Here is a 57,671-nt window from a genome sequence, read left to right as displayed (position 1 = left end):
ACCGTCGAGCTGGGCGACTTCTTCGACCAGGCCGACGCCTCCGGCGGCCCGCAGATCAGCACGGTGATCTCCAACCCGCCCTACATCCCCGCGCCCGACCGGGACATCCTCATGCCCGAGCTCTGGGGCGGCGTGCGCGGCAACGACCTGGTCCTGCAGCTGCTCAAGGCCGGCTACGACAACGTCATCGCCGCCGTCGCGAGCTACTCCGACCCGGTCGCCACGGTGCGCACCGCGGAGGACGCCGGCTACCGGGTGGCGAACTTCCTGGCGATGGGCCTGGACTACGGCCCCTACAGCAGTGAGCCCAAGGTGCGCGACCACATCCGCCGGCTGTGCGCGGAAGGCCGCGGCTGGGCCGGCGAGGACGAGTACATGGTCGCCGTCGCGCTGTTCACCCGGAACCCCGACGTGCCCGGCGACCGTGCCGACCAGCTGATCCGGGCGCTGCAGCTCTGACGGTGCGGGGCCCGGCCGGGCCCCGCACCGTCGACGCGCTAGCGCCGCTTGGCGTAGCCGGCCAGGCCGAACTGCAGGAGCGCCAGGCCGCGGCGCCCCTGGCGGCGCAGCTCGCCGGAGAGCTCCGGCCCGGAGACCCCGGCCAGCACCCGGTCACGCGCCAGCTCGAGCAGCGAGGCGTACAGGCCGAGGACGGCGTGCGCGGCCAGCCACGGCTCCACCTGGCCTGGCCAGGCCCGGGTCTCCTCGGCGATGAGGCCGGCCAGCGCATCGGTGAGCTCGCCCAGGATCTCCCGCTCGCGGACCTGCAGCGTGCGGCTGCCGCGGATGACCCGGGCCATGCGGGCGACGCCCTCGGCCGCCTCGGGGGCGCCGAGCAGCCCGACGGCGGCGACGACGAAGCTCCCGGCCGCCGCGGACACCGACTCGCCGGACGGACGCGACCGCACCGCGTCGAGCAGCGCCTCGCGCATGGGCGGGTCGGCGTCGAAGACCAGCCCCTCCTTCATCGGGAAGTGGTTGAAGACGGTCTTCTCCACCACCCCCGCCCGCTTGGCGACCTCGACCACGCTGACGGCGTCGAAGCCCCGCTCGGCGAACAGCTCGGCCGCCGCGTCGACGATCCGCGCCCGTGTCTCCTGGTAACGCTGCTCACGTCTGCCCGGGGTCCGGGCGCCGCGCCGGCCGGCGTCGCCGTCGCCCTCCCGCGCCGGCGCGGCGCCGTCCGCGGGGTCCGCGGGGTCCGCCGCCGCCGGAGCACCGTCGGCCCGCGCCGGGTCGCCCGACGCGGTCCGCGCGGGGGCCGGTGGAGGCGGGGGTGCGGTCGGGAAAGCCCTGATCAGCGGCGAGGGGACCGCGGGCGCGGGATCGGCCGCCGGGGCCGCCGGCACAGGGGGAAGAGGGTCGGTACGGGGCACGGCGCGGGCCACTCCAGTCACGCCCGCAACGCTAGTCACGAGTCGGTAACGGTTCCGCGGGCGCGCCGGAGGCGGCGACGCGGGCGTGTCGCGGCGAGCCGGTGTCGCGCACTCTGCGTGACCGGTGGACTGCAGGTGCGCGTCGGAGGACCGGGCGATCCGCGCCCCGTGACAGCATGGCGGCCATGCGCATCGGCACCCTTCGACGTGGCCGGGCACAGGAGTCCGGTCCCGGCGTGAGCGGCGTCGCCCGCCTGGACCGCCGCACGAAGACCCTGACCAAGAGGCTGCGTCCCGGCGACATCGCCGTCATCGACCACGTCGACATCGACCGGGTCAGCGCCGACGCGCTGGTGGGCTGCAAGGTCGCCGCCGTCGTCAACGCCGCCCCGAGCATCTCCGGTCGCTATCCGAACCTCGGGCCCGAGATCCTGGTGAACGCCGGGATCCCGCTGCTCGACGGCGTCGGGCGCGAGGTCTTCGCCGCTCTCAAGGAGGGCACCACGGTCCGCCTGGTCGACGACCAGCTGCTGACCGAGGACGGCACCGTGGTCGCCACGGGCGTGGCGCAGGACCGCGAGCGGGTCGACGCCTCGATGGCCGAGGCGCGCGCCGGGCTCTCCACGCAGCTGGAGGCGTTCGCGGCCAACACGATGGAGTACATGAAGCGCGAGCGCGCGCTGCTCCTCGACGGCGTGGGCGTGCCCGACGTGACCACCGCCATCGACGGCCGGCACGTCCTCATCGTGGTCCGCGGCTACGACTACAAGGAGGACCTGCAAGCGCTGCGGTCCTACATCCGCGACTACCGCCCGGTCCTCATCGGGGTCGACGGCGGCGCCGACGCGCTCATCGAGGCCGGCTACCAGCCCGACATGATCATCGGCGACATGGACTCGGTGAGCGACGCCTCGCTCACCTCCGGCGCCGAGGTCGTCGTGCACGCCTACCCGGACGGCCGTGCCCCGGGGTTGCCCCGCGTGCAGGAGCTCGGCGTCGAGGCCATCACCTTCCCCGCGGCGGCCACCAGCGAGGACATCGCGATGCTGCTCGCCGACGAGAAGGGCGCCAAGCTCATCGTCGCCGTCGGCACCCACGCCACCCTGGTGGAGTTCCTGGACAAGGGGCGCGGGGGCATGGCCTCGACGTTCCTCACCCGGCTGCGGCTGGGCGGCAAGCTGGTCGACGCCAAGGGCGTGAGCCGGCTCTACCGCAGCCGCATCTCGACCACGGCCCTGGTCGTCCTCGTGCTGGCCGCCCTGGTCGCCATCGGTTCCACCCTGGTCGTGTCCACCGCCGGACGGGTCTACCTCGACCTGCTGCTCGACCAATGGAACAGCTTCGTGTTCTGGCTGGAGAACCTCTTCTCGTGATCGACTTCCGCTACCACCTGGTCTCGCTGATCGCCGTCTTCCTCGCGGTCACCCTCGGGATCGTCATCGGCACCACCGCGCTCAACGGGCCGATCCTCGACGACCTCGAGAGCCAGGTCGACGCCCTCGAGCAGGACAAGCGCTCGCTGGAGGACCGGTCGCAGACGCTGGAGGGCCGGCTGGACTCCAGCGACGAGTTCCAGCTCGCCGTCGCGCCGGTGCTGGTCGACGGCGCCCTCGCCGACGACACCGTGCTGCTGGTCGTGGCCGACGAGGACGTCGACACCGGGGACGTCGAGGAGGTCAGCGCGCTGATCACCGAGGCCGGCGGCACCGTCACCGGGCAGATCACCCTGACCCCGGCGTTCAGCGACCCGGCGTCGGAGTCCAGCCTGCAGAGCTACGCCACGGGCTCGGGAAAGCCCTCGGGCATCACGCTCCCGGAGGTCGACGACGCCGGGCAGCTCGTGGGGTCGCTCCTGGCGCAGGTGCTCATGGTCCCCGCCGGCGACGGGACCCCGCCGGACTCCGCCGCGACCTCCTCGGTGCTCGCGGGGCTGCCCGCGCTCGAGGTGCTGCGCACCGACAGCGACTCGGTCACCGCGGCCGACTACGCCGTCGTCCTCACCTCCGGCGAGCTGACCGGCGACGACGCCGCGGACCGGAACGCCACCCTGGTCGAGCTCGTCGCCGCGCTGGACGCCAACGGGTCCGGCGTCGTCGTCGCCGGCGACGCGGTGTCCGCGCGGGACAACGGCCTGGTCGGCACGGTCCGCAACGACCCCGACCTCTCGTCGTCGGTGTCCACCGTCGACAACGTCGGCACGCCGGCCGGCCGGATCAGCACCGTCCTCGCCCTGCGTGCGGAGGGCGAGGGCACCTCCGGCGCCTACGGCACGGGCGGGAACACCCAGCCGGTGCCGCCGGTCGCGACCCCGTGACGCCGCGGCTCCACACCCGCTCCCGGGCGGGCCTGGCGCTCGCCGGGGCCGCGACCGCGCGGGCCGCCCTCGCGGCGGCGACCGCCCTCGCCGCCTCCGACCGCGGCCGGCCGTGGGCCCGCACCAACTACGCCGGGCGCCCGGTGACCCTGCTCGGGGGACCGGCCCTGGCCGTCGCCGCCACGGCCACCGGCGTCCTCGGCGCCCCCGCCGGGTGGCGTGCGGCCACCGCCGTGGCCGGGGGCGTCTCCGGTCTGGTCGGCGACTACGACGACCTGGCCGGCGCCCGGCCCGAGCAGGCGCGGGACAAGGGCCTGGGCGGCCACCTCCGGGCCCTGCGCGCCGGACGGGTCTCCGCCGGCGCGGTCAAGGTCGCCGGCATCGGGGCCGCGGGCGCGGTCGCCGCGTGGCTCACCACCCGCGGCCGCGGACCCGGCGCGCTGACCGACGCCGTTCTCACCACCGGCCTGGTCGCCGGCACCGCCAACCTGCTCAACCTGCTGGACCTGCGGCCCGGGCGCGCCGCCAAGGCCGGCGTGCTCACCGCCGCGGCCACCCTCGGCGGGCCCACGGGCGGGCTCGTCGCGGGGCCGCTGGGCGCCGGCCTCGCCGTGCTCCCCGACGACCTGGGCGAGCGGGTGATGCTGGGCGACAGCGGGGCCAACGCGCTCGGCGCGCTGCTGGGTTTGCGCCTGGCCGCCGCCCCCTCAACGGGCCGCCGGGCCGGCCTGCTCGCCGGCGTCGTCGCCCTCACGCTGGCCAGCGAGAAGGTCAGCTTCACCTCCGTCATCGACGCCACCCCGGGGCTGCGCGACCTGGACCGGCTCGGCCGCCGGCCGTCGTGACCCGCCGGTCGGTCGCCCAGGGGGTCGCCGGGGCGGCGGCGCTGATCGCCGTCCTGACCCTGCTGTCCCGCGTGGCCGGCTTCGGCCGCACCCTGGTGTTCACCAACGCGGTGGGCGCCGACAGCACCGGGGCTGCCTACCAGGCGGCCAACACCGTCCCGAACATCGTGTTCGAGGTCGTCGCCGGCGGAGCGCTGGCGGCCCTGGTCGTGCCGATGCTCGCCGGGGGCATCGCGGTCGGCGACCGGGAGCAGGTGCGCCGGACGGCGTCGGCGCTGCTGGGCTGGACCCTGCTGGTGCTGACCCCGCTGGCCGTGCTGATCGCGCTGCTCGCCGAGCCCATCGCCGGCCTCCTGCGGCCCGGCCAGCCCGAGCAGGTCGACGTGGCCGCCCGGCTGCTGCTGGTGTTCGCGCCCCAGGTCGTGCTCTACGGCATCGGCATCGTGCTGGCCGGCGTGCTGCAAGCGCACCGGCGCTTCTCCGCCCCCGCCCTCGCCCCCCTGCTGTCCAGCGTGGTGGTCGCCTCGGCCTACCTGTTGTTCGCCGCGATGGGCGGCAGCCGCGACGTCGCCGACCTGTCCCGGCCGGCCGAGCTCGTCCTCGGCGTGGGGACGACGCTGGGCGTGGTGGCGCTGAGCCTGAGCCTGTTCGTCCCGCTGCGCGGGCTCCGTCTGGGCCTGCGGCCCTCGCTGCGCTTCCCGGTCGGTGCGGCGCCACGCGTGCGCCGCCTCGCGGTGGCCGGGGTGCTGACCCTGGCCGGCCAGCAGCTGGTCGCCTTCGTCGCGATCCGGCTCACCGGCGGCGACGCGCCCGACGGCAGCCTGGTCGTCTACGGCGCCGGGCTCACCCTCTTCCTCGTCCCGTGGGCCGCGCTCGCCGTGCCCCTGGCGACGTCGGCCTACCCGGGGCTGGCCGAGCGCGGCGAGCTGGGCGACGACGCCGGGTACGCCCGCGCGCTCGCCCCGGTGACCGCGCTGGTGGTCGTTGCCTCCGCCGTCGCCGCCGCGCTGCTGATCGCGGTGTCCGGGCCCATGGCGCGGGTCTTCCTGACCTCGGACACCGACGCGAACGTGGCCGCCCTGCGCGACACCACGATCGCGTTCGCCCCGGGGCTCGTGGGCTACGGCCTGGTCGCCGTCCTCACCCGGGCGCTGTACGCCCGCGGGCTGTGGAAGGCGCCGACCGCCTGCGTGGTCGGTGGCTGGCTGGTCGCCGTCGTCGCCGACGTCGTCCTGGCCGGGGCGCTGCCCGCCGCGGACCGGGCGGCCGCCCTCGGTGTCGGGCACACGCTGGGTGTCACCGTCGCCGGCCTCGCGCTGCTCGTCGTGGTCGCGCGCACCGCGCCGGCGGGCTCGCTGGCCGGGTTGCCCCGCATCGGGACGGCGGCGCTCGCGGCGGCCGCGGCGGGAGCGGCCGCCGGGCTCGCGCTGTCCCGGGCCCTGGGCGCCGACCCGGTGCCGGAGCAGGGGGTCCTCGTGGCGGTCGGCGTCGGCGTGCTGGCCGCAGCGCTCGTGCTCGTCGTCGTCCTGGCGGTCATGATGGGGGCCGCGCGGGGCCCGCTGACCGCCGCGCTCGGCGCCCTGCGCGCGCCCGACCGGCAGGAGGTGCACCGTGGCTGAGCGACCCCCGCTCGCCGGCCGCCGCGTGGTCGAGGTGCTGGCCACCAGCGCGGGCGGGGTGGGCACGCACGTCCGGGCCCTGCTGCCGGTCGTGCGCGAGGCCGGCGCCGACGTCGGGGTGGCCGGTGCAGCGGCGACCGAGGAGCTGTTCGGCTTCACCGCCCGCCGTGCGGACTTCACCCCCGTGGGCATCTCGTCCGGCCTGGCGCCGGTGGCCGACGCCCGGGCCGTCCTGCAGCTGCGCCGCGCCGTCGCCGGCGCCGACCTGGTGCACGCCCACGGGCTGCGCGCCGGCCTGGTCGCGGCCGCCGCGCTGCGGCTCCGGAGGCCGCGCCCGCCGCTGGTCCTCACGCTGCACAACGCGCTGCAGGAGGGCGGCGGCCGGTTGCGGGGGGCGATGCAGGCCCTGGAGCGGCTCACCGTCCGGGGTGCGGACCTGGTGCTGGCCGTCTCCAGCGACCTGGCCGCCAACGCCCGCCGGGCGGGCGCGCCCGACGTGCGGGTCGCTCCCGCGCTGGCGCCGCCGCTGGCTCCCGCCCGCCGCGGCCGGGACGAGGTCCGGGCCGAGCTGGGCGTCGCCGAGGGCCGGCCGCTGGTGGTGGCGGTGGGCCGGCTGCACCCGCAGAAGGGCTACGACGTCCTGCTCGACGCCGTCGGCCGGTGGGCCGGCCGCGACGACCCGCCGCTGGTGGCGATCGCCGGGGACGGCCCGCTGCACGACGAGCTCGCCGCCCGGATCGCGGCGGAGCGGCTGCCGGTGGTGTTGCTCGGGCGGCGCGACGACGTCGCCGACCTGCTGGGTGCCGCCGACGTGTGCGTGCTGCCCTCGCGCTGGGAGGGCAGCCCCTTCACCGCGCAGGAGGCGCTGCGCGCGGGCACTCCGCTGGTCTCCACCCGCGCCGGCGGCATCCCCGAGCTGGTGGGGGAGGCGGCCGACCTGGTGCCCGTGGGCGACGCGCCGGCTCTGGCCGACGCCCTGGAGCGGGTGCTCGGCGATCCCGCGCACGCGGCCGCGCTGGGGGAGGCGGGCCGGCGGCAGGCGGCGCAGTGGCCGGACGAGGCGGGTGCGGGGCGTCGCGTCGTCGCCGTCTACCGGGAGCTGCTGGGGCCGCCGGAAGCCGGGCCGTCGTGAACGACGCCCGGCGGTGGGTCCTGCCGCTGATGCTGCTGCTCGTGGCGCTCCTCGGCGGGGTGCCCCCCGCCTCGGCCGCGGAGGAGGGGACGGCGGACGACGCGGCGAGCGTGGACCGCGTCCTCGTCGTCGGCGTCCCCGGCCTGGTCTGGAGCGACGTCGACGCCACGACGACCCCCTTCCTGTGGGAGATGGCCGAGCAGGGCTCGATCGGTGCCCTCTCGGTGCGCGCCGCGCGCGGGACCACCTGCCTGCTCGACGGCTGGGCCACCCTCGGTGCGGGCAACCGCGCCCGCTTCCCGGGGCCGGACGACGGGCTGCCGCCGGTGCCGCTGCCGACCGTCCCGCTGCCGGAGGACGTGCCCGGCCCACCGGTGCCCGGCAACACCCCGACCGACCCCGGTACCGGTGAGGAACCGGCCGAGCCGCGCGTGGACACCTCGCTGTCCTACTGCGGCCTGCAGGAGCGGATCGCCGCCGTGGCGCTGGACGATCCGGCGGCCACGGTGCAGCGGACCGCCGACGACGAAGGCACGGCCCGCTTCGGCGCCGAGCCGGCCGCGCTGGGCGCCGGCGTCGGGTGCGCGGGGGTGTCCGGCCGGGCGGCCGCGCTGGCGGTGGCCGCACCGGACGTGCGCCTGGACCGCCGGGTCACCCTGCCGAACGCGCCCACCGACCTCACGGCGTTCCTCGAGGAGTGCGACCTGAGCCTGGTCACGCTGGACCAGCTCACCCTGGCCGGCACCCCCGGCCAGGACCGGACCGACGACGGCACCGACCCGCTGCCGCGGGCCGAGGGCCTGGCCGACATCGACGAGGCGGTCGGCCGGCTCTCCGGCGCCGTGGCGCAGCTGCCGGGGGAGACCCTGGTGCTCCTGGCGGGGATCTCCGAGGTCAACGACGGCCGGCCGCAGCTGCACGTGGGCATCGCGACCGGGCCCGGCTTCGACACCGGCGGCTGGCTGAGCTCGGCCAGCACCGGCCGGGCGCCCTACGTGCAGCTCATCGACCTGGCGCCCACGGCCCTGGTCGCGCTGGGCCGGGACGTGCCGGCGTCGATGAACGGCCAGCCGCTGCGGGCCACCGCCGACCGTCCGGCGCTCGCGGAGGCGGTCACCGACCTCGAGCACATGAACGTGGCGGCGACGGTGCACCACCGGAACGTCGGCACGTTCTTCTGGCTGCTGGTGCTCGTCGGTGCCGCCACGGTCGCCCTCGGGCTCCTCGTGCTCGGGGTGCGCGGCGGCGGGGCCCGCCTCGGGCGGGTCCGGGGTGCTCCGGCGGCGCTCCGGGTGCTCTGCCTGGCGGTCGCCGCGCTGCCGGTGGCGACCTACCTCGCCGGTCTGGTGCCGTGGGAGCGGACCGGCTCGCCGCTGACCGCGCTGGCGCTCGCCGTCGTCGGCACCGCCGGTGTGGTCACCGCCGTCGCCCTGCTCGGGCCGTGGCGCCGCGCCCGGCTGGGCCCGCCGCTGGTGGTCCTGGCGGTCACGCTGGCGACGCTGGTCGGGGACGTCCTCACCGGCTCGACGCTGGAGCTCAACGGCCTGCTCGGATACTCGGCGATCGTCGCCGGCCGCTTCACCGGCTACGGCAACCTCAGCTTCGGGCTGCTCTCGGTCAGCGCGCTGCTGCTCACCGCGGCCGCCGCCACCGCACTGGGCCGCCGGGCGTCACCCGGGCGCCGGCGCCGGGTGGTGGCCGCCGTCGTCCTGGGCTCCGGGCTGCTGACCGTGGCCGTGATCGGGGCCCCGTCCCTGGGCCGCGACTTCGGCGGGGTGCTCGCCTCGCTGCCCGGGTTCCTGCTCCTGGCCATGCTGCTGACCGGCGCGCGGGTCACCGTGGCGCGCCTGGGCGTCATCCTCGGCGCCGCGGTGCTGGCCGTGGGCAGCATCGCCGTCCTGGACTGGAGCGGGCCGGCCGACGAGCGCAGCCACCTCGGCCGCTTCGTGGAGCAGGTGCTCACCGGCGAGGCGGTGACCGTCGTCTCCCGCAAGGCGCAGGCGAACCTCGACATCCTGCTGGGCAGCCCGCTGGCCTACATGCTGCCGGTCGCTCTCGTGGCCGCCGTCTGGCTGCTCCGCCCGGGCGGGCCGCTGCGCTCGGCGCAGGGGGTGCCGCCCGGCGGTCTGGCGGCCGCCGACGCCGCCGTCCTCCGGGCCGGGCTGGTCTCCGGCGCGCTCAGCCTGGCGCTGGGCGCGGCGGTGAACGACTCCGGCGTCGCGCTGCCAGCGACCGCGGCGGCGCTGCTGGTGCCGCTGCTCATCTGGCTGGCGGGTGCACCCCGGCGCGACACCCCCGGGAAGGGGGAGCCCGAGCCCGGCGCGGCCGACACGGGCCCGGCCGGCGGCCCGGACCGTGTTACGGTCGTCTCCCGTGGGTCGACCGTCTGGAACGCTTGAATCCGTCGCATCACGCGGCCTCCTCCGCAACTCCCAGCCGACGAAGTTCGTCTTCGTCACCGGCGGGGTTGTCTCCTCCCTCGGCAAGGGGTTGACCGCCAGTTCGCTGGGCGCGCTGCTGTCCGGCCGCGGGCTGCGGGTCACCATGCAGAAGCTGGACCCGTACCTCAACGTGGATCCCGGGACGATGAACCCGTTCCAGCACGGTGAGGTGTTCGTCACCGAGGACGGCGCCGAGACCGACCTGGACGTCGGTCACTACGAGCGCTTCCTCGACATCGACCTGTCCGGGCGCGCCAACGTGACGACCGGGCAGGTGTACTCCGACGTCATCGCCAAGGAGCGGCGAGGGGAGTACCTGGGCGACACCGTGCAGGTGATCCCGCACATCACCAACGAGATCAAGTCCCGGATCATGGCCGCCGCCGAGGGGCCGGAGCGGGTCGACGTCGTCATCACCGAGATCGGCGGCACGGTCGGCGACATCGAGTCGCTGCCCTTCCTCGAGGCCGCCCGCCAGGTGCGGCACGAGATCGGCCGGGACAACTGCTTCTTCCTGCACATCTCGCTGATCCCCTACATCGCGCCCTCCGGTGAGCTGAAGACCAAGCCGACGCAGCACTCGGTCGCCGCGCTGCGCAGCATCGGCATCCAGCCCGACGCGCTGGTCTGCCGCTCGGACCGGGAGATCTCCGAGGGGCTCAAGCGCAAGATCAGCCTGATGTGCGACACCGACGCCGAGGGGGTCATCTCCTGCCCCGACGCGCCGTCGATCTACGACATCCCGAAGGTGCTGCACAGCGAGGGCCTGGACGCCTACGTCGTCCGCCGGCTGGGGCTGCCCTTCCGCGACGTGGACTGGACCGTGTGGGGCGACCTGCTCGACCGGGTGCACGCGCCGAAGGCCACGGTCACCATCGCGCTGGTCGGCAAGTACATCGACCTGCCCGACGCCTACCTGTCGGTCACCGAGGCGCTGCGCGCGGGCGGGTTCGCCCACCGCAGCCGGGTGCAGATCCGCTGGGTGCCGTCGGACGACTGCGAGACCCCCGAGGGCGCGGCGCGGGCGCTGGCCGGCGTCGACGGCGTCTGCATCCCCGGCGGCTTCGGCGTCCGCGGCATCGAGGGCAAGCTGGGCGCGATCCGGCACACCCGCACCAACGGCATCCCGACGCTGGGCCTGTGCCTGGGCCTGCAGTGCATGGTCATCGAGTACGCCCGCGACGTCGCCGGGCTGGAGAAGGCCAACTCCACCGAGTTCGACCCCGAGACCCCCGAGGCCGTCATCGCCACGATGGCCACGCAGGTCGACGTCGTCTCCGGCGAGCGCGACATGGGCGGCACCATGCGCCTGGGCAGCTACCCGGCCACGCTGCAGCACGGGTCGGTGACCGCGGGCGTCTACGGCTCGACCGAGATCACCGAGCGGCACCGGCACCGCTACGAGGTGGCCAACGCCTACCGCGACCGGCTCACCGAGGCCGGCCTGGTGTTCTCCGGCACCTCGCCCGACGGCACCCTGGTCGAGTTCGCCGAGCTGCCGCGCGAGGCGCACCCCTTCTTCGTGGGCACCCAGGCGCACCCGGAGCTCAAGAGCCGCCCCACGCGCCCGCACCCGCTGTTCGCCGGGTTCGTGCAGGCCGCCATCGACTACCAGGAGTCCACGCGGCTGCCCGTCGTCCTCGACGAGGCGCAGCAGGTCGGCACCTGATGCCCGACGCCGCCCCGCACGCCTACCGGGTGCTGGACAGCGAGACGCTCTTCGATGGCCGCGTCATCTCGCTGCGGCGGGACACCGTCGCCATGCCCGGCGGCGGGGACTCGGTGCGCGAGGTCGTGGCGCACCCGGGCGCGGTCGCGGTCGTCGCGGTCGACGACGAGGACCGCGTGCTGCTGCTCCGGCAGTACCGGCACCCCGTGGGGCGCTACCTGTGGGAGCTGCCCGCCGGCCTGCGGGACGCCGACGGCGAGCCGCCGCTGGAGACGGCGAAGCGGGAGCTCGCCGAGGAAGCGCTGCTGGCCGCCCAGCGGTGGTCGCTGCTTACCACCCACTACAGCTCGCCCGGGTTCACCGACGAGCAGGTGCTGATCTACCTCGCCGAGGGCCTCTCCGCGGTCGACCGTCCCGAGGGGTTCGTCGTCGAGCACGAGGAGCTCGACATGACCATCGAGCGCGTGCCGCTGGCCGACGCCGTGCAGCGCGTCTTCGACGGCGACATCCGGAACGCGTCCGCCGTCGTCGGGCTGCTGGCCACGGCTCAGGTGCGGGCGGCCCGTCCGCGGCTGCGGGACGTCGACGCCGTCTGACGGTCGGACGACCGGCACGCGCACGTGGGTGCGGCACTCCAGGGAGCCACCCAACCTCGCGGTGAGCGGCCCGCCGTCGTACATCGGCTGGCAGGCTGAACGCCGTGCCCCTACCGGTGCCCGACAGGTGGCGTCGTCGTGACCGTTGGCGTTGGCCCACATCGCCACCGCCGACCGTTCCTCCCGACGGCCCGCCGCAATTCGTGTGCCCGAACTGCCGCGCTCCGCTCGGAGCGGGGGATCGGTGCTGCGCCTGCGGTGCTCAGCTGCCGAGGGACACGTCGGCCTGAGCGGCCCACGACGGGGCGGTCCCGGGCCGTCGTCACTGAGCCCCTGCGTTGTCCTGGCGCGTGGAGTGGCCGTGAGTGGCTTCGCAGCTCAGCCGAACGCACCCGCCGGTTGCGATCACACTCAGGTTCCACCAGCCAGCCGCCACGGGGGCACCATCACCCATCGGAGACCGACGACCTGAGCGCAGGAGTGGGCATGGCCCAGCCAGGCACCGGCATGGTAGTCGTGGTGGCATGTCTGCTGGCGTTGGGAGGATGTGGAGCCAGCGCGGACGACACCACCTGCACCGAGTACGTGAGGATGGAGTTCGAGGACCAGACCTCGGTAATTCGGTCGCTGTTGAACGCGCACGACCTCGACGAAGATTCAGGGGCAACATTCGCAGCTTGAAGGCCGGGGTCGCGCAGTTCTGCGGAATCGGTAGCGGCACCTTCGTCAGCAATCCGGAAGGAAAGCTGGATGACGCAGCCGACTGGAGCGGTTCCTTCTGGCGAGAAGAGGGCGACGCTGGGATCACTCGTGACTACTGAGTGCTTGTGTTCGTGGCCCAGCCGTCGTGCAAGCGCTCACGACGGCGGTCGGTGGTCGCCGGCCTGTACCTGATGCCGCAGTCCGGGCGAGTCGACGGGGAATGGCCGGTCCGGGTCATATCCCTCCGTGGTTGCACTCCGCGCGCCCGAAATTGTCAGACGTGGCCCGTAGGTTCGAGATGTGCAGAGGCTGGCGGGGACCTCCATCGCGGAGGGGGTGCTGTTCGACTGGGTGAGCGCCCAGCCGGAGGCACACTTGCAGCTGCCCGCCGAGTGGCTGGACGACGCCCAGGTCGCCCGGGAGCTGGCCGCCGTCCAGCGCGACAGGGCGCGGCAAGCTGCCCGTGAAGCGGAGCTGATCCTGCGGCTCGCCGAGCTGCGGCCCGACACCGACGACCCGGCGCCCGGTACTCCCGGAGCCCGCCGGCGGACCTGGCGGAAGACCGATCCCGAGTTCCCCGGGGTCAGCGAGTTCTTCCCCGACGAGCTGGCGCACGCGATCAACCTCGGCAGAGGCACCGCGTCGTTCCGGGCCCGGCGGGCGTTCACCTGGCGGGAGAACCTGCCGGCGACGTTCGCGGCCCTCCGCGAGGGGCGGTTGGACGAGCGGCGGGCGGGCGTGCTGGCCGAGGCGCTGCAGTCCGCGAGGCCGGAGCTGGCGCGGGCGGTCGAGGCAGCGCTGCTGTCCGAGGCCGAGGACATGTCACCCACCCGTCTGCAGACTCGTGCGCTGGAGCTACTGGCCGAGCTGGACGCGACGGCGATCGACGAGCGTCGAGCCGAGGCGCAGCAAGCTGCCGACGTGCGCACCTACCCGACCGCTGACGGGATGGCGGTGCTGACCGCCGAGATGAGCGCGGAGGAAGCCGCGGCCTGCTACGCCGTCATCGACCAGTTGGCCGCGATGGCGAAGGCCGACGGCGACGAGCGGCCGATCGGGCAGATCCGGTCGGCCATCCACTCGATGCTCATCCGGCGCCCCGCCGACCACGGGCTGCCCGGTGTGACGGTGCAGCTGACGGTCACTGCTGCCCTCGACGGGCTGGAGGGCACCAGCAGCCGGGGCGGCGAGGTGGACGGGTTCCCGATCACCGCCGCGCACGTGCGTGACCTGCTCCGCCGGATCGAGGCGATCGGTCTGACCACGCCGGCCGGTGGCTCCCTCACGTTCGCGATCACCGACGAGCGCGGGCAGTTGCTGGCCACGGTGACCGCCGCGGAGCTCGCCCGCCTCGCCGCGCGGGGGTGCGTCGAGCACCCGGGCGACGGCGGGATCGAGGCGGAACAGCCCTCCACGGACCATTCCGAGGCGGAAGAGCCCGCGACGGAGCAGCCCGAACCGGAAGAGCCCGCGATGAAGGACTCCGGGGCTGGGCACTCCGAGGCGGAGCACTCCGAGGCGGAGCACTCCGAGGCGGAGCACTCCGAGGCGGAGCACTCCGAGGCCCCCACCCGGGTGGGCGACGGCTCGGGTGCGGAAGCCACCGGCGACGAGGGGTCGGGCGGGTGCGCGTGCGCCGTGCTCGGCCCGCCCGATGACGTCGACGCCTACACGCCCGGGGCGGCTCAGCGCCGGTTCGTCACGACCCGCGACCGGCGGTGCCGGTTCCCGAACTGCGGCCAACGGGTGGGCCTGGCGGATCTGGACCACGTGGTCGCCCATGCCGCCGGCGGGCGGACGTCCTGCGCCAACCTGTGCTGCGCCTGCCGCTCCCACCACCGATTGAAGACCTTCGCTGCGGGCTGGGACTTCCGCCTGGACCGCGACGGGACTCTGCACGTCACCAGCCCGTCGGGAGTCACCCGGACAACCCGTCCGCCCGGTCTCCGACCACCGGGACCGGAGCCGTCGAGGCCAGCAGTGCCGGCGGATCCGCCGCCATTCTGATCGCCGAACCCCGTCGGCCGTACGCCACCGTCCGAGGCGTGGCCTGTGGGATGTCCTGTCGACGCACCGACATGTCGACTCCTCGACGCACCGTCACGTCGAGGAGTCGACATGTCGCGCGGACGAGCAGGGGTGGCGGACAGTCCAGTCGCTCAGAACGCCCAGGCGCTCAGACGGCACAGTCGCTCAGGCGCCCGGCAGCCGCAGTCCCAGCCGGTCGAGCTCGAGGGCGGCCAGGCTCCGGACGGCCGCCGGGTCACCGGCCCGCCACGCCGCGCCCGTGCCCGGCGGCAGTGCGGCGAGGCGGGGGAGCGGAGCGGTCGCCATCGCCCGGGCGGCCAGCAGCTCCAGATCGGGGCCGCCGGTGGGGCCGGCGCGCAGCACCCGGGCGGCCGCGGTGGCCTCGCGCAGCCAGCGGGTCCGCCAGGGCAGCCAGCGGAGCAGCATCCAGCCGACCGCCAGCACGACGAGGGCGACGGCGAGGATCGTCGCCAGCGTCTCGACGGCGTCCTGCGCGCTCTGCCCGGCACCACGCACCGAGCCGCTCGCCTCGGCCAGCGCGTCGAACGGCGCCGACAGCTCGTCGCCCACCAGCGGCACGTCCTCGGCCGCGCCGGCCGCGGACTCCATGCTGCCCCCGACCGACCGGCCGAGGTCCTCGACCGCCTGCCCCGGCCCGGCCAGCAGCAGCACCGCGCCGTGCACGGCCCGGGCGGCGAGCACCCAGCCGACGATCCACACCAGCAGCCCGACGTCGGCGGCGAGCTGGCGCAGGCGGAGAGCGGGGTTCTGGGCGTACAGGCGCATCCGCCCATCCTTCGGTCGACGGATCCGCGCCGCAGGTCGAGTGCGGGGTTGCGGTCGCCGACACGGGCGGACACGCCGACCCGGACGGCAGCAACCCGGCACTCGGGCCGGGCGGGCGCGGGCGAGCCGGACGCAGCACCCGGCACTCGGGCGGGGCGCGCGCAGGTCAGCCGGACGGCAGCACACCCGCACCCCGGAGGAGCTGGGCGGCCGCGACCGCCCGCAGGTCGGACGTCCGGAGGCGGTCGCGTGCCTAGACTCCGCCCATGCAGGTCGGGGTGGCCCGAGAGGTCAAGAGCGGTGAGTACCGGGTGGCGCTCACCCCCGCCGGCGTGACCGAGCTCGCCCGGGCCGGGCACACCGTCCTGGTCGAGAGCGGCGCGGGGGAGGGGTCCTCGATCCCGGACGCCGAGTTCGCCGCGGCCGGCGCCCGGCTGGTGCCCGCCGCCGACGACGTGTGGGCCGAGGCCGACCTGCTGCTCAAGGTCAAGGAGCCGGTGGCCGAGGAGTACGGACGGCTGCGCGCGGGGCAGACCCTGTTCACCTACCTCCACCTGGCCGCGTCCAAGGAGTGCACCGACGCGCTGGTCGCCTCGGGTACCACCGCGATCGCCTACGAGACCGTCCAGACCGCCGACGGCGCGCTGCCGCTGCTGGCGCCGATGAGCGAGGTCGCCGGGCGGATGGCGCCCCAGGTCGGCGCGCACGCCCTCGAGCGGGCGCACGGCGGGCGCGGCGTCCTCCTGGGCGGGGTGCCCGGGGTCTACGCCGCGAAGGTCGTCGTCCTCGGTGCCGGCGTCTCGGGGATGAGCGCGGCGGCGATCGCGCTCGGCATGCAGGCGGAGGTCGTCGTCCTGGACAAGGACATCGACAAGCTGCGCGCCGCCGACCGCATCTACCAGGGCCACCTGCAGACCGTGGCCTCGAGCGCCTACGAGGTCGAGCGGGCGGTGCTCGACGCGGACCTGGTCATCGGGGCGGTGCTCGTCCCCGGCGCCCGCGCACCAGTGCTGGTCAGCAACGAGCTGGTGTCGCGCATGAAGCCGGGCTCGGTGCTCGTCGACATCGCCGTCGACCAGGGCGGCTGCTTCGAGGACACCCGGCCCACCACCCACGACCAGCCCACGTTCCGGGTGCACGAGTCGGTCTTCTACTGCGTGGCCAACATGCCCGGCGCGGTGCCGAACACCTCCACCCACGCCCTGACCAACGTGACGCTGCCCTACGTCATGGCGCTGGCCGGGCAGGGGACCGCCGCCGCGGTGGCCGCCGACCCCGCGCTGGCCCACGGGGTGAACGTGGCCGGGGGTCAGGTGGTGCTCCCCGAGGTCGCCCGGGCGCACGGCCGGACCGCGGTGCCGCTGGCGGAGGTGCTGTCCTGACCGTCGCCGACGTCCCCCCGCGCGTCTCCGGGTCCGACGTGGCCCGCGCCGTGACCGGGTACCTGGACCACCTCACCGTGGAGCGCGGGCTCGCCGCCAACACCATCGCCTCCTACCGGCGCGACCTGCGCCGGTACACCGAGTACCTCGACGACGCCGGCGTGCGCGGCCTGGGCGAGATCGCCGAGTCCGACGTGGCGGGCTTCCTCGCCGCGCTGCGCCGGGGCGACGACGACCACCCGCCGCTGTCGGCCACCTCGGCCGCCCGCGCCGTGGTCGCCGTCCGCGGACTGCACCGCTTCGCGCTGCTCGACGGCCTGGTGCCCGACGACGTCGCCGCCGAGATCCGGCCGCCCACGCCCGCGCGGCGGCTGCCCAAGGCCGTGCCCGTGGAGTCGGTGGTGGCGCTCATCGAGGCCGCCGGAGTGGTCGAGGGGTCGCGCGGCCTGCGGGACCGCGCCCTGCTCGAGCTGCTGTACGGCACCGGCGCGCGCATCTCCGAGGCGGTCGGCCTGGCCGTGGACGACGTCGACCGCGGGCAGGCGACGGTGCGGCTGGCCGGCAAGGGCGGCAAGGAGCGCATCGTCCCCGTGGGCAGCTATGCGCTGCGCGCCGTCGAGGACTACCTCGTCCGGGCCCGGCCCGAGCTCGCGGCGAAGAGCAGGGCGGGGGTGCGCGGCGGGGCGCTGTTCCTCAACGTGCGGGGAGGGCCGCTGTCCCGGCAGAGCGCCTGGCAGATCCTGCGATCGGCCGCCGAGCGCGCCGCCGGCGGCAGCAGCGAGCTGGCCCGCTCGGTCTCGCCGCACACGCTGCGGCACTCGTTCGCCACCCACCTGCTCGACGGCGGGGCCGACGTGCGCGTGGTGCAGGAGCTGCTGGGCCACGCCTCGGTGACGACGACGCAGGTTTACACGCTGGTGACCGTCGACCGGCTGCGCGAGGTGTACGCCACCAGCCACCCGCGAGCGCTTAACTGACAGCCCGCAGCCCGGACTGTCGGCAGATCTTCACGCCGGTTCGGGTTGAGCCGTCACACTGGTTGTCACAGATCGCCATGTCGACACGACGCGCGGCGAGCCTCCTTGGGAAGAGTTCTCCCACTCCATAGTTTCGATTCACCCGAGCGGACAGGACGGCTGGCCGCACCCGGCACCGACCGGATCGGGCACGACCTGGAGGCGACAGACCCATGGCGATCCGAGCGGACGCGGCCCACGCCGTCGCGCGCCCGCGCGACACCGACCCCGAGATGGGTGCCGCCGCCTCGCGGCAGGACCCCGCGCGTGCCCGGCAGCGCCGGCTGCCGGACCCGCGGCCGCTCACCGAGCACGGCCCGGCGCACGTGATCGCGATGTGCAACCAGAAGGGCGGCGTCGGCAAGACGACGTCGACGATCAACCTGGGTGCCGCGCTGACCGAGTTCGGCCGCAAGGTGCTGCTCATCGACCTCGACCCGCAGGGTGCCCTGTCGGTCGGCCTGGGCGTGCCCGCGCAGACCATGGACCGCACCATCTACAACGCCCTCATGGAGCGCCGCACGTCGCTGCGGGACGTCCGGGTGCACACCGACATCCCGGGCCTGGACCTGGTGCCCAGCAACATCGACCTGTCCGCCGCCGAGGTGCAGCTGGTCAGCGAGGTCGCCCGCGAGCAGACCCTGCTGCGGGTGCTCGCCGACGTGCGCGACGAGTACGACTACATCCTCATCGACTGCCAGCCCTCGCTGGGCCTGCTCACGGTCAACGCCCTGACCGCGGCGCAGGGCGTGATGATCCCGCTGGAGTGCGAGTTCTTCTCCCTGCGCGGGGTCGCCCTGCTCGTCGACACCATCGACAAGGTCAAGGAGCGGCTCAACCCGCAGCTGGAGATCTCCGGCATCCTCGCCACGATGTACGACCCGCGGACCGTGCACTGCAAGGAGGTGTTCAGCCGGGTCGTCGAGGCCTTCGGCGACACCGTCTTCCAGACCGTCATCCAGCGCACCGTGCGGTTCCCGGAGACCACCGTCGCCGGCCAGCCGATCACCACCTGGGCCCCCACCTCGTCGGGTGCCGCGGCCTACCGCGATCTCGCCAAGGAGGTGATCGCGCTGTGACGCGGCGTCCCGTGCTGCCGGGGGCGTCGGAGCTGTTCCGCCGCACCGATGCCGCCAACGCCGTCCCCGAGGTCACCGAGCTGCCCAGCCTGAGCACGACGGTCAGCTCGCCGGCCCTGCGCGGCGCGGCCGCTGGCCGCCGCGCCGAGGAGCCCGCGCCCGAGGCCGCCGCCAGCCCGCTGACCCTGGTGCCCGGCGGTGCCGCCGCGACCCCGGCCACCGGCGACGACGAGCTGGCCGCCTTCCGCGGCGCCCCGGCCCCCGCGCCGGTGATGCAGCCGCGCGTGCCCACCCGGGGGCGTCCGGCCCGCGGCCGGGAGCGCACCAAGCACGACGAGAAGATCACCGTCTACATCTCGGCCGACGAGCTCATGCAGCTCGAGACCGCCCGGCTCACCCTGCGCGGCCAGCACGGCGTGGCCGCCGACCGCGGGCGCATCGTCCGCGAGGCGATCGCGGTGATCCTCGCGGACCTGGACGAGCGCGGTGAGGACTCCGTCCTGGTGCGTCGCCTCAAGCGCTGAGCCCTGTCCGGCCTACGCTCGCTGTCCGTGGAGGCGAGCGATGGGTCAGGCGGGGCGGGAGGGACGACGAACGAGGTCACGCCCGCGCGCTTCACCGTCCGGCTGACCAACTTCGAGGGTCCCTTCGACCTGCTGCTGCAGCTGATCGGCAAGCACAAGCTCGACGTCACCGAGATCGCGCTGTCGACGGTCACCGACGAGTTCATCGCCCACCTGCGGGCGCTCGGCGACGAGCTCGACCTCGACCAGGCCAGCGAGTTCCTGGTGGTCGCCTCGACGCTGCTCGACCTCAAGGCCGCCCGGCTGCTGCCGGCCGCCGACGTCGACGACGAGGAGGACCTCGAGCTGCTCGAGGCCCGCGACCTGCTCTTCGCCCGGCTGCTGCAGTACAAGGCCTACAAGCAGGCGGCGGCCTTCCTGCGCGAGCGCGAGGCCGAGGCCGCCCAGCGGTTCCCGCGCACCGCCGCCCTGGACGCGCGCTTCGCCGACCTGGTGCCCGAGGTGACGCTGGACCTCACGCCGCAGCAGTTCGCCGCCCTGGCCGCCCGAGCCCTCGCGCCGAAGGCCCCCGAGGTGGTGGGGGTGGCGCACCTGCACGCGCCGGCGGTCAGCGTGAGCGAGCAGCTCGTGGCCGTCCGCGACCACCTCTCCCGCGCCGGCACCCTCTCCTTCCGGGCGCTCACGGCCGACTGCACGCACACCCTCGAGGTCGTCGCCCGGTTCCTGGCGCTGCTCGAGCTGTACCGGCAGCAGCGGGTCACCTTCGAGCAGCTGACCCCGCTGGGCGACCTGCACGTGCGCTGGACCGGCCGCGACCCCGCCGACGGAGCGGTCGACGTGGACGGCGTCCTGCCCGGCCCCGGCGCCCCGGCTCGCGACGCCGACGACATCGACGAGGAGTACTCGTGACGACGAACGACGAGCAGCCGGCGCCCATCTCGTGGGAGGCGCTCGCGGCGGAGCTGGCCGCCACCCGCGAGGAGGCGGCGCGCCGGGGCGACGAGGACCCGGCCGCCTGGGACGCCGTCGCCGCCGAGCTCGCGGCGCGGGTCTCCGACCTGCCGGTGGAGGTGCCCGACGTCGCCCCCGTGCCGGTCGAGGACGACGGCGACACATCCCCGCTAGCGGCGCCCGAACCGGAGCCCGCGCCCGAGCCGGAGCCCGAGCCGCTGGAGCTGCTGGACCCGGTCGAGCTCCGGGGTGGGCTCGAGGCGCTGCTGTTCGTCATGGACGACCCGGTCGACGAGGACACCCTCGCCGGGGCGCTGCGCTGCGACGTCGACCAGGTCCGCTCCGCGCTGGCCGACCTCGGCGCGGACTACGACGCACGCTCGGCGGGGATCACGCTCCGCCGCGTGGGGCCGGGCTGGCGGCTCTACACCCGCGAGGAGCACGCCGCCGTCGTCGAGCGGTTCCTCGTCGACGGGCAGCGCAGCCGGCTGACCCAGGCGGCGCTGGAGACCCTCGCCGTCATCGCCTACCGGCAGCCGGTGACCCGCGCCCGCGTGTCGGCCATCCGCGGCGTCGGTGTCGACGGCGTCATGCGCACGCTGATCAGCCGCGGGCTGGTGTCGGAGGTGGGCAGCGACCCGGACAGCGGGGGAGGGCTGTACGCCACGACGCCGCTGTTCCTCGAGCGGCTGGGCCTGCGCAGCCTGGCCGACCTCCCCGAGCTCGCCCCGCTGCTGCCCGAGACCGCCGCCGTCCTCGACGAGCACCCGGACAGCTGACCGGCGTCAGTCGCCGGTGAGCAGGCCGGCGCGGGTGTGCTCCCGGCCGTCGGCACCCAGCGGCACGACCGAGGTGGTGTCGGCGACCAGCTCCTCGTCGGTGGTGACGAGCACCCCGTCGTCCAGCGGCACCTCGGCCAGCACGGCGCCCGTCCCGTCGAGCAGTCGCGCCGTCGCCGCCCCCACCGGCGCGACGACCACCAGGCTGGTCAGCTCCGAGCCGCCGAGGCCGCTCATGTCGTGCGTGGTGCAGCGGAAGACGAAGGTGCGCTCGGCGATGTTGATGCCGCCGCCGGGCAGGACCTTCGTGTACCAGCCGTCGCCGCAGTCGGAGCTGCCGCGGGACCCGTCCGCGAACGAGCGGGACACGGTGAGCGACACCAGCACGGCGGACGAGGGCAGGGTGGCGGTGGTCAGCGTGGCGGTCATCGGGAGGCCGTCCCGCGAGGGGACCGAGCCGGTCCACGGGACGACGACGTCGACCTGCTCCGGGGGCAGGCCGCTCTGCACCACGAGGGACGACGCGTCCAGAGGCGCCTCGGCGGCAGGAGAGCGGAGGAACCGCACGTCGAGAGCCGCGGCGATCGCCGCCTCGTCGCCGGGAGCTGCAGGATCGCTGAGGACGGTGTCGAAGGGCTGACCGTCGACGACCGTGCCGCCGTCCCGCCAGACCCGGTACTGCATCGCGTACCCGTGCTCGGCGGTGATCAGTGCAGCTCCGTCGGGCGCGTCGACCGGCCGGAAGTCGAAGGACTCGACCCCGTCGGCGTCGTACTCCGGCCGCTCGGCGATCTCGACGTAGTCGCCGGGCGCCGCGAGGACCAGGGCGGTCCCGGTCGTGGCGTCCCGGAGGGCGATCGGCCGGCCGTCCGTGCGGCCGTGCGGCACCCCGGTCAGACGGAGCTGGTCGACCGGGGCACCGGCGGGTCCGACGAAGACGGCGACGGCGGTGGAGCCGAGGGCCCCGAGATCGGACTGCCGCTCCGGGTCGCGGTCGACCGGCTGGGCGTTGTTCTCGCCGGCGACGACGGCCAGCCGGAGCCCGGCCGGGCTGTCGCCGGCCCACAGCACCCGGCGGGTCTCCACCCGGGGGTCGGGGATGCCGCTGACGACCGGATCGCGGCCGGCCGGGGCTCCGTCGCTCGCCCAGGGCAGCTGCACCAAGGCCTCCAGCACCGCGGCGTCGCCGGCCAGCGGGCCGCGGGCCGGCAGCCCGAGGACGTCCACCGCAGGCGTGGGGGTGGGCGCGGCCGTGGACCGGTCCGAGCCGTCGAGGAGGCGCGACGCCCCCGCCTGGGCGCCGAGCAGGACGGCCACGACGGCCACGGCCGCGGCGAGCAGCTCGGCGCGGTGCCGGAGCCGGCGGCGGCGCAGGTCGGTGAGGCCCGCGGCCGAGAGGTCGCGGGAGCCGTCGGGCGCCACCTCGTCGGCCCAGGCGCGCAGCTCGGTGCGCAGCAGCTCCTCGGTGGTCACGGTCGTCCTCCGGGTGGCGTGGGGCAGGGGAGCGGGACCGGCGCGGCGACGACGCCGGGGTCCCGCCGGTCGGGGAGGTCGTGCTGGTCGAGCACCTCGCGCAGCCGGGCCAGCCCCCGGGACGCCGAGGACTTGACGGCGCCCTGGCTGCACCCCAGCGCGGCGGCGGTGTCCTGCTCGGACAGGTCGTCGAAGTAGCGCAGCACCAGCACCGCGCGCATGCGGGGCGGCAACCGGAGCAGGGCCGCCCGGATCGCTAGGCGCTGGACGGTGCCGTCGTGCTCGTCGGCGCCCGGTCCGCCGTCGTCGGGGACAGCGGCGACCGGCACCTCCCGCCAGGACAGCCGGCGGACGAGGTTGAGGTGGGTCGTGACGACGGTCTTGCGGGCGTAGCCCACCGGGTCCACCCGGTCGCGCAGCCGCGGCCAGCGCCGGAGGACCTCCAGCAGCGCGGCCTGCACCAGGTCCTCGGCGCGGTGCGGCTCGCCGGTGAGCAGGAAGGCGGTGCGCAGCAGCGAGGCGCGCCGATCCGCGACGAAGGCGTCGAACGCCGCCTCGTCGTCCTCGCTCAAGCGCGCCACCGGTGCTCCTCGCCGCAGGGTCCTCGTGGGAAAGGACACGGTGGCCCCCTCGGAAGGTTGCCTCCTCGGGACAACGCGTGGCGAGGACCGCCCGCGCGGGGTGGGAGACTCGGGGGCGATGAACGCCGCGAACCCGAACGACGAGAACACCACCGCCTCCGGCGAGGGCTGGTCCGAGGACATGGAGCTGGCTCCGGTCCACCCCGGCGACCGCGCCCCGGAGGCCGAGGGCGACCGCGAGGGCGAGCGGCTGCAGAAGGTCCTGGCCCGTGCCGGTGTCGGCAGCCGCCGGGTCAGCGAGGACATGATCGAGGCCGGCCGGATCAGCGTGAACGGCGCGGTCGTGCAGGTGCAGGGCATGCGGGTCGACCCCACCCGCGACAAGATCGCCGTCGACGGCGTCCGCCTCGAGATCCGCGACGACCGGGTCACCTACGCGCTCAACAAGCCGCCGGGCGTCATCACCGCGATGAGCGACGACCGCAACCGCCCGACGGTGGGCGACATGGTCGGCGATCTGGCGCCCGGGCTGGTGCACGTCGGCCGGCTGGACCAGGACACCGAGGGCCTGCTGCTGCTCACCACCGACGGCGAGCTCGCCCACCGGCTGGCGCACCCGTCCTACGGCGTGCGCAAGACCTACCTGGCGCAGGTGTCGGGCTCGGTGCCCCGCGACCTGGCCAAGCGGCTGCGCGGCGGGATCGAGCTGGACGACGGCCCGGTGAAGGTCGACTCCTTCCGGGTCGTGGACACCCACGCCGGCCAGTCCGTGGTCGAGGTCGTGCTGCACGAGGGCCGCAAGCACATCGTGCGCCGGCTGCTGGCCGAGGTGGGCCTGCCGGTCTCGCGGCTCACCCGCACCGCCGTCGGCCCGATCGAGCTGCGGGCGATGCGCTCGGGGACCATCCGCAAGCTCAGCCGCCAGGAGCTCGGCGCGCTCTCGGAGCTGGTCGGTCTCTGAGGAAGGACCCCTGCGCGGGGGCCACCTAGACTCAGCGGGGCTCCGCCGATCGGACGCCGCCGAACGAACGAGGAGTGTGCATGGCCGTCCGAGCCATCCGGGGCGCGACGCAGGTCGACGCCGACGACCGGGAGCAGGTGCTCGAGGCCACCCGCGAGCTGGTCACCGCCGTGCTGGAGCGCAACGCGCTCGCGCACGACGACGTCATCAGCATCCTGTTCACCGCGACGCCCGACCTGGTCGCGGAGTTCCCCGCGCTCGCCGCGCGCGAGCTCGGCATGGGCGACGTGCCGCTCATGTGCGCGACCGAGATCGCCGTCCCGCACGCCCTGCCGCGGGTGCTGCGGCTGATGGCGCACGTGGAGACCCCGCGGCCGCGCGCCGAGATCCAGCACGTCTACCTCCGCGGTGCCGCCGCCCTGCGCCGGGACATCGCCCAGTGACCGCCTTCCGTGGCGCGGTGACCCTCGACGGCCCCTCGGGCACCGGCAAGTCCAGCGTGGCCCGCGGCGTGGCCCGGCAGCTCGGTGCCGCCTACCTCGACACGGGCGCGATGTACCGCGCCGCCACCGTCGCCGTCCTCGATGCCGGGGTGGACCCCCAGGACGCCGAGGCGGTGGCCCGGACCGTGGCCGCGGCGCGCATCGTCGTGGGCACCGAGGCCGGCAGCGAGCGGGTCGAGGTGGACGGCGTCGACGTCGCCGCCCGCATCCGCGGCGCCGAGGTCACCCGCTGGGTCTCCGCGGTGTCCGCCGTCCCGGCCGTGCGCCGGCAGCTGGTCGCCCAGCAGCGCGAGCTCGCCGGTGCCGCCGACGCCGTGGTCGTCGAGGGCCGCGACATCGGCACCGTCGTCCTGCCCGACGCGACGCTCAAGGTCTACCTGACCGCGGCACCCGAGATCCGCGCCCAGCGCCGGGCCGGGCAGCTCGGGCTGCGGGACCCGGCGGAGATCGACGCCCTGGCCGCGGACCTGCGCCGCCGCGACGAGTACGACAGCAGCCGGGCGGACAGCCCGCTGCGACCGGCCGCCGACGCCGTGGTCGTGGACAGCAGCGACCTGGACCAGCAGGGCGTCGTCGACCGCGTCGTCGCGCTGGCCGAGGCCGCGCTGGTGACAGGGGACCGCACGTGACCGAGCAGCAGGACGGGCCGCTCCCCGTCGTCGCCATCGTCGGCCGGCCCAACGTGGGCAAGTCGACGCTGGTCAACCGCATCCTGGGCCGGCGGGCCGCCGTCGTGCAGGACACCCCGGGGGTGACCCGCGACCGGATCTCCTACGAGGCGCTGTGGAACGGCAAGCGCTTCACCGTCATGGACACCGGCGGCTGGGACCCGAAGGCGACCGGCATCGGCGCCTCGATCACCCGCCAGGCCGAGTTCGCCATGCAGACCGCCGACGTCATCGTGCTCGTGGTCGACAGCCAGGTGGGTGCCACCGACACCGACCTCGCCGCGGCGCGGGTGCTGCGCCGCAGCGACCGGCCGGTCATTCTCGTGGCCAACAAGGTCGACGACGAGCGCAGCGAGGCCAACGTCCACGAGCTGTGGGGCCTGGGCATGGGGGAGCCGCAGCCGGTCAGCGCGCTGCACGGCCGCTCCAGCGGCGACCTGCTCGACCTGATCCTCGACGCGATGCCCGAGGCGCCGCGCGAGCAGGAGCACGAGGAGGGCCCGCGCCGGGTGGCCCTGGTCGGGCGGCCGAACGTCGGCAAGTCCAGCCTGCTCAACCGGCTGGCCAAGGACGAGCGCTCCGTCGTCGACTCGGTCGCCGGGACGACGGTCGACCCGGTGGACTCGATCGTGACCCTCGGCGGCGAGGAGTGGCGCTTCGTCGACACCGCGGGCCTGCGCCGCAAGGTCAGCACCGCCAGCGGCATGGAGTACTACGCCAGCCTGCGCACCGAGGCCGCCATCCAGGCCGCCGAGGTCGCGGTCGTCCTGCTCGCCGCCGACGAGGTGATCAGCGAGCAGGACCAGCGCGTCATCTCCCAGGTCGTCGACGCCGGGCGCGCCCTGGTGATCGCCATCAACAAGTGGGACACCCTCGACGAGGACCGGCACCACCAGCTGGAGCGGGAGATCGAGCGCGACCTCGCCCGGGTGAAGTGGGCGACGCGGGTCAACATCTCCGCCGCCACCGGGCGCGGGGTCGGCAAGCTCGCCGACCACCTGCGCTGGGCGCTGGCGTCGTGGGAGAAGCGCATCCCGACCGCGGAGCTCAACCAGTTCGTGCGGGCGCTGGTGCAGGAGACACCGCCGCCGGCGCGCGGCGGCCGAGCACCCAAGATCAAGTACGTGACGCAGGCCGACGTCCGCCCGCCGCGGTTCGTCGTCTTCTCCACCGGCTTCCTCGAGGCCGGCTACCGGCGCTTCCTCGAGCGCAAGCTGCGCGAGCAGTTCGGCTTCGCGGGCACGCCGATCGAGGTGTCGGTGAAGGTCCGCGACGCCCGCGACCGGGACGCCCGCAAGAGCTGACTCCCCGGTCAGGAGCCGGGCCGGGCATCCTCCGGGTCGTCCTGGCGCGCCCGCGGCCCGGGCACGCGGGCGCCCTCGGCGACGGGCCCGGGGTCGAGCTCGGGCCCGTCGTGGCGGTGCGCCAGCGCGCTGGGCCACCACATCCACCGGCCGACGTCGAGGTTCAGCGCCGTCACCAGCACCGACCGGACGATCATCGTGTCCAGCAGCACGCCCAGCGCGACGGCGATGCCCAGCTGGGTGAGGAACGTCAGCGGCAGGGTGCCCAGCACCGCGAACGTCGCCGCGAGCACCAGACCGGCCGAGGTGATGACGCCCCCGGTCGCCGACAGCCCGATGAGCGCCGCCCGCCGGGTGCCGTGGTCGTGGGCCTCCTCCCGCACGCGGGTCATCAGGAAGATGTTGTAGTCGATGCCCAGCGCGACGAGGAACACGAAGACGAACAGCGGGAACGAGCTGTCGGTCGAGTCCACGCCCAGCACCGCGTCGAAGATCAGCGCGCTGAGGCCGAGCGCGGCGCCGAAGGACAGCACCACGGTGGCGATGAGGATCAGCGGGGCCACGACCGCCCGCAGCAGCACCCCGAGCACCAGCAGCACGACCAGCATGATCAGCGGGATGAGCACGCGGTTGTCCCGCTGCGAGGCGGTCTGGACGTCGAGGTTGACCGCGGTGTTGCCGCCGACCACCGCCGCGCCGTCGCCGACGTCGTCCAGGCCGGCGCGCAACCGCTCGACGGTGTCATAGACGGCCTGGCTGTCGGCCGGGTCGGACAGCTCGGCCTGGACCAGGGCGTCGTCCCCGGTGACCTGGGGCGGCTCGACCGCGGCGATGCCCTCGGTGCCGGCGACGGCGTCGGCCACCGCATCCACGTCGGCGGCGGTGGTCAGGACGTAGACGGGGTTGCCGGCCGTCGCCGGGTAGTGCGCCCGGGCCACCTCGTCGCCCTGCACGGACTCGGGCGTGCCGCGGAAGCCGTCGGCCTGGCTCAGGCCGGTGGCGTCCAGGCGGAGCAGCCCGAGGCTCGCGACGAGCAGCAGCACGGTGGTGACCACCCACACCACACGCGGACGCGGCCGGATCAGCGCCCCCACGTGCGCCCAGATGCCGGTCGCGGTCGGCTCGAGGCTGCCCACGGTCGGGCGGACCGGCCAGAACACCCAGCGGCCGCAGATGACCAGCAGGGCCGGGAGCAGCGTCATGAGCACGACCAGCGTGACGGCGACGCCGATGGCCGCGACCGGGCCCAGCCCCGCGGTGGAGTTCATGTCCGCGAACGAGAGGCAGAGCATCCCGAGGACCACCGTGCCGCCACTGGCCAGCACCGCGGGCCCGGCCCGGTGGACCGCCTCGGTCATCGCCTCGTGCCGGTCGGCGTGCAGCCGCAGCTCCTCCCGGTAGCGGGCGACCAGGAGCAGCGCGTAGTCGGTGCCGGCGCCGATGACCAGCACGGTGAGGATGCCCGCGCTCTGCCCGTTGACGGTCAGGTCGGCGTACCGGGCCAGCAGGTAGATGACCGCCTGGGCGCAGAACAGCGCCACGACCGCGGAGACGATGGGCAGGATCCACAGCACCGGGCTGCGGTAGGTGAACAGCAGGATCACGATGACGACGCCGAGGGCGGCGAACAGCAGGGTGCTGTCGATGCCCTCGAAGGCCTCCGCGGAGTCGGCGACGTTCCCCGCCGGCCCGCCGACCCAGGATTGGAGGCCGTCGGGCCCGTCGGACACGGTGTCCCGGATGCCGTCGACCAGCCCCGCGATGGTGTCGAAGCCGTCGGGCCCCACGTTCAGCGGCGCGACCAGCTGGAGGGCCTCGCCGTCCTCCGAGGGGATCGGGCCGACGATCTCGCCGTCGAGCTCGGGCAGCGTGCCGAGGTCGGTGGCGTCCTCCTGCACGGCGGCGAGGTCCGCGTCGGTCACCCCACCGGACCGCTCGTAGACGATGACGGCCGGGAGGATGTCGGGGTCCGAGCCCAGCGCCGCCTGCTGCTCGATGGCCAGGGTCGACTCCGCGTCACCCGGTAGCCACGAGGAGACCTCGTTGTCCTGCTCGTCGGTCAGGCCGCCCGCGAGCGGGCCCGCCGCCGCGGCGAGGACCAGCCAGAGGACGAGGACGACCCACTTGAGCCGTCGGCTGCTGACGCGGGATGCGAACGTACGGCCCATGGTTGTTCCCTTCGGCACAGCGGTGCCCCTGGTCGAGCTGGACGGCGGCGAACCCTCGGGGAAGAGGCTTCCAGGGTCCGTGCCGGGTGTCATCGGGTAGGACGTCCGGGGCGCCGGAAAGTGAGCGGGGGGCCGGCGGGAGCTCGACGGCGGTGCGGTAATCTTCCCGGGCGGCCATCGCGCGCCCGGGGTGTCCGGGAGTGCGCGGAGGAGCGCGGGCTGTAGCGCAGCTTGGTAGCGCACCTGACTGGGGGTCAGGGGGTCGCAGGTTCAAATCCTGTCAGCCCGACAGTGTGGTGTCGCAAGACATCTCGGACGCCCGGGCCCACGGAACGTGGGTTCGGGCGTCTGGCATCTGCGCGCGGATCCGGGTGGTCTGCCGGTGGGCTTGTAGTCGCGGTCGGGGTTGATCGTGAGCTCGCGGAGGAGTTCGCTTGCGGCGCCGAGGTCGCGGCCGTCGAGGTCTCGATCAGCTGCGGTCAGTACGAGGGGTAGCGTCAGTGGCTCGCCCTACCGTGCGGCCGTGACGTGGACGCGGAGCTACTCCGACGAGCAACTCATCGCCGCAGTAGCGAGGTCGACATCCTGGCGCGGTGTGCTGCGGGAACTGGGCCTCACCGCGACTTCGGCCGGAGCGATGAGGTCGGTCCGCGCTCACGCGGACCGGATCTCCGCCGATCACAACCACTTCAGGGGCCGGCGTCGCTGGACGGAGACCGAACTCCGCTCGGCGATCGGGACCGCCGACTCGTGGTCGAAGGTGGTCGAGGCTCTCGGACTCGAGGGGCCCTCATCCATCCGCACCGTGAGGGGCCATGCGGCCCGACTCGGCATCGAGTCGGGACACCTGACGGCCGAGCCTTCCTCCACGCGGGGTCCTGACATCCGGCCCGACATCGTGCACCTCGATCGTGCCGGCTCTCTCCTCGCGGCGGCGTGGTACACCCTGACTGGCCAGGAAGTTGCATGGCCCTTGGAGCCCAGCCGCTACGACCTGCTCGTCAGTGGTCACGAGGGCACACGCCGGGTGCAGGTGAAGACGACGACCGTGCGTGCAGGCGATTCGTGGAAGGTGTATCTCTCGACCTCTCGTGGCGAGAGGCGGACGTACGACCCCGAAGAGATCGATGACTTCTTCATCATCGACGGTGACCTCCACTGCTACCTGATGCCGTTTGCAGCGGTCGGGGGCCTGCACGCCATCCACCTCGGTGGCTATAGCCGGTTCCGGGTCGCTCAGCTGGGAGGCCATCCACTCGTCTGAGAATGCGACGACCCTCAGCAGTTCTTGCCGGAAGCGGACGGGCCGTGCACGGGCCTGGGCCTGGGCCCGTGCCACCATCCGGGCATGGACGCCCCTGCGCCGCACCGGTTCGTCGCCCACGTCATCGAGGAGGCGCAGAACAAGATCCACGACGACGACGTCGCCCGGCGGTTCGGCTTCACCGGTGCGCTGGTACCGGGGGTCGAGCTGTTCGCCCGGATCACCACCCCGCTGGTCCAGGCGGAGGGGCCCGGGTGGCTCTCCCGCGGGCGGGTGGACGTGCGGTTCCGCCGGCCGGTGTACGACGGCGAGGAGCTGCTGGTCGAGGTGGCCGACGGGGCGCTGACCGTCACCGGACCGGACGGCGAGGTGCGGTGCCTGGGCTCCACCGCCCCGACGGCCGAGCGGCCCGACCTCACCGGCCTGGTCGAGGTGCCGCCTGCGGACCGGCCGGTGGCGGACCCGGTCGTCGGACCGTTCGGCAGCGTGCACGAGGACGTTCCCGTCGAGCAGAACGAGTGGTACCTCGACGCCGTCGGCGAGCCCCTGGCGCTGTACCGGGAGAACGCCTGGGCGCACCCGGGGATGCTGGTCAAGGCGGTGCACCGGCTGCTCACGCGGAACGTGGACCTGGGGCCGTGGATCCACACCGCGAGCGACTGCCGCTTCCTCGGGGTGGCGCAGCTGCCGGCGCGGGTCACCTCCCACGGCCGCGTCACCTCCGTCGGCCGGCGGGGCCGTCACGACGAGGTGCGCTACGACGCCCTGGTCCTGGCCGACGGCGAGCCCGTGCTGCACGTCGCCCACACCGCCCTCTACCGCCTCGGCTCCAGCGGCTGACCTCCGCTCACGTCGCGGCCTTCGCGTGCGTGCGGCCTGCGGCGCGGGTCAGGCGCAGCGCGTACCCGCCGCCGGCCACGGTGGAGGCGGCCAGCGCGAGGTAGCCGTACGTCGCGGCGGAGTTCCAGCGGACCACGTCGGAGTACAGCAGGAGGACGACGACCTCGAGGGCGCCGAAGACGGCGTAGGCGACGGCCGCGAGCTCCAGCCGGTCGAGGTCCCGGTCGCGCAGCGCTAGGACGGTGCCGACGCCGAAGGCGAGCAGCCACGCCGCCACCGTGCGGGCCGTGAGCGGCGTCAGCGACCAGGGCCACAGGGCCGTCTCGGTCCCGGGGGCGACGAAGAGGACCGCGCCCACCGCCAGGAACACCGCGCCCTGCACTCCAAGGACCGCGGCCAGGCCGCGCGGCAGCGGCATCCGCCCCGGCGGGTCGGCCTGCGGGAGGCGCTCCTGCGCCACGAGCATCAGCAGCATGCCGGGCGGCACGACGACGTAGACCGCGACCCAGAACCAGGCGGCCGCCCGCGCCACCACGCCGGGTGCGGCGAAGTGGAACCGGTCCAGGTGCAGCAGGGTGGCGGCCAGCGTGACGACGGTGAAGACCAGGACCGTGACGAACGGGACGCGGACGCGGGACCACCACCGCTCCCGCAGCGACAGCACGACCAGCAGGCAGCCGGCGGCGTAGGCCGCCCCCACGAACGCGGCGGTCGCTGCGGGTGCGATCGTCCAGGCGAAGTACCGGTCGGTGCGCGCGGCCATCAGGAACAGCGAGACGAAGGCCAGGAAGGTCAGCACGCTGAAGGCGCGGAGGAGCCAGCGGGTGCCGGGGAGCACGACCCGGGCTCCGTGCGGATCGGTCATGATCCACTCTCGGTGCGGTCGGGGACGGGGCGAGCGCCGGCCACCAAACCCATTGACCCCGCGTGCGGCGGCGCCCTTAGCATGCTATATGGACCGCCACGACGGGCACAGCGGGCGGGCCGCGCGAGCGGCACTGGTCCTGATGAGCCGTGCGCAGCCGGTGCGCGACCGGGTCGGCGAGGAGCTGGCGAAGCGCTACGGCGCGGACTACGCCGTCGCCGTCTGCGGCTCGGAGGACGAGCTCGCCGCCGAGGTGGCGGGCCTGCAGGGGCGGGGCGTGCCGGTCGCGGCGTTCCTCGCCGGCCTGGGGCCCGCGGACCCCGACGGCCTGGACGTCCTCGCCCGGGTGGGCGGCGCGCAGGCCGGTGCGGTGCGTGCCTGCATCGTGCGGTGGGGGGACCTGGAGACGGCGGCGCCGGTGTTCGAAGCGATCGCGCTCGGCCGGCTCGACGGGTGGCTCTACCGCCCGGAGCGGGCCGGCGACGAGGAGTTCCACCTCGCGGTCACCGAGCTGCTCGCCGGGCTGGGGCTGGACGAGCCGGAGCTCCCGGTGGTCGTCCTGCGGTTCCGGCCGGACTCCCCGGTGCTGACCGCCCCCAGCGCGATGGACATCGCCGCCGCCTTCGGCCTCCTGGAGCCGGTGGACGGCGAGACGCTGCTCGACGTCGTCGTGGTCGGTGCGGGGCCGGCCGGCCTGAGCGCCGCGGTGTACGCCGCGTCGGAGGGGCTGCGCACCACGGTGATCGAGCCCCTCGCCATGGGCGGGCAGGCGGGCACCAGCTCGCTCATCCGCAACTACCTGGGATTCCCGCGGGGGATCAGCGGGAGCCGGCTGGCGGCCAGCGCCTACCAGCAGGCCTGGTCGTTCGGCGCCTCCTTCATCTGGTCCCGCAGCATGGTCGGGCTGACCAGCCACGACGGCGAGCACACCGTGCACCTGTCCGACGGCGCCACGGTGCGCGCCCGCACGGTGGTCGCCGCCACCGGGGCGGAGTGGCGGCGCATGGAGGTGCCCGGCCTGGAGGCGTTCCTGGGGCGCGGCTTCTTCTACGGCGCCGCGGTCAGCGAGGCGCGGGCCATGGCGGGCCGGACGGTGCTGGTCGTGGGCGGGGGCAACTCGGCCGGGCAGGCCGCGGTGCACCTGGCCCGCTACGCCGAGCGGGTGACCGTCCTCGCCCGGCACGGCCTGGCGGCGACGATGTCGGACTACCTGGTCCAGGAGATCGCCGAGTCGCCCACCATCGACGTCCGGGCGCGGGTGGGCATCGTCGACGCCGCCGGCGGGCAGGTGCTGGAGTCCGTCGTCGTCGAGGACCTCGACTCGCACGAGCGGGAGACCCTGCGGGCGGACGCCGTGTTCGCGCTCATCGGCTCGCGGCCGGCGTCGGCGTGCCTCGGGGAGGCGGTCGCCACGGACCGCGCCGGGTTCGTCCTCACCGGGCCGGACCTGGACGGCGCCTCGCCGGGCTGGCCGCTGGCGCGCCCACCCCTGCTGCTGGAGACCAGCGTGCCCGGGGTGTTCGCGGCCGGCGACGTGCGGCACGGCTCGGTCAAGCGGGTGGCCTCCGGCGTCGGGTCCGGCGCGATCGCCGTGGCGCTGGTCCACCAGTACCTCGCCCAGGCGGCCGCGGCGTCGACCGCCACCGGCGGTTGACCGGCGCCGGCGAGCAGGTGCCCGGCTACCTGTTCCGCGACGAGTGGCACGTCGCGGCCGTGCCCGCGGAGGTCTGGGCGGCCGTGCGCCGGGTCGAGGAGTGGCCGGCGTGGTGGCCCTCGGTGGAGAACGTCACCCGGGCCGGCGCCGACGACGCCGGGAGCGAGGTGTGGACCTTCGTCTTCCGCACCCGGCTGCCCTACCGCATGGCCTTCGACGCCACGGTGGTGCAGGACGAGCCGCTGCGCGGCGTGCGGACGACGGTAAGCGGGCGGGTGGAGGGCGAGGGCCGCTGGGAGGTCGCCGCGGTGGCCGGCGGCGCCGCGGTGCGCTTCGACTGGCGGGTGCGACCGCGGCCGGCGTGGATGCGGCTGCTCTCGCCGCTGGCCCGCCCGGTGTTCGTGTGGAACCACGCCGCGCTCATGCGGGAGGGCGGCGAGGGGCTGGCGGCCCGGCTGGGCACCCGGCTGCTCGCGCCGCCGGTCACCGCGCCGGCCGTGGCACCCGCGCTCGTGGTGGCCGCGGCGTGGCCGGCCGCGCTCCTCGCGCTCCACCGGACGCTCCGGGGACGGTCGAGGGTCAGCGGGCGCCCACGGTCTCCGCTGCGGCGGCCGCGCCGCGCGCCGCGTCCGGGACGACGCCGCCGGTGAGCGCGGACCCCTCGACGTCGAGGTACGGGAGCCATCCCAGCCAGCGCGGCAGCCACCAGGCGCGCTCGCCCAGAAGGGCCAGGGCGGCAGGCACCAGCACCATGCGCACGACGAACGCGTCCACGACGATCCCCGCCGCCAGCGCGAACGCGATGGACTTGAGCGTGGGGTCCGGGCTGGTCGCGAAGCCCGCGAAGACGCCGAACATGATCAGCGCCGCGGCCACGACGACCGGGGCGGAGCGGCGGAAGCCGGCACGGATCGCCTCCAGCGGGCCGTCGCCGGACGTGTGCGCCTCGTGCATCCGGCTCACCAGGAACACCTGGTAGTCCATCGCCAGGCCGAACAGGATCCCGATGACCAGGATCGGGGTGAGGCTGATCAGCGGGCCGGGGCTGCTCAGGCCGACGAGGTCGGCCAGCCAGCCCCACTGGAAGACCGCCACGGTGGCGCCGAGGGAGGCGCCCACGGTGAACAGGAAGCCCAGGACGCCGACCAGCGGCACCAGCAGCGAGCGGAACACCAGCACCAGCAGCACGAAGGCCAGGCCGACCACGAGCACCAGGTACACCGGCAGGGCGTCGTCGAGGGCCTGGGCGACGTCGACGCTCACGGCGGTCGCGCCGGTCACGTAGGTGTCGACGCCGTCGAGGTCCGCGAGCGAGGCCCGGATGTCGCCGACGAGGGCCTCGGTGGCCGCGCTGTCGGGACCGGACTCCGGGATCACCGTGACCAGGGCCGCGGTGCCGTCGGCGTCCGGCACCGGCGGGGTCACGAAGGCGACGTCGGGCAGCGCGGACAGCGGCTCGCCGAGCCCGGCCGCGGCCTCTGCGGCGCCCTCGCCCCGGACGAGGACGGCGAGCGGGCCGTTGATGCCCTCGCCGAAGCCCTCCGCGAGGAGTTCCTGCGCGCGGGCCTGGGTGCTGCCGGGCTCCGGGCTGGGCACCAGCGTCGTCGCCATGGAGGTGACCGGGAGGGAGAGGACGCCCAGCGCCAGCACCGTGCCGAGCACGGTGGCGACCCGGTGCCGGGTGACCGCCGCGACCCACCGGGCGAGGAGGCCGGGGCCCCCGCTGCGCCGGGCGGGGCGCTCGTCACCGGCGGCGCGGACCTTGCGCGGGAGGGCGCGCCTGCCCAGGTAGCCCATCGCGGCCGGGGCCAGGGTGAGGGCGACCAGGACGGCGACGACGATGGTCGCGGCCGCGGCGACGCCCATCTGGGTCAGGAACGGGATGCCCACCACGGACAGGCCGAGCAGGGCGATGACCACGGTGAGGCCGGCGGTGACCACGGCCGAGCCCGCCGTGCCCGTGGCCACCGCGATCGCGGTCGGGACGTCGACGCCGCGGAGCAGCTCCTGCCGGTAGCGGCTGATGATGAACAGCGCGTAGTCGATGCCGACGGCGAGGCCCAGCATGCCGGCCAGCGCCGAGGTGGTGGAGGACAGGTCGAGGAACCCGGTGGCGATGGTGATGCCCAGGACGCCGACCCCGACCCCGACGACGGCGGTCAGCAGGTTCATGCCCGCGGCGACCAGCGAGCCGTAGGTGAGAGCGAGGACGACCACTGCGAGGACCACGCCGATGACCTCGCCCACGCCCATGTGCGGGGCGCCGGCCTCGAGCGCCTCGCCGGTGGCCGCCACGGTGAGCTCGCCGGTGCCGGCGTCGGCGACCGCGTCCAGCAGCGCCGTCCGCTGCTCGTCGGTCACGTCCTCGATCAGGCCGCCGTAGGTCACCGTGCTGTAGCCGATGGTCGCGTCGGCGTTGACCGCGGGCGCCGCCGGGTCCAGCGGGTTGCTGGCCGAGACGACGCCGGGCAGCCCGCCGAGGGTCTGCACCAGCTCGCCCACCGCCGCGGCGGTCTCCGGGTCGGTGAGCGTGCCGCCGTCCGGCGTCGCGACGGCGACGTCGACGGTGGCGCCCCCGGCACCGAACTCCTCGGTGATGAGCTCCTGCGCGACCGTCGACTCCTGGCCCGGGATGGAGAAGCTGTTCGACGTCTCCCCGGCCAGCGTGGCCGCGCCGACGCCGCCGGCCACGAGGACCGTCAGCCAGACGAGGACGACGGCCAGCCGGCGGCGGTGCCCGAAGGCGCCGATCCGGGACAGCAGGTGAGCCATGGGTCAGGCCTCCGGGGTGGGGACGGGGCGGCGGTGGCCGAGCGCGTCGAAGCAGGCGACGACCATGTGCGGCCGCCACGCGACGGTGAGGTCGTTCTGGTGGGCGGCGAGGGTCAGGACGCCGAGGGCGGCGAGCGCGGCCGAGACGCGCACGGTCCGCTCGGCCGTGGCGGCCTCCAGGTCCACCCCGAAGGCGGCGAGCGCGGCGGTGGCCGACGCGAGGACCGCCTCGGCGCCGTCGTCGGCGGGGTCGTCGGCGACCGCGGAGCTGACCGGGGTCAGCAGCAGCGACACCAGACCGGGGTGGGCGAGGGCCACGTCGATCCAGGCCTCGATGGCCCGGAGGTCCCGCTCGGGGCCGAGCGGCAGGTCGCCGACGACGTCGAGCACCTGCTGCCCGATCCCGGCGGCCTTCGCCAGCACGGCCGAGTGCAGCGCGTCCTTGGTGGGGAAGTGGTACTGCAGCCCGGCCTTCGACAGGCCGACGGCGTCGGCGATCTCCTGCAGCGACGTGCGGGTACCGCGCCGGGCGAGGAGGGCGGCGGCGCGGTCGAGGATCTGGTCCTCGGTCTGCTGCCGGAATCCGCCCACCCGACCAGGCTAGGGCTCACCGGCCACATCGGCCGGTAAACCGGCCAGATCGGCCGGTGATCCGCGCCACCGCCGGAGCCGCACGGTGCGGCGGTGGTCCGCGCGCCCCCACGTGCGCTGCAGGTCGACCTCGCCGGGGACCGGAGCGCTGACCCCGGGCGCGCGCAGCAGCGCGGCGCCGTCCTCGCCGCGGTGCACGTCCCGGGTGCGGCGCACGGTCAGGTGCTCCCCGACCCGCACCGGGGCGACGTCGGCGAGCTCCTGCAGGGTCGCCCCGGACAGCACGACCGGGCGGTCCAGCTCCACCCGGAACCGGGCCCGGGCCAGCACCGCGTTCGGCGGCTCGCCGCGGTGCACCCGCGGGTCGTCGAGCAGGTCGAGCGCCGAGCCGGCGCGCAGCCACACCCCGCAGTCGCTGCCCGCCAGCAGCGAGCGCACCGACTCCACCACCTGCGCGTCGGACGCTCCGGTGTCGTCCAGCCGGACGACGACGTCGGGGTGCGCCCACACCAGGCCGCTGCCGCGGGTTGCGGGTCCCGGGACGAACCGGGCCAGCGCGAGGCCCTCGACGTTCCGGGAGTGCAGGGCGTCGGCGTCCCCGGTCCGGCCGGCGAAGTCGGGTCCGTCGTGCCAGGCGACGGCGTCGCGGGCGTGCACCAGGTCGGCTCCGCGCAGCCAGCAGCGGTGCGCGAACTCCCAGTCCTCGCCGCCGTAGGCCCGGAACGCCTCCTCGAAGCCGCCGACCTCCTCGAACAGCCGGCGAGTGGTGCTCAGCACGGCGGAGATGACGAACCGGTAGGCGTCGTCGCCGGCCGCCCGCAGGTCGTCGGTCCGGGCGTAGCCCTCCGCCAGCCAGGCCGGTTCCTCGAGGACCTCCGGCGCCCCGACGCCCTCGAGCAGCCAACGCCGCAGCTGCGCCGGCGAGGTCGCCCCCAGGTCGGCGTGCCGGCGGCGGCCCACGACCAGGTCGGCGCCGCCGGCGATGCTCCGGACCACGGCCGACACGTACCCGGGCTCGGGCACCGTGTCGGCGTCCAGGAAGCAGAGCACCGAACCGCGGGCCGCGCGGGCGCCGAGGTTGCGGGCCGCGGCGGCCCGGAAGCCCTCGTCGGCCTGCGCGACCACCCGGACCGCGTACGGCCGGGGCCCCGGGCCGGGACGGGTGCGCGACCCGTCGTCGGCGACGACGACGTCGAGCAGGTCGAGCGGGTGGTCCTGCAGCTCCAGCGCGGTGAGCACCAGCGCCAGGTCGTGCGGCGACTCGTAGTGCGGCACGACCACCGAGACCAGCGGGAGGGTCACGGCGCCCGCCCTCCGGCCCCGGCCAGCACCGGGAGCAGCAGGGCCGCGGTCTCCGCCCCGGTGGGGCCCCCGGCGCGCCCGGCGGGCAGCCAGGTGCTCGCGGGTTCGTGCCAGGCCCGCGCCAGGGCGGTCGGCAGGTCGTCGTACACCAGGACGCAGCCGGGTGCGCGCTCGTCGAGCTCGGCCGCGTAGTCGCTGCGCGGCACCAGCGGCCGCCGTCCGGCGCCGATCCAGGAGTTGATCGACCCGGACGCCGACAGGTGCGCGTGCGGAGCGACCGGCAGCACCGCGGACCGCAGCAGCCCGGGCAGCTCCGCATCCGGGACGAACCCGGTCACGGTGCACGGCCGGCCCAGCGCCCGCGCCTGCTCGGTGAGGGTTCCCACCAGGTCCTCGTGCCCGTCGGACGGCCGGCCCCACGCGGTCAGGCCCACCCCGGCGGGCAGCGCGTCGAGCGCGGCGAGGACCGCCTCGTGCCCCTTGCCCGGGTACAGGTAGCCCAGGACGGCGACGCTCCCGAACGGCGTCGCCGGGTCCGCGGCCGGCGCCGAGCGCAGGTCGGGCACGGGGAGCGGGACGACGACCGCGGGCACGGCGGCGCCGCAGGCGGCCAGCAGCCGCTGCTCGTGGGCGCTGGAGACCACCACCGCGGCGGCCGCCTCCGCCATCCGCCGGTAGGCCGTCGCGCGCCGGAGGGCGTTGCGGGGCCCGTCGCTGGCCTGCGGCAGGTCGTGCAGCGTCACGACGAGCGGCCGCACCTCCGCGAGGGCCACCACGGCGTCGGCCGCCTGCTCCGGCGTCGTCCCGAACAACCGGTCGGTGACGTGCACGAGCACTGGGCCGACAGGTGCGGCGCCCAGTGCCGCGCGGAGCTCGGCGACGTCGGGGACCGCCGGCCGGCGCACCAGGTGCACCGGCGCGATCGCGCGCAGCTCCGTCTCCTGGGCGAGCGCCGTGCCGGTGACCCCGTGCCCGGCCGGTCCGACGACGAGCACCGTGAGGGCGGGAACGCTCACGCGGTCCCCAGCACCGCGGCGGCCTCGGCGTGCCGGTCCAGCCCCGCCGCGGCCACCCCCGGGTGGTCGGCGTACCAGCGCAGCTGGGCCGCCCGCACGTCCGCGTCGGGGAGCGGGCGCCCGTGCACGAGCCAGTGGTCGCGGCCGGCTCCGCCGAGCCCCAGCGCCGCGAGCACCGCAGGCAGCACCGGGGTGTGCACGCTGTCGAGGAGGGTCCGGCGTGGATCGGCGGGCTCGCCGGGCAGGCCGGCGGCGGCCAGCACCCGCCGGGTCAGACCGGTGAGCACCTCGTTGCCGGGGTGGTTCACGGTGTGGACTGCGCCCGAACCCGCGGCCTCGAGCAGGTCGACCACGGGCAGCGCACCGTGCCGCTCCTGCCGCGCGTGCAGCTCGCGCACCGACAGCGCACGCACCGCCCGGACGGCGTCGGGCGAGGGGCTCTCCGGCAGCGCAGGCCGGCCGGCGGCCAGCGCCAGGGTCCGCAGGTCGTGGTACGGCACCAGCGGGGGGTCGCCGGCGGGGGAGCGGACGATGACCGAGAAGGGGTGCAGCGCGGCCCAGCGGATGATCGGGACGACGACAATCCGGGGCCGGCGACCGGCGCGGCCTAGGACCTCGGCGGTGCCCAGCGGCAGCCCCCGGTAGCCGTCGCGCACCGGCTGCGCGACCAGCACGTCGACCTCGGCCAGGAGGCGGTCCAGGTGCGGGAGGTCCGCGGCGGTGAGCTCGTGGACGGGGGGCACGCGGACCGTCCGGACCGGGGAGGCGTCGCCGTCGAGCAGCACGCGGAGCGACTCGGCCTGGCAGTTGCCGTGCACCAGGGCCAGCGGCCGGTCGTCGCGCGGGATCGGCTGCAGGCCGTAGAAGTGCGCGTAGTGCTGCCGCCGACCGGTCACGGATGCACCCTAAGGAGGGGTTCTCGCAGGCCGGCGGCCACCGGCGTGCACCCCGGCCGGACGGCCGTGCTTGCATTTGGTGGTGCGCGACCCTTCCCCGTTGGTCGCCGGGGGCTCCGGGCGCCGGCTGACCGTCGCCGTGCTGGCACCCAGCCGTTATCCGGTCGCCGAGCCTTATCTCGGCGGGCTCGAGTCCTTCGTCGGCGGCCTGGTCGACGGCCTGCGGGCGCGGGGGCACCGCGTCCTGCTGTTCGCCGCGGCCGGGAGCACCGGCGCGCAGCCCGAGCTGCTCGCCGGGGGCGGCTGGCGGCCCGACGAGCTCGCCCGCGCCGACCCCTCGATGCCGGCCGAGGCGTTCCTGCGCGAGCACCACGCGCACCTCGCCGTGCTGGCCGCCCTCCGGACGACGTACGCCGGCGAGGTCGACGTCGTCCACAACAACTCGCTGCACTACCTGCCGGTGTCGCTGTCGAGCACCCTGCCGTTCCCGACCGTGACCACGCTGCACACCCCGCCGACCCCGTGGCTGACCTCCGCGCTGGACGCCGGCGGCAGCTCGCACACCTTCACCGCCGTCAGCCGGTTCACCGCGCGGCAGTGGGCGCCCTGGGTCCCGCGTGCGGAGGTCGTGCACAACGGGGTCGACCCGGAGCGCTGGACCCTCGGGCCCGGCGGGGCAGGGCTGCTGTGGTTCGGCCGGCTCGTGCCGGAGAAGGCACCGCACCTGGCGATCGCCGCGGCCGCGGCGGCCGGCCGGCACCTGCACCTCGTCGGCCCGGCGCTGGACGCCGAGTACTTCGCCACCCGGATCGAGCCGCATCTGGGCCACGGCGCCACCTGGCACGGTCACCTCGGCGGGCGCACCCTGGCCCAGGCGGTCGGCCGGGCTGACGCCGTTCTGGTCACGCCGGCCTGGGACGAGCCGTTCGGGCAGGTCGCCGCCGAGGCCGCCATGTGCGGCACGCCCGTGGTCGCCTTCGACCGGGGTGGCGTGAGCGAGGTGCTGCGGCCGCACGTCGGGGAGCAGGTGGGCGTCGTCGTCCCGGATGCCGACGTCGAGGCGATGGCCGCTGCCATCGGCCCGGCGACCGCCCTGGACCGGCGCGCGGTGCGGGCGGCCGCGCTCTCGCACCTGTCGGCGCAGGCGATGGTCGGCCGCTACGAGGCCGTGCTCCGGGCCGCCGCCGCGGACGGCCCGGTCACCGACCACGTGCGCGTCGCCGCGTCGTAGTCGGCCAGCCCGGCCGAGCGGAACTGCTCGAGCCAGCCGGTCATCGGCCACCACCCCCAGCGGCGGTGGAAGACCGCGGCGTTGCGGACGATGGCCGCCAGGTGGTGCACCGGCGGGTCCTGCACGGGGTGGTGCTGGTGGTGGGCGTCGGCCCCGCCCACCCAGAACAGCGTCCCGCCCATGGACCGGACGGTCGCGGCGACGTCGGTGTCCTCCCCGCCGTAACCCCGGTACTCCTCGCAGAACCCGCCGGCGCGTGTCCAGTCCTCGGCGGTCACGGCGAACGACAGCGACCAGAACAGCCACCACTGCGAGTCGTCGGCGGCGACAAGTTGTCCGGCCGGCGGTGCCGGGCGGGCCGGATGCGGTGCGGCCGCCGCCGGCAGCCCGGCCAGGTCCGCGGCTGAGGTGACCCGGATCCCGGCCGGCAGGTAGGCCACCGGGCCGCACAGCAGGACCGGCCCGTGCGCCGCGCGCACCGCGGGGTCGGCGGCCGCCCGCACGTAGCCGGCGAGGAGCCCGGGGGAGGGGACGCAGTCGACGTCGAGGAAGACCAGCAGCTCGGCGCCCCGCTGGAGGGCGGCGGCCGCCGCGGCGTTGCGCGCCCGGGCCAGGGGCAGCTCGCCGTCGTCCTCCAGGGGCACGTCGATCACCACCCGGCGGGTGCCCGGGGGTGCCGGCGTCGCGTCGACGACGGCGCGGACGCCCTCGTCGCCCATCGCCGCGACGACGTGCCAGTCGGGGGCCCGGGTGGAGGCGGCCAGCCCGAGCAGCTGACCGCGCAGGTGGTCGTGCCGCCCGGAGACGATGGTGAGCAACGCGGTGGCGGTCATCCCGGCTCCCCGGCGGCGGCGTCGAGGACGGCCGCGGCCCGCTGCGCGCCGTCGCCCGGTGCCCAGCGCTCCCACGGCCCCGCGCCCGCCGCCCGGGCCCGCTCCAGCAGGCCGGGCCACTCCGGCGCCGCCGGCCAGCGGTCGAGCGCCACCAGGCCCTCGGCCCGCAGCAGCTCCGCGCGGCGGCGCTGCTCGCCGAAGGGCCGGTCCTGCGCGACGACGACGGCGGGTCGCCGGGCCGCCGCCACCTCGGCGACGGCGTTGTGGCCCCCGTGCACGACGACCACCTCGGCGCGGTGCAGCGCGGCCCAGACGTCGTCGTCGGTGCCGGCGCCCTCCGCCGCACCGGGAACCCGGTACTCCCAGGTCCATCCCGGTGTCGCCGCGCGGGCGGCCCGGAAGTCGGCGTCGCTGACGTCGCGCCCGCCGCTGCCGAACAGCACCAGCACCGTGCCCGGCCGCGGTGCCCCGGCCGGACGGGGGCGGCCGTCGAAGCGGGAGAAGGCGCCGACGTGCACCACCGGCGTGCCGGCGTCGTTCCGCGGCGGCCGGTCGCGGGGGGCCGGCCAGGGGGCGACCAGCGTCGTGGCCAGGCTGCGTCCGAGACGGTGAGGGGGGTCGTCGCGGTCGCCGAGCATGGCGAAGACGACGACCGGGACGCCGCACAGCCGGGCCAGCGCCGTCACCTCCACCGACACGTCGGTGACCATGAGGCGCGGCCGGGCCGCAGCGATCCAGGCGGCGATCACGGCGTGCCGGTGCTGCAGGCCGGGGTGGTGCAGCGGCGCCCAGTGCAGCGCCCCGCCCGCGGTCGCCGACGCCCGGTCGACGGGCCCGTCGTCGTCGCGCTCCAGCCGGATCCAGTCGCCGGCGAAGTCCTCCGGGGAAGGTGCCGAGCCGAAGGCGGTCACCGGGGTGCGGAGGTGCCGGCTGACCGCGGCCAGCCGCTGCCGGTGCCCGGCGCCGTGGGAGTGCACGTACCAGCCGATCACGCGGACGCCCCGGCCGTCCGGTGCGGGGAAGGCTGCACTGCGGCGACCACCTCGCGGTACAGCTCCCGGTGCGCGACGGCGATCTCCCGCCGCTGGGCCAGCCGGGCGGGCGCGGTCGCCGCGGACGCCGGGCCGGGCGCCAGGGCGCGCTCGAGCCCCTCGGCCAGGGCGGCGGGGTCGTGCAGGTCGACCTGCACCAGCGGCTGCTGCTGGTGCAGGAACCCGACCCGGCCCGCCACCACCGGCACCCCGAGATCGGCGCACAGCTCCAGCCAGCCCGAGTGGGTGCCGTGGGCGTAAGCCAGGACCGACACGTCCAGCCCGCGCAGGTAGTCCAGCAGCCCGGCGTCGTCGAAGCGCGGGTGCACGCGCAGGTCGAGGGCGCCGGAGCCGGCGGCCGCGCGCAGCTCTTGCGCCAGCCCGGCGTCGTGGCGCGGGAACGCGGGGTCGAGCACCTCGTCGTGGACGTCGACCCGCAGCTCCGTCCGCGGCAGCCGGCCGACGGCCTCGACCAGCGAGCGCAGCACCGGAGCGGCGTCCAGGTTGGCCCGCAGGCTCTTGAGGTGCAGCCCGACCACGCGGCGCGGGCGCTGCGGGCGGGGGAGACCGATCTCGGCCAGGGGCGCCACGTGAGGGTGCGGCACGACGCGCGCGGACCTGCCCCAGCGCTGGGCGATCTCGTCGGCCGCGCCCGGGGTCAGCGTCACGACGGCGTCCGCCGCGGGGACGAGCACGTCGAGCAGCCGCGCGTAGCCCTCCTGCGTGGGCAGGTGCGGGTTCTCCAGGTCGTGCACGGTCAGCACCAGGCCCCGGCGGGTGCGCCGCAGCGCGGCGACGAGGTCCCGCAGCTCGCCCGGGATGCGGCCCTCGAAGCCGAAGTGGACGTGCAGCACGTCGAAGCGGCCGGCGTGCGCGTCCACCCACGCCGCCTCGAGCGCCGGGGAGGGGCGCCAGCCGCCGTCGTCCCCGGGGAGCGCCACGGACGCGATCCCCGGGACCCGGTCGTCGGCGAGGTGCGCCACGTACCCGTGGTCCGCGGGGACGTGCAGCACGCGTACGGACCCCGTCACCGGAGGCCCGACCTCTGTCGGAGCACCGCGGAAGTATGCGGGACCTCCCCGGGACGGCCGCCGGAGAGGCCCCGGACGGTAACGTTGACTCCTCCGCGTTACCGCCCTACGGTCCGCCCGTGGCACGCGCGTCGGGCACCGTGCAGCGGCCCCGCCCGGTGCTCGGCCGGGACCGGGAGGAGCAGCTCACCGACCGGCAGCGGCACGTCCTGCAGCAGCTCGACGCCCTCTTCCGCGACGGTTTCGCCGAGCTGACCATGGCCGAGATCGCCGCGCGGGTGGGGTGCTCGCTGCGCACCCTCTACGCGCTGGCGCCCAGCCGCGACGAGCTCGTGCTCGGGGTCGTGGACCGGCAGCTGTGGCGGATCGGCGGTGCGGCCCAGCGGACCATCGCCGACGACATGGCGCCGCTGGACGCGATCCGCGCCTACCTCCGCGCCGCGCACGTGGCGGTGAGCCGCTCGACCGATGCGTGGTCGCGGGACATCGGCACGGTCCCCGCCGTCCGGGCGCTGGTCGACAGCCACAACCAGTACCTCGTCGACGTGACGCGCACCCTGCTGGACAGCGCGGTCGCCCGTGGCGACATCGCCGACGTCGACACCGGGGCCGTGGCCCGGGTGCTCGCCGGCCTCGGCCGCAGCCTGGCCGGCCCCGGCGTCGCCCGCACGCTGCGCACCGGCCCGCAGCAGGCCGCCGACGAGGTGGTCGAGATCGTCCTCCACGGGCTCCGCCCGTCCCCGCCGCCCCGCCCCACTCCCTGAGAGGCACTCCCGTGCGCACAGCCGCCACCGACCTCGTCGGCATCGACGTCCCGATCTTCGCCTTCAGCCACTGCCGTGACGTGGTCGCCGCCGTCACCAACGCCGGCGGGCTCGGCGTGCTCGGTGCCGTGGCGCACACGCCGGAGCAGCTGGACGTCGACCTCGCCTGGATCGAGGCGGAGGTGAAGGGCCGCCCCTACGGCGTCGACCTCCTCGTCCCGGAGAAGTTCGCGGGCTCGGAGTCCGGCGGCCTGGACCGGGAGGCCCTCGGCGATCTCCTGCCGGCGGCCCACCGGCAGTGGCTGGACGGGCTGCTCGACCGGTACGGCATCCCGCCGCTGCCCGACGGCGCGCCGACCGGGGGCCGCAGCTCCGGCGTGGGCGGCATGCGGGTGGACCCCCGGAGCATGGCGCCGCTGCTCGACGTCCTCTTCGCCCATGAGACGAAGCTCGTCGCCTCCGCGCTCGGCCCGCCGCCGCCGCACTTCATCGAGCGCGCGCACGGCGCCGGCATCCCGGTCGCGGCGCTGGCCGGGTCGGTCGAGCACGCCGTCCGGCACCGGGCCGCGGGTGCCGACCTCGTCGTCGCGCAGGGCACCGAGGCCGGCGGGCACACCGGTCAGATCGCGACGATGGTGCTCGTGCCCGAGGTGGTCGACGCCGTGGGCGGGCTGCCGGTGCTGGCCGCCGGGGGCATCGGGCGCGGCCGGCAGCTCGCGGCCGGCATGGCCCTGGGTGCCGACGGCGTGTGGTGCGGCTCGGTGTGGCTGACCACGGAGGAGGCCGAGACCACCCCGGCGGTCAAGGAGAAGTTCCTCCGGGCGGGGCTGGGCGACACCGTCCGCTCGCGGTCCATCACCGGGAAGCCGGCGCGGATGCTGCGGAGCCCGTGGACCGAGGAGTGGGAGTCTCCCGAGGGGCCGGGCACGCTGCCGATGCCCCTCCAGCCGATGCTGGTCGGCGAGGCGCAGGCCCGGATCAACCGCGTGGCGGGCACGCCGGGCACGCCCGCGAACGACCTGGCGACCTACTTCGTCGGCCAGATCGTCGGCAGCGCGAGCATGAGCAGCGTCCGGCCCGCCCGCCGCGTCGTGCTCGAGATGGTCGAGGAGTTCGTCGAGGCCGTCGAGCGGCTCACCCGCCTCGTGGAGAGCTGAGCCCCGACGACGCCGTGCACCGGCGGCGCACTCCCTCGCCCGGAGTGCGCCGCCGCCGCACGTCATCGGCCGTGGTACGACCGTTATCCCTAACAACGACGCGGCGACGTCGTCGCGCACGAGCCAAGCAGCGAGGGAGAGGGGGCCGCGCTCAGGTCCCGGTGAGCCGGCGGCACTCGGCGCAGGGATCGGCCGACCCCAGCCCGCGCGGGCCGTTCCACCTGCCCTGGACGACGTCGACCGAGGCGCCGCAGATCGCCGCCCACGGCGCGGGCAGGTCGGCGGTGGCGGCCAGGACGGCGTGCGCCGTCCCGGTGGACTGCGCCCGGCCGGCGGCGTGGTCGCTGGTGCTCATGACGACAGGATGCGCCGAGGGGTGCCGGTCGCCGCACCGGGGTAGCGGCTGCGGCATGGCGCGCAGGCCGACGACGGCGGGGGAGCGGCTGCCCTCGAAGGCGTCGGGGCTCCTCTACGGCATCGGCTTCGGCGGCTTCGTCGACGGCATCGTCCTGCACCAGATCCTGCAGTGGCACCACATGATCAGCTCGGTCGACGGTCGCGATCCCGGCACGCTGGCCGGCCTGGAGGCCAACACGGTGGCCGACGGCTTCTTCCACCTGGGCACGTGGCTGGCCGCCGTCGCCGGGATGGTGACGGCGCTGGTCGCCTGGCGGCAGGGGCGGATCGCGCCGAGCTGGCGCTTCCACCTCGGCCTCGTCGTCGCCGGGTGGGGCCTGTTCGACCTCGTCGAGGGCCTGGTCGACCACCACATCCTCGGCGTCCACCACGTGCGTGATGACCTGGGCGGACCGCTCGCGTGGGACCTCGGCTTCCTGCTCTCCGGCGTCCTGCTCGTCGCGGTCGGCGCCCTCGTCCACCGCCGCGGCGTCCGCGACCTGGAGGCGCGGGCCGACGCCCGGTCCGACCGTCAGCCCAGCGCCGGGGGCACCCCGCCGTAGACCGCGAGGTCGCCCTCGACGGCCAGCACCTGCTGCCACGGCACGGGCGCCGGCGACGTCCCGTCGGAGTAGGCCAGCGTGACGACGTAGCCGGCGTCGTCGGCGTGGTCGGTGTACCGGGCGCCGAACGGCATGTCCCAGAACGAGGAGACCTGCACGTCGACCTCGTCGCGGGCGAGCTCGAGCACCAGCCCGGTCCCGGGCCAGAAGGTGCCCACCAGCTCGTCGGGGCGGGTGGTCGGGGCGAAGTCGACCCGCACCACCGGGTCGTCCCCGCCGGAGCGCAGCCCGCGCTGGTCGAGGTCGGCGAGGACCGCCTCCTCGAGCCGCCCGAGCTGTCCGGTGACGTCGGTCATCGGCGGGTCGGCCGCGGCCGTGCCGATCCCGGTGACCAGGACGGCGGCCGTCGCCATCGCGCCGAGGGGGACGGCCGTCGCCACGACCGCGCGACGCGGCCCCATCCGCCGGCGAGCGAGGGCCGCGAGATCCGGGAGGAAGCTCATCCCGATCGTCGTCCAGGCCAGGATGCCGACGACCACCGTCCAGCGCGTGAGGTACGGGAAGGGCAGCCCGTCCACGCGGGCGACGGCGGCCACGCCGGCCGCGGCGACGGCAGCGGTGAAGACGCCGAGCCAGATCGTGTCGGCCCGCCGGCGGACCACCGCGTTCACCAGCGCCGCCAGGAAGAGCACCAGGCCCACCCCGATGGCGACCGCCGGCCACGACTCGGGCAGCAGGGGCTGGGGCGGCACGCCGTTGCCGGTCAGGTAGGCGGGCAGCCGCCCGAACTCGTCGGCGATGCTCCGCAGACCGGTCCCGAGCCCGGCGGTCTCCTCGGGCGCGCTGTCGGTCAGGTAGTCGGCCAGAGCGCTGAGGTTGCCGGGGTCACCTCTCCGCTGCTCGATGACCGGCGGGGTCCAGAGCAGCGCCAGCAGGCCGACGGCGGCGACGCCCGCGACCGGCCAGCGCCAGAGCCGCCGGTGCGGTCCGGGGTCCTCCGCGGCGGGCGGACGGTTGCGACGGCGGAGGCGCCCGATGCCCCGGAGCACCAGGCCCGCCACCAGCACCGCCACGACGGCGCCGACCACGGGGAGGTAGCCGATGTGCGCCTGCACCGCGAGCGACAGCGGCACCACGGCCAGCGGCAGCCCCCACGCGTCACCCCGGACGGCCGTCCAGCACAGGAGCACGCCGGCCAGGAGCGGGAGCACGGGGAGGAAGGGGTTCCACGAGTCGTACAGGAACCCTCCGCCCAGCGTCCGCACGGTCAGCGCCAGCACGACCACCGTCCAGAGCGCGGCCGGGGCGCCGGCCCGGCGGCTGACCAGCCACACCGCGGCAGCCGACGCGATCCCGCCGAGGACCAGGGTCCCCACCGCCAGCGCCCGGGTCGAGTCGCCCATCAGGTCGTAGACGCCGGCCAGCAGGTAGGTGGCCATCGGCCCGGGGTGGTACCAGCCGAAGCGCGAGTAGGCGCCGAGCAGCACCTCGTGCTCGCCGACGGCGTCGACCGACAGCGCCAGGATCGCCTGGTCCCCGAAGGGGAGGTAGGGCTGCTCGCGGTCGAGCGCCAGTGCGGCCAGCCCCAGGACGGACGGCACGACGGCCAGCAGGACGACGACCACCCCCAGCGTCCAACGCAGCCACCGGCGAGGGCCCGCGGAGGCGCTCGCCCCGGCGTCCTCCGGCTCGTCCACGGTCGCGGAGGGCAGAGCCGCGGTCGGTTCGTCGGTCCGGCTGGTGGTCACGCGGGCTGTCCAGACGTCGTAGGTGGCGGAGCCGGACGCAGGGTAGCCGCCGGTGAGCCCGGCCGAGCGGATGCGCACTGTCGGTGCCGCCGACGGCGATGGCGGGCGACTCGTCCTTGATCCGCTCCCCGGCGCGGGGCAGGCTGTGACGCAGACCACAGCCGAACCCGTCAGGAGGCCGCCGTGGACGCCCCCGCCCCGGACCGCACCGTCGTCCCGACCCGGGATCCGGCGCGGTCGCCGGCCGCCCCCGGACCGCAGAGCTGAGCCCGGCCGATGCCCAAGGACACCACGCCCGCCCCGGCCCCCCGCCCGCCGGAGCAGGTGCGCAACGTCGCCCTCGTCGGGCGCTCGGGCGCCGGCAAGACGACGCTGGCCGAGGCGATGCTCGTCGCGACCGGCGCGCTGCCGCGCCCCGGCCGGGTGGAGGACGGCACGACCTGCCTGGACACCGAGGACGTCGAGATCCGGCAGCGGCGGTCGGTGTCGCTGGGCGTCGCCACCGTCGAGCACGCCGGCCGGCGGATCACCCTCCTGGACACCCCCGGGGCGCCCGACTTCGTCGGCGAGCTGCGCGCCGGCCTGCGCGCGGCCGACGCCGCCGTCTTCGTCGTCTCGGCCGTCAACGGGGTGGACGCGACCACCGTGGCGCTCTGGCAGGAGTGCGCGGCGGTCGGGATGCCGCGCGCGGTCGTGCTCACCCAGATCGACCGCCCGCAGGCCGACGTCGAGGAGGCGGTGCAGCTGTGCCAGGTGCAGCTGGGGGAGGGCGTCTTCCCGGTGCACCTGGTCGACCGCGCGCCCGACGGCTCGGTGCGCGACCTGGTGTCCCTGCTCGACCCCGCCGCGACGGCCGGCCGGGCGGGGGAGGACGAGGCGGACCGGCTCCGCTCCGAGCTGATCGAGGGCATCATCGGCGAGAGCGAGGACGAGGTGCTCATGGAGCGCTACCTCGCCGGGGACCAGCTGGTGCAGGCCGACCTCATCGCCGACCTGGAGACCGCCGTCGCCCGCGGCCACTTCCACCCGGTCCTGTGCTCCGCGCCGCCGTCCGGGGTGGGCGTCGACGCGCTGCTGGAGCTGGTGGTCGCCGGCTTCCCGAGCCCGTGCGAGCACGGCTGCCCGCCCGTCACCCGACCGGACGGTGCGGCGGCCCCGGCGCTGACCTGCGACCCCGACGGCCCGCTGGTCGCCGAGGTGGTCAAGACGACGACCGACCCCTACGTGGGCCGGGTCTCGCTGGTGCGCGTCTTCTCCGGCACCCTGCGGCCCGACGCCGCCGTCCACGTCTCCGGGCACGGCCTGGCCGAGCGGGGCCACCCCGACCACGACGTCGACGAGCGGATCGGCGCCCTCAGCTCGCCCCTCGGGACGGCGCTGCGGCTGGTCCCGGCGTGCCCGGCCGGCGACGTCTGCGCGATCGGCCGGCTGACCAGCGCCGAGACCGGCGACACGCTGTCCTCCCCGGACGACCCGCGGCTGGTGCCACCGTGGCAGCTGCCCACGCCGCAGCTGCCGGTGGCCGTGGAGGCCGCCTCCCGCGGGGACGACGACCGGCTGGCGACGGCGCTGGCGCGGCTGGTCGCCGAGGACCCCACCGTGCGCCTCGAACGCCGTCCGGACACCGGGCAGCTGCTGCTGTGGTGCGTGGGCGAGGCGCACGCCGAGGTGCTCCTCGAGCGGCTGCGCACCCGGCACGGCGTCTCGGTCGCCACCGTCCCGGTGCGGGTGCCGCTGGTGGAGACCCTGGCCGGGGCGGCGCGGGTCACGGCCCGCCACGTCAAGCAGTCCGGGGGGCACGGCCAGTACGCCGTCGTGGTCGTCGAGGGGGAGCCCGGGCCGCCCGGCAGCGGGATCGTCTTCGAGCAGCGGATCGTGGGCGGCACGGTGCCCTCGCAGTTCCACGGCAGTGTCGAGAAGGGCATCCGGGCGCAGGCCGAGCGCGGTCTGGGCGGTGACCGCGCCGTCGTCGACGTCCACGTCACGCTGGTCGACGGCAAGGCCCACTCGGTCGACTCCTCCGACGCCGCCTTCCAGTCCGCCGGCGCCCTGGCCCTCCGGGAGATCGCCGCGGCGGCCGGCACCCGGGTGCTGGAGCCGTGGTGCGAGGTCGCGGTGGAGGTGCCGGGGGAGTACGTCGGCGCGGTGATGAGCGACCTGTCCTCCCGCCGGGCGCGGGTCACCGGCAGCGACACCGATCCCGGGCAGGGCCTCGCGACGGTGCGGGCGGAGGTGCCCGAGATCGAGCTGCTCGGCTACCCCGGCGCGCTGCGGTCGATCACCCACGGCACCGGCTCGTTCACCCGCCGTCCGCTCGGGCACGAACCGGCACCGGCCTCCGTGACGGTCCCCGCCTGAGCGTCGCCGTCCGTCACGGGCCGGGAGGCCGCTAGCCTCTGCCCAGGGTGAGCAGCGGGCTGGAGGGATCGTGACGTCGTCGAACGGGCCGTCGGCCGAGACGACGGCGGCGCACGGCGGTCCCGGAGGACGGGACGACCTGCCCGACCGGGTCTGGACGCTGCCCAACGCGCTGTCGGTGCTGCGCCTGCTGGGCGTGCCGCTGTTCCTCTGGCTGCTGCTCGGGCCCGAGGCCGACGGCTGGGCGGTGGTCGTCCTGATGATCTCGGGCATCACCGACTGGGCCGACGGCAAGCTGGCCCGCTGGCTGGACCAGAGCAGCCGCCTCGGCGCGCTGCTGGACCCCGCGGCCGACCGCCTCTACATCGTCTGCACGCTGGTCGCCCTGGCCCTGCGCGACATCGCACCGGTCTGGATGGTCGCGCTGCTCCTGGGCCGCGAGGTCGTGCTCGGCATCGGGCTGCTCGTCCTGCGCCGCTACGGCTACCCGCCGCTGCAGGTGCACTACCTGGGCAAGGCCGCGACCTTCCTGCTGCTGTACGCCTTCCCGGGGCTGATGCTCGCCGAGGGCACGGGCTGGTTCGCCACGGCCATCGCGCCCTTCGCGTGGGCGTTCAGCATCTGGGGCACCGCCCTGTACCTCCTGGCGGGCGTGTTCTACGTGGTCCAGGTCGCCGGGATCGTGCGGGCCGAGCGGGCCGCCGCGGGCGCGGTGCCGTGACCGCTCGTCCCCCCGGAGGAGGCCCGCGCTCCCTCGGCGCCTCGCTCCTCGACGACGTGCTCGCCGAGACGCTGGACCCGGCCTACGCCCAGGCCGCGGAGGCGCGGGCCGCGCGCGGTGGCCCTGCGGCCGGCGGACGCCGACGCCGCGGCGCCGTGCTCGTGGCGCTGACCATGGTGGTGGCCGGCGTGCTGGCCGCGGTCACCTACGATCAGGCCGCCGCCCGCGTGCAGGGCCGGCAGGAGATCCGGGCCGCCCTGGTCGAGGACATCCGCACCGGGTCCGACGCCAGCGACGAGCTCGCCGCCCAGCTCGAGGAGCTGCGGGCGGAGGTCACCCGCGCCCGCGACGAGCTGCTCGCGTCCTCCACCACGGGCCAGCGGGCGCTCGACGCGCTGGCCGAGGCGGAGGCGGGTGCGGCGGCGGTGCCGGTCCGGGGCCCCGGGCTCCTGGTCACCCTGGCCAACGCCGGGTCCGACGCGGACGACGACCCCGTGGGCGGCGAGGACGAGGGCGACGTCCGCGGCCGCGTCCGCGACGGCGACCTGCAGCTGGTGGTCAACGCGCTCTGGGCCGCCGGTGCCGAGGCGATCAGCATCAACGGCCAGCGGCTGGGCCCGACCAGCGCGATCCGGTTCGCCGGCGAGGCCGTGCTGGTGGACTTCCGCCCGGTGACCAACCCCTACGAGGTGAGCGCCATCGGCGATCCGGAGACCCTCTCCAGCGGCTTCCTCTCCAGCCCGGAGGTGGGCTCGCTCGCCCTCATCGAGGAGACCTACGGGCTGCGCTTCGACTTCTCCCGCGAGGAGGAGCTGAGCCTGCCCGCTGCCAGCACGCCCGAGCTGCGCGCGGCCCAGCCGGTGCCCGACGAGCCCGACCAGCCCGACGCACCGCCGTCCGACCCCGCGACCGGAGACTGACCCGTGATCCCGATCCTCGGCCTGGTGGCCGGCGTCCTGCTCGGCCTGCTGCTCGACCCCACGGTCCCGCTGTGGCTGCAGCCCTACCTGCCGATCGCCGTCGTCGCGGCGCTCGACGCGGTGTTCGGCGGCTTCCGGGCGCGGCTGGACGGCATCTTCGACGCCAAGGTCTTCGTCATCTCCTTCGTCTCCAACGTCGTCGTCGCCGCGCTCATCGTGTTCCTCGGCGACCAGCTCGGCGTGGGCGCGCAGCTGTCCACCGCCGTCGTCGTCGTGCTCGGCATCCGCATCTTCGGCAACGCCGCGGCCATCCGGCGGCACGTCTTCCGCGCATGAGCACCGACCCGCCGGTCGACCCGCCCCCCGCGGGGGAGGAGCCGGAACCCACCGAACCGGGCACCGCGCCCGAGCCGGTCGCGGAGGACGCCGCTCCGCAGCAGCCCGCCGACGCAGGCACGGGCGGGGGAGAGGCAGCACCCGGACGACGCCGTGACCTGCCGGCCGCGCTGCTCATCGGCGTCCTCACGCTGATCCTCGGCTTCGCCTTCACCGTCCAGGTGCGCAACTCCGACGACGAGCAGGCCCTCGCCGGCGCGCGGGAGGAGGACCTCGTGCGCATCGTCGACGAGGTCAGCGCGCGCGGCGTCCGGTTGCGGGAGCTGATCGCCGACCAGCGCAGCGCCCTGCGCCAGCTCACCAGCTCCGACAGCGAGAGCGCCTCGGCGCTGGAGGAGGCGCAGACCCGCGCGGCCGCCCTCGCGGTGCTCAACGGCACCGCCCCGGCCCGGGGGCCCGGGCTGCGGCTGACCATCCGCGACCCGGACGACGCGCTGCGGGTCACCGACCTGATCGACGTCGTCCAGGAGCTGCGCGGGGCGGGGGCGGAGACGATGCAGTTCGACGGCGTCCGGGTGGGGCTGAGCACCGCGGTCACCGGCGTCCCGGGGGCGCTGATGATCGACGGCCGGCCGATCACCGCCCCCTACGAGGTGCTCGTGCTGGGCTCCCCCCAGGACATGGAGACGGCTCTCAACATCCCCGGGGGAGTGGTGCAGGCGGTCGGCGGCCGCGGCGGCTCGGTCGAGGTCGTGCAGGAGCCCGAGCTCCTCGTCGACGCGTTGCGGCCGCTCCCGGAGGCTCAATACGCTGCGCCCGACTGACGAAGGACCCCGGTGCCCCCCACCCCTCGCTCCGCTCGGGGCGGGACCCTGCACCGGGGCCGGTACGCGACCACACCACGATGGGAAGCTTCTTGCATGAGCACGCCTGACGACCGCCGTTACACCGACCAGCACGAGTGGGCGCTGGTGCAGGGCACCGACGGCACGTCGACCGTCATCCGCGTCGGCATCACCGACCACGCCCAGGACGCCCTGGGGGACATCGTCTTCGTGCAGCTGCCGTCGGTCGGTGACGAGGTCGGGCCGGGCACGCCGATGGGCGAGGTCGAGTCCACCAAGTCGGTGTCCGACGTCTACGCCCCCGTCGCCGGCGTCGTGGCCGCGGTCAACGAGGCGCTGGCCGACACCCCCGAGACGATCAACGCCGACCCCTACGGGGCCGGCTGGCTGGTGGAGATCAGCGTGGCCGGCGAGGGGGGCGACCCGATCGGGGCGCTGCTGGACGCCGACGCCTACCAGGCGCTGGTCGACGGGTCCTGACGGCCCCGCCTGCGGGCCCCGACCGCACGCCGCTCACTATGATCGCGACAGGGCACGGAGCAGCCGGCGACCAGCCGCGCAGCGCCGCACCCCACCCCTGCAGGTGCGGTTGACCCTCGGGTCGACCGCTGGTTCCATGACCACGGCCCGCCGCACCCGCGGTGGCCGACACACGACGGACCGACCGGCCCGTCGACAGCCGGCCGCCCGCGGCCTCCCCAGGCCCGCGGCGACGCCCCTCGTACCGGAGGAGACGCAACGTGCACTGCACTCGATGTGGACACGAGAACCCCGAGGGCAGTCGCTTCTGCGCGCAGTGCGGCGCGGCGCTCTCCCCGGAGCGCGTCGGCGAGTCGACCAGCGTGATCCCGAAGGTCGGCGGCGAGGACTCCGGTGAGCAGCCGGAGACGACGGTGGAGTCCGCTGCCGACGCGCACGCCGGCGCCGTCGAGTCCCTTCCGGCCGGGTCGGCCCTGCTCGTCGTCAAGCGCGGCCCCAACGCGGGCAGCCGCTTCCTGCTCGACCAGGACGTCACGACCGCCGGGCGCCACCCCGACAGCGACATCTTCCTCGACGACGTGACGGTCAGCCGCCGGCACGTGGAGTTCCACCGCGAGGGCGGCGGTTTCTCGGTGCACGACGTCGGCAGCCTCAACGGCACCTACGTGAACCGCGAGCCCGTCGACGTCGCGACCCTCGCCGGGGGCGACGAGGTGCAGATCGGCAAGTTCCGCCTGGTGTACCTGACCGGTCCGCGGACCGGCGAGCCGGCCGCGCGCTAGTGGGCGTGCCCGAGCGCGGAGGCGCGCTCGGGGACGCCGCCGACCAGCACACGCCCCGCCTGACCATCGGCGAGGTGCTGGCTGTTCTTCGCGACGACTTCCCCGACGTGACGATCAGCAAGATCCGGTACCTCGAGTCCGAGGACCTGGTGCACCCCCAGCGCACCCCCTCGGGCTACCGGAAGTTCTCCCGCGCGGACGTCAGCCGGTTGCGGTACGTGCTCACGGCGCAGCGCGACCACTACCTGCCGCTGCGGGTGATCAAGGACCACCTCGAGGCACTGGACCGCGGCGAGCCGATCCCGGGCACGTCGGCGCCCGCGACCACGCCACCGCCCGCACCCGGCACCGCCGACGGCGAGGCGGCACCCCTCACGCCGGACCAGTTCGCCCGCGCGGCCGGGCTGGAGCCCGAGCAGCTGGCCGACTGCGTGCAGTTCGGCCTGCTCGCGACCGACGCCGACGGCCGGCACCCGGTGGCCGACCTCGCCGTTGCCCGGGCCGCCGCGGGCCTCGCGCGGCACGGCATCGAACCGCGCCACCTGCGCGTCTACCGCAGCGGCGTGGAGCGCGAGGCCGGCCTCGTGGAGCAGCTCGTCGCGCCGGTCCTGCGCGCGCGCTCCGAGGAGGCGCGCGCCCGCGCGACCGAGAAGCTGCGCGAGCTGGCGGGCCTGTCCGCGCAGCTGCACACGGCGCTGCTCGAGGCGCGACTCCGGGATCTCCTGCGCCCCTGACCGGGCGTACCGTGGACGAGTCGCTGTCCCCGAGAGCCGCCCCGATCCAGTCACCACACCCGCCCGCCACCGGCCGACGTCGTCGGTCCGGACGCCGGGCACGCAGCCGAGGGAGCCGTACCGTGCAGGAGCTTCGAGTCGTCGGCGTCCGGGTGGAGCTGCCCGGGAACCAGCCGATCCTGCTGCTCAAGGAGACGCAGGGGGAGCGGTACCTGCCGATCTGGATCGGCGCGGTCGAGGCCGCGGCCATCGCGTTCGAGCAGCAGGGCGTCCGCCCGGCGCGCCCCATGACCCACGACCTGCTCCGCGAGGTCATCACCGCCCTGGGCGCCGAGCTCGAGGCCGTGCACATCACCGAGATGCGCGACGGCATCTACATCGCCGAGCTGGTCCTCGGTGAGGAGCGGGTGGTCAGCGCGCGCCCCTCGGACGCGGTGGCGCTCGCCGTCCGGACCGGCTCGCCGATCTTCGGCGCCGACGACCTGCTCGACGAGGTCGGGATCGAGATCCCCGACGAGCAGGAGGACGAGGTCGAGAAGTTCCGCGAGTTCCTCGACCAGATCTCGCCGGAGGACTTCGGTGCGGGCTCCGGGTCGGGTGGAGGGTCCGGCGGTCCCGCGTAGGTCACGGGACGCACCACCCGTCCCAGGCGCCCCACCGCTGGCAAGATCTGACGATCGGCAGGTCGGTGGGTGTCCTCCACTCGAAATGATGACCGGTGCAACACGCCGCCCCGCTCAGTTGACCCACCCTCGGGCCCGGCTTACGGTCGGCGAACAACAACGGTGTGAGACCCGGTGTCGGTGGCTGCAGTCCCGGGCCTGCGACCAGGGTGACCAGCCGTGGACCCGCACCGCGCGAGCGGGGTGGGACAGAGGGAGGACGCCGACGTGAGCGACCAGGACAAGGGTTCCCAGGGTCAGCTCTTCAGCGACGCCGCAGTCGGGGCCCCCGCGTACGACGAGGTCGACACCGACCTGGTCGGTTACCGCGGCCCGACCGCCTGCGCCGCTGCGGGGATCACCTACCGGCAGCTCGACTACTGGGCCCGTACCGGCCTCGTCGCCCCCTCGGTGCGCAGCGCCACCGGTTCGGGCACGCAGCGGCTCTACTCCTTCCGCGACATCCTGGTCCTCAAGGTCGTCAAGCGGCTCCTGGACACCGGCGTCTCCCTGCAGAACATCCGCAAGGCCGTCGACCACCTGCGCAACCGCGGCATCAAGGACCTCGCCAACGTGACGCTCTTCTCCGACGGGGCCACCGTCTACGAGTGCACCTCCGCCGAGGAGGTCGTCGACCTGCTGGCCGGCGGGCAGGGCGTCTTCGGCATCGCCGTCTCCGGTGCGCTGCGCGAGCTCTCCGGTGAGTTGGCCGAGCTCCCGGCCGAGCGCCTCGACGGTGCCCCCGCGGCCGCCGCCGACGACGAGCTCTCCCTGCGCCGCCGCCGCCGCGCGATGTAGTTGGTTCGTCGTCGTGCCGAGTGGGCCCCGGAGGGGTCCGCGCAGGCGCGACGCCTGGGCTCCGCCTGGCCGGGACGGCACGTGGTCGCGGTGTCGGCCGGAGGCCGACCATGTTGTAGCGTTCTGGCAGTGGCAGACCGTGCTGAGACCGTCGCTGGGACCGAGGGCGGATCGCTTCCGCCGC

At 75.5% G+C, this 57,671-nt stretch carries 56 protein-coding genes and 1 tRNA gene (2 of these 57 only partly in view); 41 read left to right on the top strand and 16 right to left on the bottom strand.

The window, feature by feature from the left end:
* On the top strand, positions 1-459 hold the 3' portion of the coding sequence (locus tag DQ239_RS02420; RefSeq protein WP_113832631.1) for a methyltransferase. It extends 252 nt beyond the left edge of the window; only the last 459 of its 711 coding nucleotides appear in the window; its start codon lies beyond the left edge, outside the window; the stop codon is at positions 457-459.
* Positions 460-497: 38 nt separating this feature from the next.
* Here the strand turns inward: DQ239_RS02420 and DQ239_RS02415 are convergent, their stop codons facing one another.
* Positions 498-1,397, bottom strand: coding sequence for a TetR/AcrR family transcriptional regulator (locus DQ239_RS02415; RefSeq protein ID WP_233488653.1), 900 nt, complete (start codon positions 1,395-1,397; stop codon positions 498-500).
* A gap of 164 nt (positions 1,398-1,561) precedes the next feature.
* On the opposite strand from DQ239_RS02415, the gene steA reads away from it, so the two are divergent.
* From steA to DQ239_RS20785, 10 genes are all read left to right on the top strand, one after another.
* Complete coding sequence (gene steA, locus DQ239_RS02410) at positions 1,562-2,749, top strand: putative cytokinetic ring protein SteA (RefSeq protein ID WP_113832700.1); 1,188 nt, start codon at positions 1,562-1,564, stop codon at positions 2,747-2,749.
* Positions 2,746-3,690, top strand: a complete 945-nt coding sequence (locus DQ239_RS02405) for a copper transporter (RefSeq protein ID WP_113832629.1) — start codon at positions 2,746-2,748, stop codon at positions 3,688-3,690. The genes steA and DQ239_RS02405 overlap by 4 nt, the downstream gene beginning before the upstream one ends.
* The gene (locus tag DQ239_RS02400; RefSeq protein WP_113832628.1) at positions 3,687-4,535 is read left to right on the top strand and encodes a hypothetical protein; all 849 of its coding nucleotides are present in this window, start codon (positions 3,687-3,689) and stop codon (positions 4,533-4,535) included. Before DQ239_RS02405 ends, DQ239_RS02400 begins: the two co-directional genes overlap by 4 nt.
* On the top strand, positions 4,532-6,154 hold the full coding sequence (locus DQ239_RS02395) for a lipid II flippase MurJ (RefSeq protein WP_113832627.1): 1,623 nt from the start codon (positions 4,532-4,534) through the stop codon (positions 6,152-6,154). Before DQ239_RS02400 ends, DQ239_RS02395 begins: the two co-directional genes overlap by 4 nt.
* The gene (locus DQ239_RS02390; RefSeq protein ID WP_113832626.1) at positions 6,147-7,286 is read left to right on the top strand and encodes a glycosyltransferase family 4 protein; all 1,140 of its coding nucleotides are present in this window, start codon (positions 6,147-6,149) and stop codon (positions 7,284-7,286) included. Before DQ239_RS02395 ends, DQ239_RS02390 begins: the two co-directional genes overlap by 8 nt.
* Entirely contained in the window at positions 7,283-9,685 is a 2,403-nt protein-coding gene (locus DQ239_RS02385) for a hypothetical protein (RefSeq protein WP_233488651.1), read from the top strand. The genes DQ239_RS02390 and DQ239_RS02385 overlap by 4 nt, the downstream gene beginning before the upstream one ends.
* Entirely contained in the window at positions 9,660-11,396 is a 1,737-nt protein-coding gene (locus DQ239_RS02380) for a CTP synthase (RefSeq protein WP_113832625.1), read from the top strand. The genes DQ239_RS02385 and DQ239_RS02380 overlap by 26 nt, the downstream gene beginning before the upstream one ends.
* Entirely contained in the window at positions 11,396-11,992 is a 597-nt protein-coding gene (locus DQ239_RS02375) for an NUDIX hydrolase (protein WP_113832624.1), read from the top strand. The genes DQ239_RS02380 and DQ239_RS02375 overlap by 1 nt, the downstream gene beginning before the upstream one ends.
* Positions 11,993-12,478: 486 nt before the next feature.
* On the top strand, positions 12,479-12,673 hold the full coding sequence (locus DQ239_RS02370) for a hypothetical protein (RefSeq protein WP_113832623.1): 195 nt from the start codon (positions 12,479-12,481) through the stop codon (positions 12,671-12,673).
* Between the two features lie 321 nt (positions 12,674-12,994).
* Entirely contained in the window at positions 12,995-14,701 is a 1,707-nt protein-coding gene (locus DQ239_RS20785) for an HNH endonuclease signature motif containing protein (RefSeq protein WP_233488648.1), read from the top strand.
* Between the two features lie 186 nt (positions 14,702-14,887).
* Here the strand turns inward: DQ239_RS20785 and DQ239_RS02355 are convergent, their stop codons facing one another.
* Positions 14,888-15,508, bottom strand: coding sequence for a hypothetical protein (locus DQ239_RS02355; RefSeq protein ID WP_113832622.1), 621 nt, complete (start codon positions 15,506-15,508; stop codon positions 14,888-14,890).
* 266 nt (positions 15,509-15,774) lie between these two features.
* On the opposite strand from DQ239_RS02355, the gene ald reads away from it, so the two are divergent.
* From ald to scpB, 6 genes are all read left to right on the top strand, one after another.
* Positions 15,775-16,890, top strand: a complete 1,116-nt coding sequence (gene ald, locus DQ239_RS02350) for an alanine dehydrogenase (RefSeq protein WP_113832621.1) — start codon at positions 15,775-15,777, stop codon at positions 16,888-16,890.
* A gap of 50 nt (positions 16,891-16,940) precedes the next feature.
* Positions 16,941-17,867, top strand: a complete 927-nt coding sequence (locus DQ239_RS02345; RefSeq protein WP_233488647.1) for a site-specific tyrosine recombinase XerD — start codon at positions 16,941-16,943, stop codon at positions 17,865-17,867.
* A 212-nt stretch (positions 17,868-18,079) separates the two neighbouring features.
* On the top strand, positions 18,080-18,985 hold the full coding sequence (locus DQ239_RS02340) for an AAA family ATPase (protein WP_113832620.1): 906 nt from the start codon (positions 18,080-18,082) through the stop codon (positions 18,983-18,985).
* Complete coding sequence (locus DQ239_RS02335) at positions 18,982-19,509, top strand: hypothetical protein (protein ID WP_113832619.1); 528 nt, start codon at positions 18,982-18,984, stop codon at positions 19,507-19,509. The genes DQ239_RS02340 and DQ239_RS02335 overlap by 4 nt, the downstream gene beginning before the upstream one ends.
* A gap of 27 nt (positions 19,510-19,536) precedes the next feature.
* On the top strand, positions 19,537-20,418 hold the full coding sequence (locus DQ239_RS02330; protein ID WP_113832618.1) for a ScpA family protein: 882 nt from the start codon (positions 19,537-19,539) through the stop codon (positions 20,416-20,418).
* On the top strand, positions 20,415-21,239 hold the full coding sequence (gene scpB, locus DQ239_RS02325; protein WP_199582494.1) for an SMC-Scp complex subunit ScpB: 825 nt from the start codon (positions 20,415-20,417) through the stop codon (positions 21,237-21,239). Before DQ239_RS02330 ends, scpB begins: the two co-directional genes overlap by 4 nt.
* A gap of 6 nt (positions 21,240-21,245) precedes the next feature.
* Here scpB and DQ239_RS02320 read toward each other — a convergent pair whose 3' ends face one another.
* Both DQ239_RS02320 and DQ239_RS02315 read right to left on the bottom strand, forming a co-directional pair.
* Entirely contained in the window at positions 21,246-22,712 is a 1,467-nt protein-coding gene (locus DQ239_RS02320) for a hypothetical protein (protein WP_113832617.1), read from the bottom strand.
* Positions 22,709-23,293 (bottom strand): SigE family RNA polymerase sigma factor, encoded by a 585-nt coding sequence (locus DQ239_RS02315; protein WP_233488646.1) that lies wholly within the window; start codon positions 23,291-23,293, stop codon positions 22,709-22,711. Before DQ239_RS02315 ends, DQ239_RS02320 begins: the two co-directional genes overlap by 4 nt.
* Before the next feature lie 118 nt (positions 23,294-23,411).
* Here DQ239_RS02315 and DQ239_RS02310 point away from each other — a divergent pair, with 118 nt between their 5' ends.
* From DQ239_RS02310 to der, 4 genes are all read left to right on the top strand, one after another.
* Positions 23,412-24,254, top strand: coding sequence for a pseudouridine synthase (locus tag DQ239_RS02310; RefSeq protein ID WP_113832615.1), 843 nt, complete (start codon positions 23,412-23,414; stop codon positions 24,252-24,254).
* A gap of 80 nt (positions 24,255-24,334) precedes the next feature.
* The gene (gene aroH, locus DQ239_RS02305) at positions 24,335-24,697 is read left to right on the top strand and encodes a chorismate mutase (protein ID WP_113832614.1); all 363 of its coding nucleotides are present in this window, start codon (positions 24,335-24,337) and stop codon (positions 24,695-24,697) included.
* The gene (gene cmk, locus DQ239_RS02300; RefSeq protein WP_113832613.1) at positions 24,694-25,386 is read left to right on the top strand and encodes a (d)CMP kinase; all 693 of its coding nucleotides are present in this window, start codon (positions 24,694-24,696) and stop codon (positions 25,384-25,386) included. The genes aroH and cmk overlap by 4 nt, the downstream gene beginning before the upstream one ends.
* On the top strand, positions 25,383-26,729 hold the full coding sequence (der, locus tag DQ239_RS02295) for a ribosome biogenesis GTPase Der (RefSeq protein WP_113832612.1): 1,347 nt from the start codon (positions 25,383-25,385) through the stop codon (positions 26,727-26,729). Before cmk ends, der begins: the two co-directional genes overlap by 4 nt.
* 8 nt (positions 26,730-26,737) lie before the next feature.
* Here der and DQ239_RS02290 read toward each other — a convergent pair whose 3' ends face one another.
* Positions 26,738-28,897, bottom strand: coding sequence for an MMPL family transporter (locus DQ239_RS02290; RefSeq protein ID WP_113832611.1), 2,160 nt, complete (start codon positions 28,895-28,897; stop codon positions 26,738-26,740).
* 215 nt (positions 28,898-29,112) lie between these two features.
* On the opposite strand from DQ239_RS02290, the gene DQ239_RS02285 reads away from it, so the two are divergent.
* The 3 genes from DQ239_RS02285 to DQ239_RS02275 all read left to right on the top strand — a co-directional run bounded on the left by DQ239_RS02285 (position 29,113) and on the right by DQ239_RS02275 (position 31,001).
* Positions 29,113-29,186, top strand: a tRNA-Pro gene (locus DQ239_RS02285).
* Positions 29,187-29,420: 234 nt separating this feature from the next.
* On the top strand, positions 29,421-30,161 hold the full coding sequence (locus DQ239_RS02280; RefSeq protein ID WP_147251969.1) for a hypothetical protein: 741 nt from the start codon (positions 29,421-29,423) through the stop codon (positions 30,159-30,161).
* 84 nt (positions 30,162-30,245) lie between these two features.
* Positions 30,246-31,001: a hypothetical protein gene (locus DQ239_RS02275; protein ID WP_113832609.1), complete on the top strand. Its 756-nt coding sequence runs from the start codon at positions 30,246-30,248 to the stop codon at positions 30,999-31,001.
* 7 nt (positions 31,002-31,008) lie between these two features.
* On the opposite strand, the gene DQ239_RS02270 is transcribed toward DQ239_RS02275, so the two are convergent.
* Positions 31,009-31,866, bottom strand: coding sequence for a hypothetical protein (locus DQ239_RS02270; protein ID WP_113832608.1), 858 nt, complete (start codon positions 31,864-31,866; stop codon positions 31,009-31,011).
* A 142-nt stretch (positions 31,867-32,008) separates the two neighbouring features.
* Here DQ239_RS02270 and DQ239_RS02265 point away from each other — a divergent pair, with 142 nt between their 5' ends.
* On the top strand, positions 32,009-33,520 hold the full coding sequence (locus DQ239_RS02265; protein ID WP_233488645.1) for an FAD-dependent oxidoreductase: 1,512 nt from the start codon (positions 32,009-32,011) through the stop codon (positions 33,518-33,520).
* Positions 33,517-34,170, top strand: a complete 654-nt coding sequence (locus DQ239_RS02260) for an SRPBCC family protein (protein WP_158544769.1) — start codon at positions 33,517-33,519, stop codon at positions 34,168-34,170. The genes DQ239_RS02265 and DQ239_RS02260 overlap by 4 nt, the downstream gene beginning before the upstream one ends.
* On the opposite strand, the gene DQ239_RS02255 is transcribed toward DQ239_RS02260, so the two are convergent.
* From DQ239_RS02255 to DQ239_RS02240, 5 genes are read right to left on the bottom strand one after another with little or no spacing between them, the layout of a single operon-like run.
* Entirely contained in the window at positions 34,100-36,292 is a 2,193-nt protein-coding gene (locus DQ239_RS02255) for an MMPL family transporter (RefSeq protein WP_113832605.1), read from the bottom strand. The genes DQ239_RS02260 and DQ239_RS02255 overlap by 71 nt on opposite strands.
* A 3-nt stretch (positions 36,293-36,295) precedes the next feature.
* Complete coding sequence (locus DQ239_RS02250) at positions 36,296-36,883, bottom strand: TetR/AcrR family transcriptional regulator (protein ID WP_113832604.1); 588 nt, start codon at positions 36,881-36,883, stop codon at positions 36,296-36,298.
* Between the two features lie 9 nt (positions 36,884-36,892).
* Positions 36,893-38,185 (bottom strand): glycosyltransferase, encoded by a 1,293-nt coding sequence (locus tag DQ239_RS02245; protein WP_158544768.1) that lies wholly within the window; start codon positions 38,183-38,185, stop codon positions 36,893-36,895.
* The gene (locus DQ239_RS20250) at positions 38,182-39,201 is read right to left on the bottom strand and encodes a hypothetical protein (RefSeq protein WP_158544767.1); all 1,020 of its coding nucleotides are present in this window, start codon (positions 39,199-39,201) and stop codon (positions 38,182-38,184) included. The genes DQ239_RS02245 and DQ239_RS20250 overlap by 4 nt, the downstream gene beginning before the upstream one ends.
* A complete protein-coding gene (locus tag DQ239_RS02240) occupies positions 39,198-40,097 on the bottom strand; it encodes a WcbI family polysaccharide biosynthesis putative acetyltransferase (RefSeq protein ID WP_113832602.1) in 900 nt (299 codons plus the stop codon). Before DQ239_RS02240 ends, DQ239_RS20250 begins: the two co-directional genes overlap by 4 nt.
* An 82-nt stretch (positions 40,098-40,179) precedes the next feature.
* Here DQ239_RS02240 and DQ239_RS02235 point away from each other — a divergent pair, with 82 nt between their 5' ends.
* The gene (locus tag DQ239_RS02235; RefSeq protein ID WP_199582491.1) at positions 40,180-41,328 is read left to right on the top strand and encodes a glycosyltransferase; all 1,149 of its coding nucleotides are present in this window, start codon (positions 40,180-40,182) and stop codon (positions 41,326-41,328) included.
* On the opposite strand, the gene DQ239_RS02230 is transcribed toward DQ239_RS02235, so the two are convergent.
* From DQ239_RS02230 to DQ239_RS02220, 3 genes are read right to left on the bottom strand one after another with little or no spacing between them, the layout of a single operon-like run.
* A complete protein-coding gene (locus DQ239_RS02230) occupies positions 41,256-42,161 on the bottom strand; it encodes a galactosyltransferase-related protein (RefSeq protein WP_113832601.1) in 906 nt (301 codons plus the stop codon). The genes DQ239_RS02235 and DQ239_RS02230 overlap by 73 nt on opposite strands.
* Positions 42,158-43,153 carry a glycosyltransferase gene (locus tag DQ239_RS02225; protein ID WP_113832600.1) on the bottom strand — a complete coding sequence of 332 codons (996 nt, stop codon included), beginning with the start codon at positions 43,151-43,153 and terminating at the stop codon, positions 42,158-42,160. Before DQ239_RS02225 ends, DQ239_RS02230 begins: the two co-directional genes overlap by 4 nt.
* Positions 43,150-44,223, bottom strand: a complete 1,074-nt coding sequence (locus tag DQ239_RS02220) for a glycosyltransferase (protein WP_158544766.1) — start codon at positions 44,221-44,223, stop codon at positions 43,150-43,152. Before DQ239_RS02220 ends, DQ239_RS02225 begins: the two co-directional genes overlap by 4 nt.
* A 119-nt stretch (positions 44,224-44,342) precedes the next feature.
* On the opposite strand from DQ239_RS02220, the gene DQ239_RS20070 reads away from it, so the two are divergent.
* Entirely contained in the window at positions 44,343-44,987 is a 645-nt protein-coding gene (locus DQ239_RS20070) for a TetR/AcrR family transcriptional regulator (protein ID WP_158544765.1), read from the top strand.
* A gap of 11 nt (positions 44,988-44,998) precedes the next feature.
* The gene (locus DQ239_RS02205) at positions 44,999-46,144 is read left to right on the top strand and encodes a nitronate monooxygenase family protein (protein ID WP_113832597.1); all 1,146 of its coding nucleotides are present in this window, start codon (positions 44,999-45,001) and stop codon (positions 46,142-46,144) included.
* Between the two features lie 151 nt (positions 46,145-46,295).
* Here the strand turns inward: DQ239_RS02205 and DQ239_RS02200 are convergent, their stop codons facing one another.
* Positions 46,296-46,499, bottom strand: a complete 204-nt coding sequence (locus tag DQ239_RS02200; protein ID WP_113832596.1) for a hypothetical protein — start codon at positions 46,497-46,499, stop codon at positions 46,296-46,298.
* Positions 46,500-46,554: 55 nt separating this feature from the next.
* Here DQ239_RS02200 and DQ239_RS02195 point away from each other — a divergent pair, with 55 nt between their 5' ends.
* Entirely contained in the window at positions 46,555-47,103 is a 549-nt protein-coding gene (locus DQ239_RS02195) for a DUF2243 domain-containing protein (protein WP_113832595.1), read from the top strand.
* On the opposite strand, the gene DQ239_RS02190 is transcribed toward DQ239_RS02195, so the two are convergent.
* Entirely contained in the window at positions 47,073-48,851 is a 1,779-nt protein-coding gene (locus DQ239_RS02190; protein WP_147251964.1) for a hypothetical protein, read from the bottom strand. The genes DQ239_RS02195 and DQ239_RS02190 overlap by 31 nt on opposite strands.
* A gap of 276 nt (positions 48,852-49,127) precedes the next feature.
* On the opposite strand from DQ239_RS02190, the gene DQ239_RS02185 reads away from it, so the two are divergent.
* The 11 genes from DQ239_RS02185 to gcvP form a co-directional block, all read left to right on the top strand.
* Positions 49,128-51,209, top strand: a complete 2,082-nt coding sequence (locus DQ239_RS02185) for an elongation factor G-like protein EF-G2 (RefSeq protein ID WP_113832593.1) — start codon at positions 49,128-49,130, stop codon at positions 51,207-51,209.
* Between the two features lie 70 nt (positions 51,210-51,279).
* Positions 51,280-51,930 (top strand): CDP-alcohol phosphatidyltransferase family protein, encoded by a 651-nt coding sequence (locus DQ239_RS02180; RefSeq protein WP_113832592.1) that lies wholly within the window; start codon positions 51,280-51,282, stop codon positions 51,928-51,930.
* A complete protein-coding gene (locus DQ239_RS02175) occupies positions 51,927-52,850 on the top strand; it encodes a DUF881 domain-containing protein (protein WP_113832591.1) in 924 nt (307 codons plus the stop codon). The genes DQ239_RS02180 and DQ239_RS02175 overlap by 4 nt, the downstream gene beginning before the upstream one ends.
* 3 nt (positions 52,851-52,853) lie before the next feature.
* Positions 52,854-53,186, top strand: coding sequence for a small basic family protein (locus DQ239_RS02170; protein WP_091771409.1), 333 nt, complete (start codon positions 52,854-52,856; stop codon positions 53,184-53,186).
* A complete protein-coding gene (locus DQ239_RS02165) occupies positions 53,183-54,010 on the top strand; it encodes a DUF881 domain-containing protein (RefSeq protein ID WP_113832590.1) in 828 nt (275 codons plus the stop codon). Before DQ239_RS02170 ends, DQ239_RS02165 begins: the two co-directional genes overlap by 4 nt.
* Before the next feature lie 96 nt (positions 54,011-54,106).
* A complete protein-coding gene (gene gcvH / locus DQ239_RS02160; protein ID WP_113832589.1) occupies positions 54,107-54,511 on the top strand; it encodes a glycine cleavage system protein GcvH in 405 nt (134 codons plus the stop codon).
* A 260-nt stretch (positions 54,512-54,771) separates the two neighbouring features.
* Positions 54,772-55,293 carry an FHA domain-containing protein gene (locus DQ239_RS02155; protein ID WP_113832588.1) on the top strand — a complete coding sequence of 174 codons (522 nt, stop codon included), beginning with the start codon at positions 54,772-54,774 and terminating at the stop codon, positions 55,291-55,293.
* 5 nt (positions 55,294-55,298) lie between these two features.
* Positions 55,299-56,027, top strand: coding sequence for a MerR family transcriptional regulator (locus tag DQ239_RS02150; protein WP_113832695.1), 729 nt, complete (start codon positions 55,299-55,301; stop codon positions 56,025-56,027).
* A 122-nt stretch (positions 56,028-56,149) separates the two neighbouring features.
* The gene (locus DQ239_RS02145) at positions 56,150-56,650 is read left to right on the top strand and encodes a bifunctional nuclease family protein (protein ID WP_113832587.1); all 501 of its coding nucleotides are present in this window, start codon (positions 56,150-56,152) and stop codon (positions 56,648-56,650) included.
* Between the two features lie 354 nt (positions 56,651-57,004).
* The gene (locus DQ239_RS02140) at positions 57,005-57,487 is read left to right on the top strand and encodes a MerR family transcriptional regulator (RefSeq protein ID WP_233488662.1); all 483 of its coding nucleotides are present in this window, start codon (positions 57,005-57,007) and stop codon (positions 57,485-57,487) included.
* Positions 57,488-57,616: 129 nt separating this feature from the next.
* On the top strand, positions 57,617-57,671 hold the 5' portion of the coding sequence (gcvP, locus tag DQ239_RS02135) for an aminomethyl-transferring glycine dehydrogenase (protein WP_199582488.1). Its footprint extends 2,987 nt past the window's final position; 55 of the gene's 3,042 nt are visible here — the first part of the coding sequence; it begins with the start codon at positions 57,617-57,619; its stop codon lies off the right edge, out of view.

The organism is Blastococcus sp. TF02-09 (assembly GCF_003319105.1).
Classification (GTDB): Bacteria; Actinomycetota; Actinomycetes; order Mycobacteriales; family Geodermatophilaceae; genus Blastococcus.
This window is presented reverse-complemented; position numbering and strand designations above follow the sequence as displayed.

Coding starts and splice junctions, on each gene's coding strand:
- steA (WP_113832700.1), top strand. CDS start 1,562: ATGCGCATCGGCACCCTTCGACGTGGCCGGGCACAGGAGTCCGGTCCC.
- DQ239_RS02375 (WP_113832624.1), top strand. CDS start 11,396: ATGCCCGACGCCGCCCCGCACGCCTACCGGGTGCTGGACAGCGAGACG.
- DQ239_RS02370 (WP_113832623.1), top strand. CDS start 12,479: ATGGCCCAGCCAGGCACCGGCATGGTAGTCGTGGTGGCATGTCTGCTG.
- DQ239_RS02355 (WP_113832622.1), bottom strand. CDS start 15,508: ATGCGCCTGTACGCCCAGAACCCCGCTCTCCGCCTGCGCCAGCTCGCC.
- ald (WP_113832621.1), top strand. CDS start 15,775: ATGCAGGTCGGGGTGGCCCGAGAGGTCAAGAGCGGTGAGTACCGGGTG.
- DQ239_RS02340 (WP_113832620.1), top strand. CDS start 18,080: ATGGCGATCCGAGCGGACGCGGCCCACGCCGTCGCGCGCCCGCGCGAC.
- DQ239_RS02310 (WP_113832615.1), top strand. CDS start 23,412: ATGAACGCCGCGAACCCGAACGACGAGAACACCACCGCCTCCGGCGAG.
- aroH (WP_113832614.1), top strand. CDS start 24,335: ATGGCCGTCCGAGCCATCCGGGGCGCGACGCAGGTCGACGCCGACGAC.
- DQ239_RS02290 (WP_113832611.1), bottom strand. CDS start 28,897: ATGGGCCGTACGTTCGCATCCCGCGTCAGCAGCCGACGGCTCAAGTGG.
- DQ239_RS02275 (WP_113832609.1), top strand. CDS start 30,246: ATGGACGCCCCTGCGCCGCACCGGTTCGTCGCCCACGTCATCGAGGAG.
- DQ239_RS02270 (WP_113832608.1), bottom strand. CDS start 31,866: ATGACCGATCCGCACGGAGCCCGGGTCGTGCTCCCCGGCACCCGCTGG.
- DQ239_RS02265 (WP_233488645.1), top strand. CDS start 32,009: ATGAGCCGTGCGCAGCCGGTGCGCGACCGGGTCGGCGAGGAGCTGGCG.
- DQ239_RS02255 (WP_113832605.1), bottom strand. CDS start 36,292: ATGGCTCACCTGCTGTCCCGGATCGGCGCCTTCGGGCACCGCCGCCGG.
- DQ239_RS02230 (WP_113832601.1), bottom strand. CDS start 42,161: ATGACCGCCACCGCGTTGCTCACCATCGTCTCCGGGCGGCACGACCAC.
- DQ239_RS02200 (WP_113832596.1), bottom strand. CDS start 46,499: ATGAGCACCAGCGACCACGCCGCCGGCCGGGCGCAGTCCACCGGGACG.
- DQ239_RS02195 (WP_113832595.1), top strand. CDS start 46,555: ATGGCGCGCAGGCCGACGACGGCGGGGGAGCGGCTGCCCTCGAAGGCG.
- DQ239_RS02185 (WP_113832593.1), top strand. CDS start 49,128: ATGCCCAAGGACACCACGCCCGCCCCGGCCCCCCGCCCGCCGGAGCAG.
- DQ239_RS02165 (WP_113832590.1), top strand. CDS start 53,183: ATGAGCACCGACCCGCCGGTCGACCCGCCCCCCGCGGGGGAGGAGCCG.
- gcvH (WP_113832589.1), top strand. CDS start 54,107: ATGAGCACGCCTGACGACCGCCGTTACACCGACCAGCACGAGTGGGCG.